Here is a 44324-nt window from a genome sequence, read left to right on the forward strand (position 1 = left end):
TGATACAGGCGAAGAAGCATGGTAGCAGCTTTACCATTCCCTATGACAGGCAGGAACTTGCAGATTTTCTTGAGGTTGACAGAAGCGGTCTGTCTGCGGAGATCAGCAAGCTGAGAAAAGAACATGTGATCGAATGTCAGCGGAACTTTTTCAGATTATTGGAACAATAAAAATTGGGGCGTGATTATGAGGAAAGGAATTTTTATGGCAAGCCGCACAAAGATTGTGCGTCAGATGAAACAAAAATGCTCGTGAATACTTTGTGTATTCACAAGCATTTTTGTGAAATATGACGAAAAATATGCAAGCATACGACGTGCAAAGCCGCCTGACACACTTTGAGTGGTGTTGCCTTATTGTTCTATCAGTAATTTTCTCATGAAACACAAATCAAAAGCGTTTATGATATGATCTGAGTATAGATCTCCGGCTCTCCAATCGGTAAGCGTTGCATTCGGTACAGCAAGAAGCCACTTCTGCATCATTACGATATCTGAGATATTGAATACACCGTCTGCATTCACATCCCCCGTCACAGGATGGGAAGCATTCTGTGAAATGATTGCAGCGGTGAGAAGTATCATTGCCGCATTGCCATAAATGGTATTTTCGTTTGTGGTATATTCGCCGTCACTGTCCAGATAGCATTTTCCATTGAATTTGGATAGATGCCGGTTGTCATAATAATCGCTGCCCTCCGTGAAATATCCGGCAGGAATCTGATACGGATCAAGTCTTGCATCATTGGAATAGATGCCGCTGTAAATGTTTTCTACGCAATTCTCTCCGTTGCCGGAAACATAGCTGAAGGAAATCGGATTTTCACCCAGCAGATAATGGAACGCATTCTCCGCTGCTGTCACTGTATTCTCCGGAAGCAAATCCTGACCTTCCAGAATGATGCTGCCCAGCAGAAGAGTCATAGCGTTCTGGGCAACTTGTTTATTGGATCCCCACCAGCAGCCCCATTCCGGAAAAGTCGTCCCCCAGGTATTGTTTCGCAGCATATTGGCACGCCAGGTGGAAAACTTGGAAAATACTTTGGCGATTTCCTCATTCGCTTGATTATTCCCATATAAATAGTGGAAAAATCCCAGGAACGATTCCCCTGCATGGTTGTAGCTGAGAGACATGGAACTATTGAAACAGTTCGTATTTTCCGCTGCATTACAATTTTCGATGAGATAATTCTCAAATGCACTGGCATCTACCCCGGAAAGTGTCAATGCTCTATAGAGAGCACCTGCCGCCCAGAACATATCACGGTTCAGTTCTTCCTGTGTGAAGGTGTATGTCCGGTTTGCTGCGCTGATGGACATATGCATAGCGTTGGAAGAATCCGTCACCCAGTCCCAGGCACGCAGTGCTGTAGCAAGGCATTCCTCTGCAAATTCCGTATACGCCGGAATATCCTTGTAAACAATATATGCATGGGCAAAAACAGCCGCCGCACCGGCAGTTGCCAGATGAGAACGCAGATCGGTCTCGGAATCGTCCGATTGATATGTGGAAGTTTGATACAGCGTATCCTCCAGATATATCACACCGTCTCTGTAATTGGCTGCCGCATAGAAGGAACCGTCCTTGCTGCTGTGCTCCATTTTCAGGAGCATATCCAGTTCCCATTTGATCTCGCTGAGAATCCCCGGAGCGTCTACATAGCGGGAATTGTCCGGATCGGTTTCGGGAATCTCCAGATCCATATCCGCAAAGGCATCCGGAAACAACTCATAGGCAAGCAGCAGATCTTCAACAGTCGCCGCAGCCGGAGAGACATATTTTCCGTAATCTCCTGCATCGTACCAACCGCCCGAAACATCGTAAGTCTCTGCGCCAGGATTATTCCGATCCGACCATTTTTTCACGGATATATCGTTGGGGTGAAGATTCTCTCTTGCGAATTCTCCTGCATATTCCGGTTTCAGATCTATCCCCTGTCTCTGATAGTAGAAATACTTTGTCAGATCACTGAGGAGACCATCGTATACATCGTCCTGAATCCGGAACGCAACAGAAGTGATGGTGTCCATATCCAGCCCTTCTTCCACATCACGCGGTGAACGTGCCGATGCATCCAGTCCGGCATTTGGAATGCGAATATAGTATGTGCCGGGTGCAGTCACTTCATCAAAGTTTACGACATGAACACATTCCCCGGAAAAGGCAGCGTCTTTTTTTGCAGCGGACAGCGTGCCGGATGCCACCACTGCATCGGTATCTGCATTCACGATCTCATAGATCTTTCCCTCCAGAGAGCCGAACTTTTCAAAATAACTGATACGGGCAGTTTTCGCACCGTTGCATGGATAGCCCACCTGATCGACCTTGATTATAGAATACTGCCGTTCATCGTCAGTGGAGCTAATGGTCATATTGCGAAATGAAAGAGTTGTACCGCTTGGAACACCTCCCACATACACATACCAGAAATTATCCAGGCTGAAGCCGGAATCCGGATAGGCATCTACCAGTTCTTTGATGGGCAGAGAATACTCCGACCAATCTGTACCTGCACTGATATCCTGATATGCCGCCATATCCGTCCAACAGATCTGAACCGTTTTTCCATGGCGTTTGGACACCAGACCGATCCGGAAAGTGCTGCTTCCCGTACCGTTACTGCGCACCTCAAAATCCAGACAGCCATTTTCATAGTAATCCCGGATGGTCAGGGTGGTCCAGTTGGTGTTTGGCGTCATGGTGGCACCGCCCCAGCTTTCCGTTGTCCAGTCTGCACCATTATTGTCGATCAATATGGTCTGAAGCTGCAAATCGGGTTGATCCTGGGTGTTTGCCGCAGATACGATAGAACCGGGCACGGCTGAGAACAGCATTGCTGCTCCCACTGCCATTGCAAGAATGCGTTTTACAAAAGAGTTTTTCATACACTTACACCTCATTGTTTTATTACATATGTTTTTACGAGTCGATTTCAAGACAGGGATCTTCGATGCAAAAAGCTGCAAAAAGTGATATCAAAATATAAGGCAATACCGCACAAAGAGCGCCTGACAGCTTTGCGCGGTATTGCCTTAAATCAAAAAGGACAATCACTGGAGATGATGAAACATTTCCTACAGCAATTTTTTGAGTCCCGGAATCTTCTTCAGAGCCCAGATACAGCCAAATGAAAGAATCGTCACCGCCAGAGCCAACAAGAGCACCATCATTGTTCCACCGTGTGCATATGGATTCCATTGCAAATAAACCAGAACAGCTTTGAGAAAAGCCATGTGTATGAGGTAAATCCCAAAAGAACAGGAATCAATTTGCTCTAAAATCCATTCTAACCAGTGAGGCGTTTTTGCTTTTTTTGCACGCATCAATCCAAAAATACCAATTGATTGAAGAACAATGAGCGGAAAAGCGTAATTTGTCAGTAAATCAGAAAGTGATTTCAGCTGTAGTTTCTCGCTGAGGAATGTCAGAACAACAACTGAAATTGTTCCAATCACTGCAAAGAGTATCTGGACCCAGCGAGGAATTTGCAGTAAACCGCAATATAATGCGTATCCCAGAAATAAATATAGCGGATAAACGCTGTAGACACAGATATAAAATGCTGTTTTTATCTCGGTCAGTGTTTCCAGCATCGGCAAGATGGAGAGGAAAACCAAATATACACCAATGAGATAACAGGTATCCTTCCGATTCAGTGTCGCTGCAATTTTACGGTAAAATGGAAGAAGAAGGTACAGACCAATCATAAGATACAGATACCACAGATGCTTCCAGCTCTTTCCGGTTGCTGCATTTTTTAAGCCAAGGAAAATCGTTGATATCCGAAACGGTTCCTTTGCTGCAATGGTGTCCAGAATCTCAAACAGAACAGAAAACAGCAATAATGCAACAATCATGCGCAAAATATATTTTTGAAATAGCTTGCGGTAGGTAATGCTCCGTGATTCATTTAACAGCAGCGTTCCGGTAATCATCACAAAACACGGCACCGCCCACATCATGAGGTTTCGCACGGTTAACGCTATGACCTGTTCTGAAAAATCAGATGCAAATGCGCTCGCTGCATAAAAGGTGTGTAAAAATACAATTGCAATACAAGCAAGTGCACGCAGTTCTGTTAAGAAAGTCAGCTTCTCTTGTTGTTTTTCCATCAATAAAACAGTCCCTCATCACCCAGGCAGCCTGCATTCGGGTCTGCTTCCTCTTGTGGAGTTTCTTCTACAGATGGTACGTCGTTTTTAGGAACCTGTTCCGGCACTTCTTCATAAGCAGGTGCTTCATAATTGTTTGCTTGATTTTGCTGTGCAGCAGCTTCTTCAGCTGCACGCTGCTGTTCCTCTGCTTCTTTTTGTGCAGCAATTTCTTCTATCAAATTCAGTTCATCTTCCTTGGTGCTGATCTCTGCGCTGGACTCCAAGGATGTGTATACCAAAAATGCAACGGAATCCTCTGATTTTATCTGACCGGATTCCATATCACCGAATGGGAACTGGTGCAGTTCTGCAGTTGTTCCCTCTTCAAATGTCAGAAGAACCGTGTATGTTGCATCCACTGCGTCACCAGTTTCTTCCAAAAAATCGGCAGTATTATAATACAAAACTCGTTCCTCTTTTTCCAGAAAAACATCATTTTCGCCTAGCAGATTGTCTGAAAAGCTTTCCTGGGAATCTTCTTTGATGGAAACCCCTGTAATGGATTGCCCCGTTGCATTTATCAGGTGCACTGTAAAAACAGTATCGCCTTCTGCCGGATCACCAATTGATTTCAAAACCTCCTCTGGTTCTGTTGTCGTAACAGCAGTGGTCTCTGTTGTTGCTTTGGCGGTCTCTGTTGTTGTTTCTGCGGTTGTTTCTGCCGAGCTTTCGCTTGTGGTTGTTTCGTTGGCGCATCCGGTCAGCAAGAAACCGGATGCAATGCCCAGAATCATCAATGTCAAAACCAATTTTCTTTGTTTCACTTTAATTTTCCCCTTTTCATATTTTTGTATCGTGAGCAAAAGTAGCTACCTGTTCCGATATCCAGTCTTTTACAATGTCAACCCAGAAGTTCTGTCCAGGAAACATCATTTCCAACAGAATGCTTTGCGTAGTACAGGAGAATATAGTAAGCATCGTTGGTGGTAATTGCGCCGTCCCCATCCACATCAGCGACTTTTTCCTGCGCTTCTGTCAATCCGGAAGTGTTCCCCACAGAAAGTTTGGCATAGGCGAAAAGACAGAGATAAGCGTCATTCGTGTCGATGACATCGTTTCCGTCCAAGTCGCCGGTTTCAGCTTCGGTCTCTTCTGGGGCAGGACTGCTTTCATAGTGAACAGTTACTGTTTTCAAAACATCATTTTCATTGCCAATGGTAATTGCATCCCATTCTGCCTGTGTTCCGGTATAATAGACATCTGTCAGACTTGTACAGTTTCCAAATGCACTCCATCCGATTTCAGTTACGCTGCTGGGAATCGTGATATTTTCTAAAGCGGTACACTCCCAGAAAACGCCATATTCTAGTTCAGTCACGCTGTCCGGAATAATAATACTGGTTAGATTCTGGCAGAAATTGAATACACTGGATTGTAGACTGACCAGGCCGTCCGGAAGATGCACTGACTGCACTGTACTGCCCATAAACGCCATATCTTCTATGGTTGTCACAGACTGGGGAAGCGTCAGATTTGTGATATTGCATCCGCCAAATGCTTTTGTGGGAATGGTCGTGACACCCTTTGGTATCGTCAGGTTTCCAAACTGAATCTCGGAATTCGCAAAGGCATATTCTCCGATTTTCGTAATTTGTTCTGTTAATTCCATCTTGCTCAGGTTAGAGAAGAAGAACGCTCCGTCCCCAATTTCCGTGACTGTGGCAGGCAATTTATACTCATCCAGATCCTCTTTACACAAAGGATAATACACCAGCTTCGTCTGATTTTTGTTGTACAGAATGCCGTCATCAGAGGAAAAATACAAGCTGTCCGCCGGCGCATTGACCGCCTCTACCCAATAACCATTGCCCTTATCACCATACCAGAAATCCACCTGTCTGGTTCGTTTCCCCAGATTGACTGTCACAGGATAATTATACCATTCTTCAAACCAGGTCAAGTCAATGCTTTCCACATTGTCCGACAGTGTGATTTCCTGGAACGGCACACTGACTTCCATTTCCTCAGTATCAGAAAGGTATGTCACATGAAATGCATTTTGAGAGAGTGTCTTTACTGTTTCAGGAAGTGTGATTTTCTGTGCCGTACCGTTGTATGCATAAAAAACGCCGTCTCCAAGAACCACAAATTCCTCTGTCTGTTCATTCATCCAGGGTACATCCTGGAAGGCATAATTCCCGATTTCTTTCACACTATCAGGGATTTTGATGTCTGTCAGACTGGTACAACCTGAAAATGCATAGTATCCAATGGCTGTTACACTGTCCGGGATCGAAACAGAGGTCAATGACGTGCAATAGCTAAAGGCATAGTCTGCAATTTCTGTGATACCGTTCGGAATGACGACTTCTTTCAGACTGGCGCAGGAAGAAAATGCACTTGACTGAATCTCCGTGATGCTGCCTGGTATTGTAATACTTGTCAGATTTTCACATGCATAAAAAGCAGAATAACGAATCTGGGTGACTGCAATTCCATCGATCTCATCTGGAATTTCCACAGTCGTCGCTGTATCATCGCAGTTGGTGATGGCAATTGTCGCATTTTCCAGAACTTCATACGACAGTGCGCCAACCGTTCCGGTTTCGCCGATCCTCGCATCCGCAGGCGCTTTTCCCAAAGAGACAAATGAAACACCGTATATCTCCGCATAAGTTTCTGCTGTTGAATTGTCATATCCATAGATTGTGCCGTCAAAGGTGCTTGAAAGACTGTTATTTGTAAATACAGCATCGTAGCCGCCTATAGAACAATTGTAGCTTGTTACCGTCACAACGTTCAGCGAAGCACAGTTACAGAACGCCTGATTGCCAATGGATTTCACATTCTTTGCAATGGTAACAGACTCTAGGCTGCTGCACTCATAAAACGCTTCATTGCCAATATTACTAACACTCTCCGGAATGGCAATTGCCGTCAGATTTCCGCAATTCCGGAATGCCCCATCCTGGATACTCGTCACCGTAGCCGGTATGGAATATTCTGCTCTTGGATCCTGCGGACAATACCGGAGAAGGTATGCCAGTTGTTTTTCATCTTCGCCATATTCTCTGCGGAACAAGACATTCTTTTGACTGACATAGCAAGGGTTCTCTTCATCCACCGTAATCGTGCGAAGTGAATCACAATACTGCAATGCAGCATATTCAATTTCTATGACGTTTTTGGAAATTGCCAAGGATTCCAATTCGGTACAATGCTGCAATGCCTCATTGGAAATACCGCTGACCGGCATGCCCTCAATTTCTTCCGGAATTTCAATCTGGGTTTTCGTATCATCACAGCGGATGATCATCAGGCTTCGGTCATATTGTACCTCATACCGGAAACCGTCATAGCTGCCAGTTTCTCCTACTTCTGTGGCAAGAGGCGGCTCTCCCAGAGATACAAAAGTTCTGCCATACTGTTCGGCGTATTTCTGCGCTGTCGAATCATCATAACCGTAAATTGTCCCGGAAAAATCGCTGGACATATCATAATTTGTAAAGGTATATTCGTCATCCGCTATGTTACAATTGGCATTCTCAATTACCACTTTCTCCAGTGAACCACACCATCCAAAGGCAGAACTGCCTATGTATTTCACTTTTTTCGGAATTGTAACAGATGTCAGACTGGAACATCCATAAAAAGCATCCATATCAATGCTGGTGACATTGCTGGGAATGATACATTCTCTTAGTGCGCTGCACCCGATAAAAGTTGCATAGTTGATGGAAGAAATTTTCTCCGGCAAAGTGACGGCAGTCAGACCAGCACAATCCCAGAAGACACAAGAACTGATATAGGTGACACTGGAGGGAATATCAATGGATATCAGATTGCTGCAACCTTGAAATGCAGCATAGCCGATTGCTGTGACGCTGTCCGGAACGGTATATGCCGTTCTGGAGTCAGCTGGACAGAATCGCAGCAATCGTGTTTTTTCCTTGTTCATCAGAACATTATCTTCGCTGGAATACCACTGATTTTCCTCAGAAACATGAATTTCTGCCGGAGAACACTCTTCAAATACATCCTCTGGGAGACTGCATATGGTCTCTGGAATCGTCACAGAAGTCACGCTGCAAAATCGGAATGCATCCGACTGGATCGTTGTAACAGGAATTCCATCAATTTCAGCCGGGATCACAACTTCTGACGCATCTCTGCTGCAGCCTGTAATTGTAAGTGTTCCGTCATACTCCGTCGTATAATACAGTTCACATGTGCTTGTTGTATATGTGGCAACCGGTACATCATCCCATGATGCCAGGGGCATTGCCTCTGAATGCCATTCCAGCTCTGCTGCACTTGCTGCAATTGCGCCTGTAGGAACACCCATGATACCGATCACTCCGGTGGTTATGACCGCCATCCTCTGTTTCCACTTCCCCATGTTACATACTCCCTTCAATCAACCATAACAGAATCTCTGACATATCGCCATGTGCCGGACTGGCCATATGTGATCTGGTATCCATTCCGACCAGTTTCATTTGTAAAATCCGGATCAAAAACATATGTAACGCCGTTCATGACGATTTCGACCCAGGAATGCGGTCCTAATCCGCCGCTTCTCAGCGGAACACGTCCGGAAATCTGCTTTGCATCATAGCCTAAATTTCGTGCCATTTCACAGAATGTTGCAGCCATGACATAGCAGTTTCCCTTCAGGTTCGTAAATCCATAGTCAGCATACCATTTTGTACCCGGAGAAGCCGTATCGGGCATGTAAGGGTTATGCCCATAGTATTTCAAGCTTGCTGCCCAATCAAAAGCACGCTTCAGATCATGTCCAATCTGATTTAAAACCGCAGTTGCCAGCGGATAAAGATCTTTGATTGCAACACCATCAGCACCGATATGATATCCATCTTTTGTTGTATTGATCAGCATTACACCATTTGATTGGAAGAAATACATTTTCTCGTCAATGGTCTTCCATCCAGTCTGCATGATGCCATTGCTGTCCATATAATAGGTTCCTGTTCCAAGGGTTAAAAATCCCGTCTGCATAACGCCATTGCTATCGAAATAATAATTGTTTCCGCCAATAGTTTGCCAACTTTTTACCATTTGCCCCTGGGAATTCAGATAATAGGTAGATGTGCCTTGCTTCAGAAAACCGGTTTGCATCATTCCATTCGAATCGAAGTAATAACTGTGATCCGATATTTTCTGCCACCCTGTCAGCATCATACCAGATGCGGAAAAATAATACTTTTTCCCGAAAATCGTCTGCCAGCCTGTCATCCGGATACCAGAATCACTGAAGTAATATGTGCAATTTTCAATGTTCTGAAAGCCAGTCTGCATTTGACTGGACTCGTCAAAATAATAGGTCTTTCCGTTTTCAGTAAGCCATCCGCAGACCGGCGTTCCGTCCGTATCATAATAAGAAACGGTTTGATCGGAAAAAGTACAGAATCCAAGCTGCTGATACCCGTAGGTATCGTCCATAAGGTAGCGATCTCCATCCAGGATCAATTCTCCAACCTGTTTTCCGTCTGTTTCATCTGCGTAATAACGCTTATCGCAGTAGTCAATCCAGCCATTTAAAACCTCGCCGGTTTCCAGAGAATAATATCGCCTCACACCGTCTATCGTCCGCCAGCCTGTTTTCTGCATACCAGTATAATCAAAAAGATAAGGTATTCCATCGATTTCTTGTACACCGATGGCTGCTTCTCCTGTTGCGGGATCATAATAATAACGATTTCCGTCTACAATTTGCCATCCGTTTTGCTGAAAGCCGTCTGTATCCATCACATACACAATGTGATTTACAGAAATAACACCAGTGAGATATCCGTCGTCTGTCTGAAAATATTTTCTTCCTCCGTCAACTTCTTTCCATCCGGATTCAGAAGTTTCTGTTGCAGGAGTAAGTGTTGTAACGGATGTTGCAGTCAATGGTGTTTCTTCCGATGCGGAAACAGTCGTGGAAAGCAGAAACATACCCATGGAAACAGCTGCAAACGGCAGTAACAGACGAATTATACGAATGTACTTCATAATCAGGCTCCTTTTCTATCAAATTTTGTCACTTTTTATATTATACAGCAAATTATATGAAAAGTCAATCCAAATTTTGTAAAGCATGTGAATCAGCAGGGGGTGAACATGCTCTAGAGCAATACTGCACAAAGATTGTGTGTCAGATTCGCCGTCAGATTTTTTGTGAAATATGGCGGAAAATATGCAAGCATATGACTTACAAAGCCGCTAGAGGCTCTTTGTACGGTATTGCCCTAATTATTGCAGTGTCTCCCAAGAAGGCGTACTGCCCACAGACGTCATGGCGTAGTACAGAAGAATGCGGTAAGCATCGTCCGCATTTATCAGAAGGTCCTTTGTGGTATCCGCCGCAGAAAATGCTGCATTTTCCGCCAGAAGCGAAGTTCCATCTGTGAATTTTGCATCCAGTCCCACGGAAGCCTGTGCATAATACACCAATGCCAGATATGCATCATCGGCATTGATCTGTGCATCCTCGTTAATATCGCCCAGGGTATAAGGGATATACTCCAGGCTGATGTCAACTGCACCATACCATATCCCGTCAACTGCCGAGGTAGGTGTGGCAACCGCAGTTGCCGTCCGAACAGCAGTTGCCACGGAAGTGACATTCCAGTCATACTGCGTTCTGGAAATATCCAGGTAAAAGCCAGGATCGGGAACCAGCTGTTCCGCCAGGGTATATGCGCAGCCGGTGTCTTTTTCGTCTAACACCGTAATCGTAAAAGAAGAATCATATGCCGATGTATCCAGATTATATTCACAGCTGTCAAGGGTAAAAGCATATGTACCTTCCTTTTCCAGAAGTGTACTGTAATACAAAATATTTCCGTCAAGCGTATTCTTTTCAATTTTCACACGGACTGCACGACTGCCTTGTACTGTAACATGCAGAGTTCCCACAGTGTCAGCCAGATATTCGCTGGGCGCAATTGCGATCACAGTATCTGCATCCTCTGCCCAGACAGCGGATGGGATCATCGAGCCTGTAAGCATGGCAGCGGCAGTTGCAAATGCCAGGTGTTGCGTTATCCTGTTCATGGTTTTTTCCTCCAATAATACAAATTTTGCATTGTTTCCTTTTTTCTATACATTACTATAATAAAGCATTATGCCTTTCCTTGTCAAGTCCCTTTTTTAAATTTTCATCGAAAAAGGATATGACAAATAAACATTTCAGGTTCTTCTGAACAAATTTAGGCAATACCGAACAAAGATTGTGTGTCAGATGCGCCGTCAGATTTTTTATCAGATGAAACAAAAAGTGCAGTGAATACTTTGTGTATTCACGAGCATTTTTGCGAAATATGACGAAAAAATATGCAAGCATATGGCGTGCAAAGCCGTTAGGCGCTCTTTGTGCGGTGTTGCCTTTACCGAATCATGATTATTACGGAAGCACTGTGCAATTGCCAAACCATAGAAAAAAGAGTATCATGCTCCATTGATCTGATGGATGATGATACTCTTTTGAATTAAGGCAACACCGCACAAAGATTATGCGGTACTGCCTTAACGATTCTTTATCATTGGTACAATCCGTTTTTATGAAAGAAGTCATCTATCATAATATTACGCATTTATTCTGCATAAGGAAGAACACTTACCAGATGTACCAGGAATTTCAGCAGAAGCAGTGCATCATCTCCGTCCAGTCCCTGATTGTTGTTGCAGTCTGCATTGCGCATTGCAAGATCGTTTAACTGTACAGAGCCGGCAGTCGCCTTATTCAGAAGCACTGCATCCGTAATATCCACTCTTCCGTCTACATTAACATCGCCATAGAGCACTACTTTTACAGGAGCTGTTTCAGTGGATTCGGATGATTTTGCCGTAGTCTCAGAAGAAGCTGTTTCTTTGATCGTATTCGTTTCGGATACCGTTGTCTCTGGTGATGTTGACACCGCAGAAGTCTGGGTTGTCCCGGTAGTTTTCTCTGTCGTCTGCTCTGTCTTCTCAGTTTCAGCAGGCTGTGTCGCTGTCACAGAGGACGTCACTGTCTGACTGCTGGATTTTGTTGTAGTGCTTTGCGCAGTTGTTGTTTCTGCCGTACTTTGTTCTGTTACAGATGATTTTGTCGTGGAAGTCGTTTCTTTTGATGCAGTGGTCGTTTCAGTCTGCGTCACTGTTGTAGTAGTTGTAGTCGTAGCTTTTGTTAAACTACTTGTTTCGGATGTCGTAGTTTGCTGGGTTGTAGATGTTGTTTGTGTTGTTGTAGAAGTCGTTGTTGGAATTGCAATTTCTGACGGTCCGTCAATTGCTGTTCCAGCTACTGCACCAATTGCTTCATCAATATAAAAATTCATGACGCCGCTTGTTGTTTCCACAATGATCCTGGCACCAGTTGCATCCTCTGGAATCATAAAATTACTATTATACAGCTGAACATAATTCCCCTTTACAGCAGTTTTTGTGTCAATGTTTTTATACCTGGTCTGACCAGATGAATCAACATACTGCAATGTCAGGGCGAACTTCTCTGCCGCTTCTCCATCAACATATGCAACACATACACTGAAGCTGTACGCTTTTCCCGGTTGAAAAGCCGATGTATCCAATAGCTTTTCTGCACCATTCCACGCTTCTGTTCGTTCAGAAACCAGGAGTGCATTTGTTCCCATATAGGGGATTCTTCCGCTGAGTCCGATTTGATTTGGACCTCTCACTGCCCAGTCACAGTTGGATTTTTCAAATGTGTCATGGAAGTAATACCCGTTTTCATCAGGCTCCACTGCCTTTTCAGACAGTGTAACGACAAAGGTTGAAACGCTCTCCGCCGGGAGCTGTGCCCAGAAGCTATTGTCGGTATAATCTAAATTTTCTGTTTTCGCAAGATTCTCCGTTCCTGATGTTCTGTAGCGGTCGATATCCGTGATCTTCGAATCGGCGCTGACAGAAAACTGCTGTGCATAGCCCTCAGTACCTTTGTTTATTGCAACGATGGTCACCTGATTGTCGTCACCCTTGTAGGCAGATACATAGACATTGTCCGAAGGCTGTTCCGTTGCATCAATACGTACATCACCAGGACGGACATACTTGGAGTACTGAGCCATGCAGTAACCACGCTTGCTGATTTTACCATCCTCAGTCATTAAGCCATAGTGTCTGCGAATATACCACCATGTATAGGCGCTCATATTTCCTACGACCATAGCGTTATGAATATTTTCAGAAACCTGTATAGCCTCTGGATAATTATTGGCAGAATCTTGATCGCTGTTTGGAACATATACTTCTGTCATCCAGATTTCCTTGCCGCAGTTTTCAAGTTCAGGATAATCCATCCAGGATCTTTGCGTGCCATAGAAATGTGTTCCAAAAAGGTCGCAGTTTGCAAATGCTTTCGCATTATTCAGAATCTTTTTGTATATTGTCTTTCCGCCGTCTCCTGTGCCGTGGTCTATCCATGAAGCATCCTCAGGAGAATACTGGAAAGATTCAGGCGACATAAGTCTTGTACTTGTGATTTGATCGCCGTAGTTTGCAAGAAAATTAGTGATTTCATCCGTTGTCCAGTGCGTCCATTCAGAAGAATAATCAGGCTCATTCTGAACCGAAATAGAATAAAGGTCAACACTGTTATTCTTCATGTAAGTACCGAAATTATTGAGATGCTGTGCATATGCACCATAATTAGATTCCGGAAGATGAAGTTTACCTATATTGCTGTCAGGATATTCTTCAGCAAGATTTGCTGGCGGTTCCCATGGAGACGCAAAAACAGTAACACCCATATTTGTGGCAGTTTGCGCTGTCGGAAGTGCTTTGTACCACTGAGTGCTGTCAGGATTAACGAACACTCTCAATACAGTGAGTCCCAACTCGTCATCACCGTTTCCGAATGCAGTCTGTCTTTGTGCCTTTGTCAAATCCTGTCCAGTCCACTCAGGATGATTCATTCCGCCGAATCCTCTGATTGTCTGATACTCGATGGATGTGTCAATAACACATTCACTTGCTGCCGAAACATATCCCTGCGGAAAAAGCGATATTGTTGACAGCATCAGAATCGTTGCCGTAATGCCTGCCGTCATTTTTTTCAGAATCATCTAAGTACCTCCTAAAAACATAGGGCAATACCGCACAAAGATTGTGCATCAGATGTACTCTACGAGCATAAACTTTGTCAGATTTTTCGTCAGATGAAACAAAAAGCACAGTGAATACTTTGTGTATTCACGAGCATTTTTGTGAAATATGACGAAAAAAATGCAAGCATATGACGTGCAAAGCCGTCAGGCGCTCTTTACGCGGTGTTGCCATAGCTAATGTGCTGTATTTTCAGCACAAATCTGCCATTCTTCATTTATACACATTGTACACTTTTATCTCTATGCTGTCAACCCACATTGTGCATTTATGGTGTAGAAAATGAAGATTTTTTATTGTAGTTGATGCGGAGGTCACCATTTGCAGTTGCTTACGTCCTTGCGGGATTTCGCAGTGAAGTACCCTAAAGTCCTCTATTAAAATGTCATTCCGTCATAGGATACAGAAGCTATTTTCCAGAATCCGTCAGTAAAAAAAATATCAAGATTCATTTCACACGCATTGCCATAGTTGTCAAACTTTGCAACTGCGGTAAAGCTGTCGTCGCTCACATCTGTAATTGAGATAACAGGCTTTCCGTCCTCTGTTATCCATGGATATCCACAGCCCTTTGCAGTAACATAGCCGTATAGTTCTCCGTCAATATCAATGTAGTAGGGTTGCTCACCGCCCAAGATGTGTGAATATCTGTTTTGGATCAGGGTTTCAGAAAGATTTTCCTCCATAAACTGCTTCAGGTCTGCAGTATTTGTAAACTGTGCATTCACCTTTGCATACTGCCTGCCGTCAACTTCTACAGTGTCGTTTTCATCCTTCGGGATGCTGCCGCCGCCGATGCGATCGATATAATCAAGTGCGCCCATAAGCCTGCTTGCCTGGGAAACAAAATCCTCCGTCATATCTATGGTGCCTTCTGTCTCGACCGAAGTCTCATTTTTAACAGTATCTGTTTCAGCAACTGAGGCGCTTTCCGATACGATATCCGTCATTTTTGTATCGGTGAAAGTTTCGTTTTCAACGGTGTCTGTTTCAGTAACTGAGGAGATCTCCGACACGATATTTGTCTCGGCATTGATCGTCTCGTGGATTTGTGCGTCTCCATCGTATGAGCAAGCCGAGAAAATCACGCACATTGCGGATAATAATACAAACAAATTATTCCTTTTCATTTTATTTTTCCTTTCATTATCTTGATTCTCTGTTATTAGGGAGGTACGGCAGGTCGGACAGTTTCATGCCATGATATGTTCCGTCACATCCTTTCTCGATGTCTGAATATACCTGATCCACCCTGCCCGATTGAATCAGCATGATAAGACCTGCAAACATTGTACCAAGTCTTTTGCCTATCTCCTCTTCAGAAAGATCGCATACACACATTGCGCACATCACACCAAGTCCATAAGCGTGCGTCCACATCTGTTCAAAAACAAGACGAGCCTGATCTGCTGTTAATGTGTAATCCTGCTCAATAAGTTCTATACATACATCGCCTATCTCTCCAAGATCAGCAATAGTATTTTCGAAGCCCCTGTTTTCCTTGTGTTCCTGCATAAAGAGAAGCTTGAACAGTTCGGGTTGATGGATTCCGTATGATACTATCATCATGCCGATTCGCTTGAATGCAGGGGTATAGTCACGATAGTCGCTGATATATTCGAGGAACTCCTTCAAAGCCAGTTCCCTTGCTGCAAGCTTAAGCTCCTCCATCGTCTGAAAATATGTGAATATCGGTCTCGACGATGTGCCTAGATATGCTCCGAGATCTCTTGCGGTAAGTGCGGATATCCCGTCCTTTTTAATTATGTCAAACGCTGCTGCTACGATCTCTTCTTTTGAAAATTTGGGCTTTGGCGGCATTCAAATCACTCCTTTGAATTAAGGCGATACCGCACAAAGATTGTGCGGTATTGCCCAAGATCTCTTATCACACCTACTTCTTCATTTTTGTCACGTCATATTAGGTAACATTGTTGCAGAACGCTGTTGTATTATAGCATATAATAATCTATCTGTCAAGAGGGACACTAAATTTTTTATTTCAACTTAGAGATATCTAGAGGTGCCCTAATGACGATCGACCTTTCATAAACAAAGAGAAAACCACGTAATCTCGATAAAGCATCGAAATTACGTGGTTTTTGTACCACCGATTATTCACTTGAAATAATCAATTTGACAAAGAACTAAAATTTTGATACAATGCACTCTTTTGTAGCTGAAAAGGTGCAAAATCAAGGCAATACCGCACAAAGATTGTGCGTCAGATGCGCCGTCAGATTTTTCGTCAGATGAAACAAAAAGCACAGTGAATACTTTGTGTATTCACGAGCATTTTTGTGAAATATGACGGAAAATATGCAAGCATATGACGTGCAAAGCCGTCAGGCGCTCTTTGTGCGGTGTTGCCTCAATCCTCCGGCACAAATCCTCTTGCTCTAAGGGAAATTATCGAAAAAATCAACTGTTCACTCCAGAAAGTTCTTTTGCCAGTTTGACTGCATCGGCGGCTTTGTTGGAGTAGCCGTCTGCACCAATTTCTTTTGCAAATTTCGGAGAAACTGGTTTCCCGCCGATCATTACTTTGACATGGTCACGTAGCCCGCTGTGTTCCAATTCCCGTATGACATCGCTCATGCGATCCATGGTAGTTGTCATTATGGTAGACAGGCACAGAATATCCGCATGGACTTCCTGCACCTTTTGCACAAACTGCTTTGCCGAAACATCCCGTCCGGCATCGTACACCTGAAAACCAGCACATTCCAGGAACAGTGCAACAATGTTCTTTCCAATATCATGGGTATCCCCTTCTACCGTTCCGATCACAATACGTACATCATATCCGACTGATTCATTGCAAAGTGCAGTACGCAGAATTCTCATGGAAGCTTCCATGACATCGGCACAAGTGAGCAAATCGGGCAGGAAATAGATTTCATCTGCATAGAGCCGGCTCACCTCATCCATTCCGGCAATCAGCCCCTCTGTAATGGCAGCTTTGGCATCCCAGTGTTCCTGGAGGATACGCCGCGAAATTTCTTCTGCCTTTTCCTCTTCCATATCGATCTGATTTTGTCAATAATACTTGACACATTTCTCTCGAACGAATTTAAGCAGCAATATCTGCACATTCATAGTATCGTCTTCTCTTGACAGCCGGAGGCAAACCACCGTTTGCCGTGCATATCCGTCTGTTTGCCCAATAACTCATATAATATCTCCAGATCATGGTTTTTAACTCTGCTATAGTATAATTTTTGGATTTATCACCTCTGCTGTAAAATAATTCTTCTTTCATTCTTGCCCACATACTTTCGCAGCGAGCATTGTCATGGCATCTGCCACCTGCACTGTTCATACTCTGAATCATCCCGTATTTTTGCAGTTTCTCCCGATATTCTGCACTTGTATACTGGCTTCCTCTATCGGAATGTATGATGCAGCCTTTGATGTCAGGATAGGCTTTTTTTGCGTTTTCAATTGTATGACAGCAAAGAGAAGCTCTCATATTATCTTCTATGACAAGCCCCAAAGGCATCAGGTCAAAACAGTCGAATAGTGCCGAAACATAGACTTTTCCGTCCTTTGCTTTGAGTTCACTAATATCTGTTACCGCCTTTTTCAGCGGCTTATCTGCACTGAAATCACGCTTCAGAAGATCCTCAGATTTGCGTGCTTCACGATCTGCTTTGGTGATACCATTCGGTTTTCTGTTAGGCTTATGGATAAGTCCAACCTGTTCCATAACCTTGCGGACTGTACTTTCGCTTGGTATAGGAACAGAAATCTCTCCGTCCTGACTTTTCAGCTGCAAGGCTATGTACATACGCTCTCTGCCGTATGTATCGTTCCACTTATCCTCGTTATGAATTTTCATCATTTCTTCCACCAGCGGTTCATATTTCCAAGGCTTGCTTTTTCTTTCAAGATAATCATAGAATGATACACAATTTTCTTTTGTCCGTCCGTACCGATATTGACTTTACATTTTCCGCAGGTGCCGATACCATCACAGGGAGATTCTACCATAATTCCGGCATCTCTTGCCGCCTGCAAAATCGTGGTTCCTTTTTCCACTTCGATTGTAACATCCTGATTTTTAAAATAAACCTTTGGCAATACTGCTCCCTCCTTTTCTCCGATTATCCCAGACGAACCGTATTCGTAAATGTGCGGATATTTTCCAGAGGTGTGAATGTAGAAAGTCCGCATGCCGGTGCAAGGATGTTGATACCGTCACGCACCAGCTGTTCCGTTCGCTTCTCAATGGCACCTTTTTCTCCATTCTGGAGCATGATCGTACTGAGGTTTCCCATGGTGGTGATCTGATTGTACTCGTCTTTGATTTTTTTCAGGCTGACAAAAGCATCTACACTCAGTGCATTGGAATGCAGCTTTGCGCACTCGGCTTTGACCATATCCATATGACCGCAGATGTGTACAATGACAGGAACGCCCATTTCATGAATACCGTCTACCACCTTATTCAGGTAGGGTACGGCATATTCACCGAACATCTTCGGTCCCAGGATCTCACCAGTAGCAGTGGGATCGGCAATGGAAATGGCAGCGGCACCGTTATCTACCATGTGTCTTGCAAATTCCAGAATGTGCTGTGTGACATATTCCAGCACCTTGTGAGAATTTTCCTTATCCTTGCGCAGATCCTTAATAAACCGCATGGGATCAACAATGGATGCGGCTGTGCTCACCGGTCCGGTCACACTGCCGATAGCAGGAATATCAGGATGCTTCCGGCTCAGCTGGTAAATGGACTGAATCACTGCGGCGGCACGGTGATTCTTCTCAATGGAACCCAGGGGGATAAATTCTACATCAGCAGAAGAAGCATATCGTTCCTTCTGAATCTTCGGCTCACATTCCAGTGTTCCATAATTGATCTCACTGCCCAGCACTTCTGCCTCGATCGTCATACAGAACGGGATACCGAAGTTTTCAAATCCAGTGTCATGATGGACGTCATATGCCAGTGCAGACATATCTGCTGCGTTATGATGTCCCTCCGGCAGGACATGGTGGTTGCGGTTCATGACATCCACAATTGCCGCATTCATCATACCGCCCGGACAGATGACCGGCGGACGTTCTACTTCTTCTTTGTTCAGTACACGAACAAGGCGTTCTTTCGGAGAAAATACTTCAATTGCCATAACAATACCTCCATTATTCTACTGCTGCCAGCTGCTTTGCCAGTTTCACTGCATCTGCTGCATTTTTTGAATAACCATCTGCGCCGATCTTATCGGAAAATGCCTGGGAGATCGGACCGCCGCCAACCATGACCTTGAACTGATCCCGGATGCCCCGTTCGTTCAGAATGTGGATCACTTCTTCCATGGCGTCCATTGTGGTTGTCATAAGGGTGGAAATGACAATGATCTCTGCCTGGGTTTCTACGGCAATATCCACCAGCTTTTCCGGCGGAACATCACGACCTGCATCTGTGACATCGAATCCTGCAGTATCCAGCATCAGTACCACCAGATTTTTTCCGATATCGTGCGTGTCTCCCTCAATGACGCCCACCACAACTTTGTGCTTCTCCTGAGAACTGTCCACTGTCAAATAAGGCTTCAAAATATCAATACCCACGTTCATTGCATCTGCACAAGACAGCAGTTCCGGTACAAAATATTCTTCCTCTTCAAACAGCTTTCCGGCTTCTTCCATGCCGGCTGTCAATCCCTTGTCAATTGCCTCGAATGCATCTATGCCTTCTGTAATACACTGGTTTGACAGACGATCTACCTCATCCTCGTCCATATCTACAACTGCCTGTGCCAGTGCTTTCATCATCTTTTCAGACATATCTATTACCTCTTTCTTTTATATAATTATATGAATCATATCGAAATAATATTATTACAAAGCGAATTACCCTTGATGTCTCTATGCAAATACTGTCAGACTTTCTGCTGATACTGATGTGCTGTCTGTACCATGGTCTGTATGTTTTCCAATGGTGTTGCCGGTGCCAGGTCGCAGCCCGGCATCAGGATATAACCGCCTTTTTCCCACTGTGCATTTTCAATACACGATTCCGCCTTTGCTTTGACTGTAGCAGTATCGCTCATGAGCATGACTGCACTGGGATCCAGTTGTCCCGCAAATGCCATTTTACCGTCCAGTATTTCACGAGCATAGGCTGTTTCAACTTTATAGTCCATGGAAAACATATCTGCGCCTGTCTCCGGCAGTACCTCTAAAATTTTATTGGTATTGCCGCAGATATGGATCATTTTAGAAAACACGGAACTATCCATCTGTTTATTGACCTTTTGCAGGTACGGAAGCGCAATTTTCTCAAACATTTTACGGCTGATCATATCGCCGGAAGCACACGGTTCTGCCTGGGAGATGTGTTCCGCACCGGCATCCACAAACATCTGGTAATACTTCACACAGACCTCCGATGTGAAGTCCATCATGTACTTGACACCCTCCGGATCCTTTCGCAGCATGATCATAAACGGTGTTGCGCCGATCATCAGTTCCGCAAGCGTCATGGGTCCCCATTGACTGATGGCAAGCATGGTCTGATCACCGATCTTTTCTTTCATGATCTTTGCGCTCTCTACCATTTTTAAAATGCCCTCGTCCTTTTCCAGTGCGGAAATGTCCAACCTATCTACATCCGACGGCTTTTCGATAAAGGGCTGTGTCGTTGCCGCAGCACCACATACCGAAAAATCTGTCTTTGCACCAAGGGATCTCAGTGCCAGATGGTTGCAGCCGGCTGCACACCAGATCAGGTCAGATTGGATCTTCTCATTGGTACGGATCCAGTATGCTGCGGATTCTTCCGGCGCCATATCGAACGAATCCTGTAGTGACCTTCCGCTTTGGTTATATGCCCAGACGCCGCCTGAGAGAATCATAACCGGCACACGCTCGGTTTTCTCTAATTTTACTGCCTTCTTGAATATTTCCTTTCCGGTCAAGTCTGCCACCTTCTCTTTCATACTTTTCATATAGAAACAGTAGGATTATGTTGCAACACTTTATTCTCACCTGATCTATGCCTATATTTTACGCCAAAATCCAGAGATAGTAAAGATACAATTCTCGATTATTCTATAGGGACAAAAGAAAGATGATTTTCCTGACGTAAGAACGAAGCAGCAATATAATGAAATAACTTCGCACAGAAAACCTTAAGGCAATACCACACATAGATCATGCAGTATTGCCTTGTTCATCTTTATTTTACCATGATTTAGATGATTTCACAGAGGCTTTTCGAGATTCCCATAAGATTCTTCAGGCTTAAGGCAACACCGCACAAAGAGTGCCTGACGACTTTGCACGTCATACGCTTGCATCTTTTCTGTCATATTTCACAAAAATGCTCGTGAATACACAAAGTATTCACTGCGCTTTTTGTTTCATCTGACGAAAAATCTGACGGCGCATCTGACGCACAATCTTTGTGCGGGATTGCCTTAAATAGTTCTGAAACCATTCATTAAATATGAACATTGTTTTTATTGCGCCATTCTCGCGGCGAAACGCCATATATTTTTTTGAATGCTCTGGAAAAATGTAACTGATTGGCATAACCAACTGCACTGCTGATATCACCAATAGAAAGTTGTGTGAGCTTTAGCAATTCTGTTGCCTTCACCATGCGATATTGCAGTAAAAACTCCTGCGGCGTTTTTCCGATAGCTTCTTTGAAAATCTTTCCGAAATAGCTTCGGTTCAGTCCGCATACTGCCGCTATATCTTCTACAGAGATGTCATTCTGAAAATTGTGCTCAATATACATCAGTGCTTCGTGGAGATAAAAATCCCGAAGCTGACTGCCATGATTCAGGTGCATTGAAGCAGAGGAACGTGCCAGATAGTCCAGAAACAGGTAGAGGTGACCGATCAGATGAAAAGGGGAAGAATCCCGGTTTTTTGTCAGATACAGCATTTCCTGTGCCATTTCTTCCCGGAGATTCTTAGAGTTTGCACGGTAAATTGGAGTGTCTGGTGTCAGCCCGGCGGTTTCCAGAATGGTTTTGACGCGAAGCCCGTCAAACTCGACCCAGACATACTCCCACGGCAGATGCTGGTCTGCAATGTATGTGGTGATCTGACCGGGAAAGATCATAAAACCCTGCATACTTTTGACAGAATAGGTCTGTGTATTGCCTTTGCTGTCGTCCGCCATCAGGATTCCGGTGCCGGAAATGACATAGTGAAACAAGAAATGGTTTCGTGCTGCGGGACCAAAGGAATGCGCCGGCTCGCACTGTTCCCAGCCAAACTGGTACAGCCCAAGGTCTACAAAGTTCTCACTGGGAAAGACAGAAAAAATCAGATCATGCATGGATACAGTCCCCTCCTTTGTTGTATTTTTTTACAATAAATCGTTGCCGTTATTCGTTTATATGGAAAATATGCCCCATCATTTCTATTGTAACATGAAATATGCCAAAATGCAAGATGATTTATATTATATGCTAGAAAAAAAGCATATTGATATAAACTTGTGGAATCATGCTATTTACGAAGCGCAAAATGGTATGTTATAATGAAAGCATCAAAAACGCATACGATTCTGGATGCAAAGGAGGAAACTGTATATGAAAAATCGAAAACTGGTACAAGGGATCGTGTTATCCGGCGCAGTGCTGTCGGCTTTTCTGCTCCAGGGCTGCGGCAGCGAGAGCCGTAGTGATGGAAAGACGGAAGTCACTATGCTTCAGTACAAACCAGAAGCTGTCGGCGCATTTGAAGAGATGGAAGAGCGGTTCAATGCCACCCACGATGACATTCACCTGACCATCGAATCGCCCAACGAGGCTATGACGGTTCTGAAAACACGCTTCATCCGTGAGGACTATCCGGACATCATCGGCATCGGCGGCGATATCAACTATTCCAACTTCCTGGATGCCAACATGTTCCTGGATCTCTCAGACTTTGAGGGCGTTGACGATATCAAGCCGGCGTATATGGATATTGTCAAGGAACTGGAATTCATTCCCCAGGACGGGGTCCATGCACTGCCCTATGTGGCAAACTGTGCCGGTATCCTCTACAACAAAGACATGTTCGAAGAAAACGGCTGGGAAATTCCAGAGACCTGGGGCGAATTCACCGCACTGTGTGACGAGATACAGGCTTCCGGTATGCAGCCACTGTACTTCGGATACAAGGACACCTGGACTTGTCTGGCACCCTGGAATGCCCTTGCAGTGGGACTTGCACCATCAGATACATGCAGCAGGGTCAATGCCGGCGAGACCACTTTTACGGAAGAATATGCCGAAGTGGCAGAAAAGATGAAAGTGCTGCTGAAGTATGGGGAGCCAAATCCCTACGCCTACAGCTACAACGACGCCTGCACAGCCTTTGCCAGAGGCGAATCGGCGATGTATCCCATCGGCAGCTATGCCGTACCCCAGATCCTGTCGGTGAATCCGGATATGAACATTGATTCCTTCACCTTCCCGGCAAATGAAAACGAGGCAGACAACGTGCTCAATTCCGGCGTAGACCTGCAATTCTGCGTCATGAAGGAAACGAAAAACAAGGACGCTGTCTATGAGGTGCTGCGTTTCCTGTACGAGGATGAGACCATTCAAATCTATCTGGATAACCAGAATGCAGTGCCCTGTAAGGAAGGAGACTTCACACTGCCGTCTATGCTGGACGGTATGCGTTCCTATATTGACGACGGCAGAATGTCTGACTTCCACGACCACCACTATCCCAGTGAAATGAGCGTGGATGCCATGATTCAGACATATCTGATGGATGACAGCGACAATGCGACAGAGACATTCCTGGCAAAGTTCGATAAGGAGTGGACACGCTATAACCGGGATCTGATTGCAAAAGTACAGGCTTATGAAAAGGGGGAATAAGTCATGAAAAAGAGAAGAGCGATATCCAGCCGGGATAAGACCTATTTGCTGATGATTCTTCCGGCACTGATTCTGTTTGTGGCATTCAATACCATACCGCTAATTACCGGTGCGGTCTACAGCTTTACCAATTACAGAGGTTACGGTGATTTTGATTTTGTGGGACTGCGTAACTATATCGACCTGTTCAGTGACGAACGTGTGCGCAATTCCTACTTGTTTACCTTTAAATACGCCATTGCCGGAACGATTCTGATCAATGTTCTGAGTCTTCTGCTTGCTATGGGACTGAACAGCAGAATCAAAGGCAAGAGCGTACTCCGTGGAATTTACTTCATCCCGAACATTCTGGGCGGACTGATTATTGGTTACATCTTCAGCTTTATTTTCACCTATATCATCCCGGCAATCGGAAAAGCTGCTCATATTGGTTTTCTGGAAAACAGTATTCTGGCAAGTGAGAAATATGCCTGGATTGGCGTGCTGATCGTAGGTGTATGGCAGGCAGTCGCCATGAATACCATCATTTACATTTCCGGCTTGCAGACAGTGCCTGGAGATATTTACGAAGCAGGTATGATCGACGGCGTAACACCGTGGCAGAAATTCTGGAAGCTGACCTTCCCCATGCTGCTGCCGTTTATTTCCATTAATCTGATTCTGAGCACCAAGAATATGCTCATGGTATTCGACCAGATCGTCTCCTTGACAAAGGGCGGTCCGGCACAGAGCACAGAGTCCATCTCCTACCTGATCTATAAGAACGGTATGGACGGCGGACAATTTGGATTCCAGAGTGCAAATGCAGTATTATTCTTTATTGTGATTGTGGCATTTGCCATCATTCAGATGAAAATGACAGGGAAAAAGGAGGAACAGCTATGAAAAAGGCAAAGAAGATCGGCGGTACCAATGTGCTGCTTACAGTATTGCTCATTTTGGGATGTGTCACAGTACTTTTCCCGCTGTACATGGCGGTCATAATCGCATTCAAGAATCCTTCGGAAATGACAAATGACATTGCCGGCGCATTGTCTTTCCCCAGCCATTGGAGTCTGGATAATTTTGCAGAGGCAATGGAAGTCACAAACTTCTGGCACACCCTGGGGAACAGCATCCTCATCACAGGCGTGACCATCGTACTTTCTCTGGTGATTCATTCTATGACGGGATATGCCATCGGAAGAGGCATGGCACGGAAAAAGGGCTTCAAATTCGTGTACTTCTACATTGTCAGCGGTATGTTCGTACCCTTTGCCATCCTGATGATGCCCCTTGTAAAAGAGACAGCCCATCTGGGACTGGACAACCGCCTTGGTGTTATCCTGCTCTATGTGGTATTCTACATGCCCATGAATGTCATGCTCTACAGCGGCTATCTGAAAAATGTCCCCATTGCCCTGGAGGAAGCTGCTGACATTGACGGCGCATCAACCTGGAAAACCTACTGGACGATTATTTTCCCCATGATGAAGCCCATGCATGCAACGGTTGCCGTTCTGACAGCCCTGGGGACATGGAATGATGTCATGACACCCCTGGTCATTATGTCCGGCTCGGAAAATACCACACTGCCGCTGGCACAGCTGAATTTCCAAACCCAGTTCGGTACGAATTATAACCTGGCATTTGCATCTTACCTGCTGGCACTGATCCCCATTCTGATTTTCTATATCTTCTGTCAGAAACAGATCATCGGCGGTATTGCAAATGGTGCAGTAAAGGGATAAGGTGAGAATATGAAGCTGAACAATCAAAGGTAACACCGCACAAAGAACACCTGACGGCTTTGCACGTCATATGCTTACCAAGCCGTCAGGCGTGATTGAATCAGTGATTTCTTAACATCCTATCACTTCGAAATATTCAAATAGGCAATTTATATCGCGCGGGTTAACCATAACTTCGTGTGATATTCCTGCAATAAGGGGGAGATATTTATGTCCATTCGTGTTGAAGTACAGAAAAATGAGAAAATTTTCTACATTGAAACAGAACATTCCATGTATCAGATGAAAGTAGACAGATATGGCGTATTGAAGCATATCTGGTACGGAAAACGTACCGGATGGGATATGGATTATTTACTGCATTATCCAGATGTAGGCTTTTCAGGCAATCTCTACGATGCCGAAAATGACAGAACTTATTCCCTGAACACACTGCCCCAAGAATACTCCTGTGAAGGTGTCGGTGATTTCCGGATCTCTTCCATTGCAGCAACGCATAAGAATGGCAGCAACGCGCTGGACCTGCGTTACAAAAGTCATACTATGAAAAGTGGAAAATATATGATTCCCGGACTTCCTGCTGTGTATGCCAATGAGGATGAAGCAGAAACACTGGAAATCACGTTAAAAGATACTGCTTCTGACATCGAAGTGACATTGAAATATGGCGTATTGGAGCAGTTGGACATTATTACACGAAGCACTGTGATTCGAAATAGCGGTGTGAATTCCGTGACACTGACAAAGGCGGCAAGCCTTTGCCTGGACATTCCTCACGGTGACTGGAAATGGATGCACTTTTTCGGCAGACATACAATGGAACGTCAGCCGGAATGTGTACCGCTGATGCATGGGATTCAAGAAAGCTCCAGTACAAGAGGAACTTCCAGCCATCAGCAAAATCCAACTGTATTACTCTGCGAGCCGGACTGCACCGAAACAAATGGCAATTGTATTGGAGCGGCACTGATGTACAGCGGAAGCTTTCAGACACAGGTGGAGCTTGATCAATTGCATCAGGTGCGTCTGGTCATGGGAATTCATCCGGATTTATTCCGCTGGAAATTGAACCCTAACGAAGAATTTTATACGCCTGAGGTGATTCTATCCTACAGTGCCACAGGTATGGAAACTTTGTCGCATCACTTCCATGAAGTGATACGAAAACATGTTTGCAGGGGGAAATATCAGCTTGCAGAGCGGCCTGTACTTATCAACAACTGGGAAGCCACCTATTTTGACTTTGATGAAAATAAAATTTTAAAAATTGCAGAACAAGCTTCGGCATTGGGCGTAGACTTGTTAGTATTAGATGACGGCTGGTTTGGAAAACGTGACGATGACTGCTCCGGATTGGGTGACTGGGTTGTCAATACATCCAAACTGCACGGCGGTCTGAGCGATCTTGTAGAAAAAATCAAGGCATTGGGCATGCGGTTTGGAATTTGGTTTGAACCGGAAATGGTTTCGGAGGACAGTGACCTATATCGGAGACATAAAGACTGGGTCATTCAGATTCCTGGTAGAAACCCCATGCGTGGGCGGTATCAGCTGGTACTGGATATGACCAATCCGGAGGTGCAAGAATATCTTTATCAGACCATCAGTGGTATTTTGAACAGTGCAGATATTTCCTATGTGAAATGGGATATGAACCGCAGTATCAGCGATTGGTATACCGCTTGTTTGTCCGCTAAGAATCAAGGTGAAATGCCGCATCGTTACATTCTAGGACTTTATAATCTGCTGGAGCGGCTAACTTCCGCTTTCCCAAATGTACTCTTTGAGGGATGCAGCGGCGGCGGCGGACGGTTCGATGCAGGAATGCTGTACTACTGCCCGCAAATCTGGTGCAGTGACGATACAGATGCCTATGAGCGCACGAAAATTCAATATGGCACTTCGTTCTTCTATCCGATTTCCACAGTTGGTTCTCACGTTTCCGCAGTTCCGAATCACCAGACCGGAAGAAAGACACCAATTGAAACCAGAGCAATCACTGCTATGGCTGGAAGTTTTGGTTATGAATTGGATTTGAATGCATTGTCCGAAGAAGAAAAACAAGCAGTTGCAGCACAGATTATACGATTCAAGAAATACAGTCCTCTCATTCACAACGGAAACTATTACCGTCTGAGCAACCCCATGCAGGACAAATATGCCGTCTGGGAATTTGTATCAGCCGACCAGACGGAAGTATTGGTGCAAGGCATGGTATTTCGCACAGAACCGAACATGCTGCAATACCGGATTCAACTGCGGGGTCTTTTACCGGAACAGCGGTATCGCCTGGAGGAAACTAGCGCAGTATATACGGGAAATGCATTGATGAACGGTGGTATTCTGCTGCCGAAAACATGGGGTGATTATGCGTCGTTAGAATTGCATTTGCGAAGAACGGAGGATTGAAAATGAAACTGCAAACATTGATGCAAAAGCTGAAGGATGGCGTTTTTGATGAGCACAAGCTTTCTTGGCGAATGCGATGAGGTACAACACATCTGCATCGGTGTTCCGAATCAGGTGAAAATGAAAAGTTCCACCAATGACAATAATATGCCTAAATTATTGTTGTATCCGAAAATTCATTAACATATCAATCGTATTTTGAATAAATGAGAAATGCCCTGTGTACAAAACACAGGGCATTTGAAGGCGATATCAAATACATATATATCTGAATCTGCAAAGTTGAATTTTATAAAAGCTAAAAAGTGGCTATATTACGAAAAAACAAGATATTTTCCAACTTCGAAAAGTACACATTTTGGGTGAATAATTTTAAGCAAGAAAAAAATCTTGTTTAAGTCTAAAAATAAGGCGAAAACAGATATAAAGTCAATTTGAGTTTTGCGGATTCGAGTCTGAATATCCAACCGTGTAAATGCCAATAATAGCCACAAAAGAAAGTGGAGATATTGGTATGAAAAACAGGAATCATGGATTAAGCGAAAAGGAAATGGAACTGGTAAAGTATCTGATGGCAGACTGCCAGAGCACAGGGGATATTAGAACAAACTGAAGCGTCTGTTTGCCGGAACAATTGAACAGATGCTGGAGGCAGAAATGGATGAGCACCTTGGTTACGAAAAGAATTCTATTCTTGGAAACAACACCGGAAACAGCCGCAACGGCTATGGAAAAAAGACAATCACCAGTGATTACGGCGAGTGCGAAATTGCTGTGCTACGTGATCGCAATGGTGAATTTGAACCCAGAGTGATAGAAAAAAGACAAACGCGAACAGACGAAATCGAGCAGAAAATCATGGCGATGTACGCCAAAGGAATGTCCCAGCGTGACATTGAAGATACGTTGCGTGAAATCTACGGTTCGGAGATTTCACAGGGCTTAATTTCTCGCATTACCGACAAAATTCTTCCTGAGGTAAACGAATGGCAGAACCGTCCGTTAGACAAGATTTATCCGGTTGTTTTCTTTGATGGAATCGTATTCAATTCCCGCAAGGATAACAAAATTGTCAGCAAATGTGTGTACTCCGTTCTGGGAATCAATATGGATGGACAGAAAGAGATTCTGGGTACGTGGATTTCAGAAAACGAGTCTGCCAGCTTTTACGCAAGTATTTGCTCTGATCTGAAAAATCGCGGTGTTACGGACATTTTTATTGCTTGTCATGATAATCTGACAGGACTGTGCAGTGCGATCAACTCAATTTTTCCTAAGACGAAAAATCAACTTTGCATTGTTCATCAGATCCGGAACAGTTGTAAATTTGTGCCCTACAAGGACAGAAAAGCAGTATGCGCAGATCTGAAAAAAATCTACGGTGCAGTCAATCTTGACGATGCGGAATTTGCAAAAGAGGAGTTCCGTGAAAAGTGGGACAAGAAGTATCCGAACATTCTGAAATCCCGATGATCGCACCAATGAAAGATATGGCAAAATATTTTGCAATGTAAAGTCCTCTGATGCCGTTGTTTGTAAATCCAATGGCTTTCATCACGCCAATTTCACGGAATTCCTCGTTCATAGTGAAGTTGATCGTAAAATGAAGAATCACCATAGAAATCAGAATCAGACATATGCTGACAATCAGAACAATCGCTGCAATCAGCATATCCATAATGTACATCAGCTTGATTCCCGAATAGTTGACATTCATGATCGTCTGCAAATCAAGATTATAAAACTGATCCATAAATTCCGGATCATTGGTATAAACCTCAATGGAATCCATGGTGCTTACCTGTTCACTGTGAAACAGCTTAAAGTCATTTTCACTTACCAGAAAACGTGTCGTCCCAATCATTGCCGAACCGAAAAGAGCGGCCTTTGTATAGCCCTTCAAAGTGAATTCCTTTTTGACGCCGTTTGCTTCTATTACTATTTTACAGCCCTCATAAAAATCATTTTCATCAGAGTTGAAAATTTCGGCGGTAACGTAAATCTCGCCGTCACGCACTTGGGTCAACTCATCGGCATTCCTGTCAAATACCTTTGTTCCGCTTATGGTTGATAAGCACAGGCTGTTTCCGTATTCAAACTGATCGCCGCTGATCGTAACATTAACAGGATCAATTTGAAGAAGCTCTGTACAGCTGTATACATAGTCGTTATCTTCGGCGAAGGTTTCAAAGCATTCCGTTTGTTTTTCATCCGACATTGCAAACCAATAGTCGGGGACGTTGGCTTTTTCAAAATAGCTGTCCAGCGCAGTGGAAATGGTAAACAGATTGTTTGCACTGCTTGCAATGAACATCGCCGCCATTGTAATGAAGATCAACAGAATGACATTCATGGTCTTTTTTCGTTTCAGGTCTTTTTTAAGTATTCTGAGGTACATTTTCATGCTCCTTTCATTGTTGTGATTCCATTGTAGCATGAAAATTATTAAATAATCCTTAAATGGAATTTCGGAGCAAAAAACACTTTCTGATCACACTTCTGAAAATCAATACAAGAAGCCTCACTGCTGGTACATAAATGCTCACCAAAAATGTCTAATTTTTTTCTGATTTGTTCGAATAAGGTATATCAGAAAGTAACAAAGGTACAATCCCTTCCATACTGATCAGCATAATTCAAAAATTCATATAAATTTACTGACAGAACTTTTGCATTCGCTCGAATTCTACTTGTATTTCCGATAGAAATATGGTACAATGATGGTGGATGAGTATTGTAGATAAAATAAGGAATAGACACTTTAGGAAGGGGTATGAATATGGATCAAATTTCATTTTTTGATGATGAAGTCATTGAAAAGTCTGATTCTGTGGGGATGCTTAATGTTGTGAAACTGGATTTTGTGCAAGGGGCCTCCCTTTGCTGGAAAGATCTGTTTTCCGGATTTGACCATCTTTATGCAATCACCTACTCTTCCGGAATCGGGTTTGTCAGCAAATTACTGGAACTGTTTGATTCGGCGGAAATCATTTTCGGCTGTGAACAGGTAATGTCCTATTCGCTCAATGAAGTCATGGCATATCAGACAAAGCTGATCGAGCGAATCCGAAGCTCCAAGGCAAAGGATTCCCTGATCACAAGAATCCAAGAGGAAACACTCCGACTCTATGTCACCAGAACAAAACTGTCCCACGAAAAGATCTACCTGCTTTCCGCGGATGACGGACGTAAGAGAGTTGTCATGGGCTCGGCAAATATGTCCTATCAGGCATTTGCAGGGCATCAGCGGGAAAACATTTCCTATATGGACAGTGATGAAGCATATGATTGGTACATGAACATCTACCAGTCCTTGAAAGAGGATTGTACGGATGAAATCACGGGAAACGCTCTGCTTGTTGCGGATCATTGTGAGCATCTGGATGAACTGCCTATTTCCCAGACAGTGAAGGTAAAGAAGGCACTGGCGATCGTTCCGGATGAAAGTAGTGCGGAAAATGTGGAATTTGCACTGGATGTTTCCAATCTTTCTGCAAAAATAAAGCCTTTGAATCCAAAAGCGGATAAGAAAGGAAAGATACTGCTGTCACCTACCAAAATCGTATCCATGCGCACTCATGCGAAGGAAACACAGGAACGTGAAAAAGAAACACGCAAGGAGTTCCCACAGCTGGTGCTTGATACGGACAATGGCACGGCAATGCTCAATGATGTGAAACTTGATCTCCATCCTGTAGATGATGAGATTCGCAATGATGTGGTGCTCTTCCTGCAATATATGGACGGCTACAAAAATTTCCATGGTGATTACGCCTACATGCAAAGGCGATACTTTGAATTTGCCAACTGGTTTTTCTGTACACCGTTTATGGGGATCATGCGTGATACGGCGATACGCTACAACCAGAATACATTACCGTATCCGATCTTCGGACTTGTGTACGGACAGAGTAAAGCAGGAAAGACCAGTTTTCTGGAAACTCTGCTCAAGATGATGATCGGGCAGAAAACCAGAATGGCTGCCCCCGAGTTTACAAGAAAAACAATTGATGGTCTGCGTTATGAAGTAAAGGGAGCACCGATTATTGTAGATGACCTCACACAGACAAGATTCACACAACATGCCATCGAAACGATCAAGAACGATGCCTTTGGTGTATCTGAAAAAATGGTGCATTATCCTGCGGTCGTCATCAGTGCCAATGAGGATGTAAAAGCCGTTGCGCCTGAAATCATCCGCAGAACTGTGATCTGTAGAGTACAGGCAGGTCTAACAAATACTGAGGTTATGAAAAGCAGCATTGTACGAAAAGTGCAGAAGAATATCGGGACGGCTTTTTATCGGGAATATCTGCACAGGATGTTTGAATATGTGCCGGAGCTAATTGAGGACATGAAGGATGACGACATTGATGCTGCACCGGATATTTTAAAGCTATCCTCGGAAGTGATTTGTGAAATACTTTCGGAACATGCTGAACACCTGCCCAAATATGTCCGAAAGCTTTCATTGCAGGATTATTTCAGTGAGAAGGTAACAGGAAATCACGCTATCCAGACAATTCGCACTGCATGGAAAACAAGTCGGAATTGTTTTGACATTGATAAAAAGACAAACACGATCCGATATAACGCTGGACAATCTTATGACGCTGATCGTATCATTAAGGAATTGCCCGAAACGCTTGAACCTCGAAAATCCCGTGAATGGGTGATTATGAATCTGGATGAAGCAAGGGATTTCTTCGGAATTGATTTCAAAATGACATTATTGGATAGGATTAAAAAAGGATAACAGGCTATGTAAATTTCGAAAATAATACCGATATGTTTTAAAATTATATATGTTTCATAACGTATCAAAAAAACAAGGAGTTGTCTGCACATAGGTACATTCAACTCCTCATTTTTGGAAATTGGAACATGGTGATTGGACTCTAAACAGAGATTTCCTTGGGCAACACCGCAAAAAGAGCGCCTAGCGGCTTTGCACGTCATATGCTTGCATATTTTCCGTCATATTTCACAAAAATGCTCGTGAATACACAAAGTATTCACTGCGCTTTTTGTTTCATCTGACGAAAAATCTGACGGCGCATCTGACGCACAATCTTTGTGCGGTATTGCCATAAATCTATCCAGATTGCAGGGCGTCTTCAGGCAAACAATATTTTTCATGGCGGGATTGTGCTAACAGATTGTCAGGAAGATCCTAACACATTTTCTGAAAAAGTGTTAGAATAATGATAGAAACTATGAAAAGTACACGAGAATCTGTACAATGTTAAACAATTTCAGGAGGGTAATATCATGAATAGAATCATATCCAGACTGGTTGCGTGTTTTCTGTCCTCGGTCGTATGCCTGAACGCAGCAGCACTTCTGACTGCCGGTGCAGAGACTGCCGCGCTGACAAAGGACACTGCTGTGGAAACATCCAGCGGTATCACCATCAGTGCCGACAAGATCAGCACCAGCAACTACAAGGACACCCGGTACAACAATCCGGTTTCTTCCGACTTCTTCTGCGCCGACCCGACCTCAGTCGAATATAACGGCAGACTCTACTTGTTCGGCACGAACGACCACGAACAGTTTCTGTCTGCGGGACCGAACAAGGACAACACTTATGAAAAGATCAAGTCCATGCTGGTATTTTCCACTGATGATATGGTGAACTGGGTGTATCACGGCGAGATCAATATCGGCGAGATTGCACCGTGGATCACCAATTCGTGGGCGCCCTCCGTGGTATCCCGTGTAGAAGATGACGGACTGACCCATTTCTATATGTATTTCTCGAATAACGGCCTTGGTGTAGGCGTTATCACATCGACTGACCCCGTCACTGGCTGGACAGACCCGCTGGGACAACCTCTGATTTCCACCAGCACCCCCGGGATCGGCGACTGCCCGAATCCCTTTGACCCGGGGGCAGTCATCGATGAGAATGGTGTAGGTTGGCTCTCCTTTGGTGCAGGCAAGGGATCTTCCGGAACGGACTTTATGCCCGGCTCTGCTCGTATCGTACAGCTCGGAGACGACATGGTCTCCTTTGCCAGCGATTTCAAGGAAATTCCGGCTGCGTATCTATTTGAAGCGAGCGAGCTGAACTATATTAATGGTACATATGTCTACACCTACTGCTCCGACTGGAGCGACCACACCGAGCAGTGGCCCTATGACTGTCCTGCGCCTGCCGGCTGCGGCATGGTCTACATGACCACCAAGACACCGCTTGACCCGGAAAGTTGGGAAATGAAGGGCGAGTGCTTCGTGAATCCGGGTATTTCAGGCTTTGATTACTCCAACAATCACACCCATATGCATAAGTTCAAAGATAAGTGGTATATGTTCTATCACACCCTTTCCCTGAAACGCGGCATGGGCATCACCGGCAGCTACCGCAGCATGGGCGTGGATGAGATCGAAGTAGATGAACAGACTGTTACTATCACAAAGGACGGCGGCACCAAAAAGGGTGTCAAGGCAAACGGAAATCTGAATCCGTTCAATGTCAATCTCGCCTCTGAACTGAATAATACAGCGGAGATCGAATACGACCTGACTGACCAGCACGCTCCGACAGTCGGCAGCAAATCTGAAGGCTCCTGGTTCAGCGTGCGCAGTGCTGAATTTACTTCCTCAGGGGAAAATGAAGAGCCCACAACACCCATAGAGCTGACACAAACCAATATTGATACACTCCAGTATAATATCACTGTACTGAATGTGGATGCACCGACTGTTGTCACCATGCATCCGGCAACCAACACAGGCACGGATATGAACTGTTCCGTGGAAGTGAATGCTCCCGGAAAATACACCCTGACAAGCGATATGGGCGGTGCAAAGGGTCTCATGAACATGGGATACTTTACTGCGGAGAATGATGTTCCAATCACCTTTGTCATTGATAGCATCGTTGTGAACAATAAGTACACCATCGACATTACCGCTGAGCTGACCAATACCAGAGAATGGGCGGACGGTCTGCGCAACATCTGGAACGGATTTTCTGACGGTGATAACGTTTACGGTGATGAAAATGCAGTATTCCGCTATGTGGGTACTGATGATGCCATTGAACTGTTTGTCTCCGAGTCGGCAGGTAGCGCCGGAGGAAATGCGCCGCTGCTCGAAACTCCTGTGAAATTCCTTGCAAGCGTAAAGGGTATAGGCAGAGTTGAAGTACGCCTTGACAGTCCGACTGGTGACATTCTGACAAGCATTGATTTTGATACACCGGATGCATTCACCACAATTTACAATAACGAGGTTGCAGCCATCGGCGGCACCCATGATCTGTACTTCGTATTCTCGGATGCAGGAATAACGATGCAGTCGTGGTGCTTTGCCCCCCAGGAAAGTACAGAACTCGTCCGTGGTGATGTAAATGCAGACGGAAACTTTACAGCGGCAGATGTTGTCATGATGCAGAAATTTCTTTTAAATGCAGGAAAATTGATCAACTGGAAAGCCGGTGATCTGAATGAGAATGAACGGATCGATGCCTTTGACCTTGCGCTGATGCGGCAGGACCTTTTGAAAAAATAACAACATAATCTTTCCATGCAAGGATATTACTGAGTGAGCTGCATTTGCTTTGTCAGCAAGTGCAGCTCATTCTAAGGAAGCACTGATTAAATCTGGTGCGCAGATTGTACTCTACAAGCATAAACTGCGTCAGATTTTTCGTCAGATGAAAAAAGTGCAGTGAATGCTTTGTATATTCACGAGCATTTTTTGTGAAATATGACGAAAAATATGCAAGTAAGATGCATGCCAAGCCGTAAGGCGTGATTTAATCAGTGCTTCTTTAGAATCGCAATTCCTTTTGCAAAATACTTCCCCGAACATAAAAACTGCTGCACCCTCACATTTGCTTTGGTGCAGCAGCTCTCTTGCTGTGAATAAAATTATCTCTTACTCAGTCTTTTCAAATACCATTTCCGTGCCATCATCCTCCATTTTTAGCTTGCCGTCCTCCATGGTGTATGAAATCTCTTCACCGTCAGCGCTGATGACGCCGTCTTTCCATTCGATGTCTTGGGTTTCCTCCTCACCCATTACCAGCTTACCGGTTCCATCATCATTGAGTTGGATATACATTTCAGGCGCTTCCATGTCCATTTCGGCATACATGGCCTCCATATCTTTCATGGTGATAGTCTCCCCATCATCTGTCATGGAGTAAAGGTCATACCGACCGGCGTCGCTTTTTCCGCAGCCTGTCAGGCTCAGTGTTCCTGCCAGTGCTGCTGCACAAATAATGGATACAAATCTGAATTTTTTCATACTGCATTCCTCCTAAATATGAAATAGTTTGTGGCATTTCCGTCTGCAACCGGCAATGCCTATATTTTACGTTATCCAATAACGCAAATACAACTTAAAAGTCTGTGTCCAACTGAAACAGGATCAATTCATCCCATGATTGATCCGAACGCTCCTCCACCATGGAGACATAGATCTTGCCGTCAGGAGCTTGATACAACCCGCTGATCCAAGGATAGTCGGTACCAAACAGTTGGCCATCATCTGCTGTTCCCAAATAATTTCCATCGTTGTCCCAAAGCGTGATATTTCTCAGGTTTCCGTCAACGGCCAGAATCCCGTTTTTCGTTTGAATTGTACCGGTGATACTGCCTAAGGAATCGCCGTCAGATCCGGACAAGGTTTTGATGTATGCGCCATCGTGATCCAGTACAAACACCTTATGTCCGCTATCATCCGCAGCGCTTCCGCTGATGACAATGTAATCCTCTGTGACAAAAACGTCACTAATGAGATCAATCAAATCTGATTGGATGGAAAGTGCTTCTTCTTTTATGGAGCCGTCTTTCTGGATGGTGATTTTGCTGACATCATCGACACTGGTGAAGAATTCAACGCCGAAGCTTCCATCAGGACTAACAGCAAATTCGTTTTCAATCTCCGGCGCATCAGTCTGCTTGCCATCACGATAAACTAAAATTGGAGACATGAAAGCAGAAATGTAGACATTGCCGTTGTTGTCCGCTGACATATGGTCATAATCCTCTTCCAGTTCGATAGTCTCCTGCAAAGCGGCATCAGAGCCGTTCAGAGAGAAAATATACAGGTGGTAGTCACTTAACACATACATGGTATTGCCTGTGACCACGACCCGGTTATCGAAAATATCGTTGGGCAGAATGCTCTCTGAGGCAATGAGCTGGGTTGCCGTGAGACTGTAGCTGTCCACCTCAACGGTTCCGGTCTCTGCCACAATGGGCGCGCCATCCCAAGGATAGGGCGCATCCGTTTCGCTGCCCTCCGGCAGTGTGAAGGTCAGGCTGTTGATCAAGCTCTGGACATCCTCGCTGTCGTAATCTCCTGAGACAGAAATGTTCACAGACATCTGTGCACCCTCATTGCGGTATGCAAGCAGGGTTACCGGTTCGCCCCAGTATTCATATTCCGCTTTCACAAAGGCGCAGCCATTCAGTTCGACTTTTTCCAGCTTGTCGTCTGCATAATCTCTGAGATCAATTCCATAGCTGACAAGATTCTTCCGGTAGTCCAGAGAATCTTCAGTGTTCACAATGATCTCTACAGAACGTTCCACATAGTCATCGCTGTCCCGGGCTTCAAAAGTGTGGGAAGAATAGGTATCATTTTCCGAAGTATAATCCTCGTTCTCCTGTAATGTATCGGGGATAGAGCCTTTCCAGAAGGTAGTTTCCTTCTGTGCGCCATCTGCCTCTGGTGCCTCTGTCTGATCGGGTTCACTGCTGTTTTCCGCCTCTGTGACAGCTTCTGTAGCAGAGGACGATTCGGCTTTGCTGCTGTTATCCTTCTGGCTGCCGCATCCAGCGACGGTCAGGCACAGATTCAGGCATATCATTCCCACAATGATTTTTTTCATACGCATATGTATTCCCTCCATTTTCAATTGATTCTGCCTTGTGATTTCTTACTAAAACCTGTTTCACATCTTATTTGCATGTATCTTTTCGGCGAATGTTGCTGCTTTGAACGGGATTGCTTTAAAACGGATCCCCGCACTGAGGACAAAATCTTGGAACTACCGCGCCGGGTTCCGGCATCCAGCCACACTTGTCGCAGCAAAATGCACCTGTTGTCTGGGGCTGTGGAGCACCACAAGTCTGACAGAATTTGCCACTGTTTTGTGTGCCGCAGGAACAGATCCATCCGCCGGGAGACACTGTGCCAGGCTGAGGAACAGCAGCTGTCTGGGAATATACCGGCGCTGCATTGTACCCATTCTGCACAGGCATATTGTGGGGCATCAGCAGGTTGCGCAGCTCATACAGCTGGCCTTCATATTTGTGATAGTCCTCGGTAAAGCGGTTTTCGGGACGATTCCCCTCCGACAGCTCCAGACTAATGCTGCTGAACCAAGGAGAATTCACGGAGATTTCTACGGCAAACTCATAGTGATAGGTATAGCGGGGCGGACGGTAGCTTTCCCGTTTGCCATCGGCAGTTTTCCGATAGATCTCCTCCCGGTGTTCCTTGATGTCGGTATTGCACGAGATCACCTGAGAAAGGGAGAGCAGATCCGGGTTCTCATCCTGCCAGTTGGCACGGCTCGTCACCAGAAATGTACCTGCTGCCACATCCACGTAGATCTTTCGATGATCGCCGAATACGTGGGTGGGACGAAATCCCCCAAGCTTTTGTTTGTTTTCCTCACGGTATGCAAGCTGCTGTTTGATTTCTTCCACCGTTGCGTGCTTTCTGCCGCTGAAAAGCGGAGAAAGCTTTCCGGCGCATTCCTTGCACAGGTTTCCGTCCTCCAGCTTCCGGTTGCCCAGCACCCCGATCTCGCCGCCGCAGACAGAGCATTCCTTTTTTTCGAAAAGGTTTCCAAATAGTCCCATGTCAAATACCTCCTTTGGGATTTCAAAACAATCGACAAAGCTGCCAGATAGTACTGCATTCCGCAATCGACAGCAAAATTTACTGCATTACAACGTATCAACCACCGCAGAAAGATAAGTCGCCGAAACAGAGCTATAGATGAAGTTGTCAATGAGCCCATCTTTTTTTGCCTGAAGCACCTGCCGTGCCAGTGCATTTTCCGCGTTTTCATCTACAATCAGAACGACCTTGCAGTGAGGACTTTTTCTCTTTACCGCATGGCTGATCTGAAGCCGTTCCATCAGTTGCCAAGGCGAATTTCCTGACACTTCCATAAGGAGCGCATATGGCTCACAAAGGCTGCAAAGATCTGCCGTTTTCTCTGGTTTTTCCACTCTGTGGACATCGAAGTCCGAGTCGGAGCGCTGCAGCACCTGTGCCACGGCATCGGCAAAAAGATAATTCTGCATATCCACAACGACCCTGCGCATATCCTCACCACACTTTCTGGAAATCAGATCTTATACGAATCATCTTGTCTAAATTATACTGTTTTTTCAAAAAAATGCATCCCCCATTTGGGGGATGTGGGCTAATTTTTCTAAAAAAATTGCCCGATCATAAAAAACCGGGCAATTTCTCAAAATCCATTCACAATCAATCGTTTGCTCATGACCATGGCAGCCAGCTTAGTCTTGGAAGTGAAGCCAGTCTTTTGCAGCATACTGCCAACCTGAGATTTCACCGTTTCAACGGACACACTCAGGGAACCTGCCATTTCCTTATAAGTCATTCCCTCCACAAGAAGCCGCAGCACCTTAATCTCTGCGTCGGTGAATTCATAGCTGGAGGCGTTGCCGATGCGAACCTCTGGCATTATGTCCGGATAGACAGATTCTCCCCGCATGGTACGCTCCACCACTGTCATCAGTTCCGTCTGGCTAACATCCTTGAACCAGATGCTGTCCGCCCCAACTGCTTTGGCACGATGCAGATAACCGGCATCCAGCATAGAAGTAACGATAATGACTTTGATGTGGGGAAAACGTGCTTTCAGAAGCATTGTGGCATCAAATCCGCTTTCGTCATTTTCGGTGCAAACGTCCATCAGCACCAAATCTACTGGCCTCGATGCACAGAGTTTTTCTGCAAGGCCTGCGCTGGAAATGGAACCGGCAAGGTTGTAATCCTCACTCTGCCTGATATAATTTTCCATGGTTTCCCGGATCATGCGCTGATCCTCTACAATCAATACGTGTTTCATGGTGTTTCCTCCCATCTCATTGGAACAGATACCGACAGTTCAAATCGTGGTTGGCTTTTGACCTGCATGATTCCGCCTTTTTTCTGGATCCGAAGGCGCAGGGAGGACAGCCCGCCGCCCTCGCGAATCTCTTCCTTCGGTACTGTGCCGTTGTTGGTAATGACCACAGAAGCCATCTCCTGATGGCAGTGCAGTGTAACGTATAATTCATCAGCACACGCATGGCACGCAGCATTTGTCATACACACCCGTATGGCCGCCAGCAAAAGCTCCACAACCTCTGTGTTTTCAGGGAAATCTCCGCTTATCTGGATGTGAATACCAATTCGTTTTGCAGCATCGAGCAAGCGCATGAGAGAATCTTTTTCCTCCATGCGTTCATTTTCGTGCTTCAACAGCCGCACCGCGTTTTTCCATACCGTCAGGTCAAGTTCTTGCATGGGTCTGTTCTGCTGTAAAAACTTTCTTGTAGCAATAACACTTCTGCCAATATCATCATGGACACGCATTTTCATATTGAGGCTCTCCTCCTCGCGAATCAGTGCGATAATATTGGCAGAGAGGCGGCGCATTCTCTGTGCGTATTCCTCCAGAATGTAGTTGTCCTGCTCCAGTTCCTTCTGACGACGGTACAGCTCTGTGACATTAGCAGCCGTGATCTGGGTATAAGCGCTTCCATCCTGCGTGGTGATTTTCTCCTGTGAAAAACGCCATGCACTGCCGTCATGAAAAAGAAATATGCCGTTGCTATTCTGATTTCCAGAAGTGCTGCTGTCAAAGAGCTCCTGTAATTCCCACAGGCTTTGCAAATCTCTGCCGGTCAGGGCAAAGATGAGACGGTGCATCTGGTAATTGCACAGTGTCACCATGCCGTTTTTATCAAAAAAACAGACACCTGTTGGGAGATTATCAAAGGCCTCCTTGACGGCATTTCGTTTGAGACGACTCATACCCCATTCCCTTCTATCGAAAGACGCAGAACAAGCTGCCATTCGCCGTCCTCATCCCGATTGACTGTAAACTGACCGGAAGCCAAGAGAAAAAAATCAATGTCTGCATCTGTGTTTAACGTCAGATAAAAGAAATCCTCCGTTTTCCAGGCGTAAACTGTGAGACAACTCATGTGATCCAAAGAAAGTTCCATGATCCTTTCAAAAAAGTCGTACATTTTTATCAGGGAAACAGCTGGAACGGGTTCTGTCATGTCCGAAGCAAATCCACAGGTCACGCCGTACATCTCCAGATTGTTCATGGATTCCCCAAACGTCAATGAAAGCTCTCTTGCATCCAGCAAAGATGCTTTATCGGCCAGAAACACAAGATTGCTTCGCCGTTTCAGATAAGCACCAATGACCAGCATTTTTTTCAGCAGTACGCATCGAGCTTCGTCTGTTTCGGCTTTTTCCGTCTGCCTGATCAGCTCATCCATAAGACAAATCTGTGGTGCTGTCTCCTGCTGGATAATTCGGTACAGGCGTTCCTGTTCCGCAACGTGCGCCTCACGGGCTTTGACGGCGTTTTCCTCTTCCAGGAGCCCATTGCTGTCCTCCAGATTTTCCTTGGCTTCTCTCAGTGCATCCAGCACCTCCAGAAGTGCCGACATATCTTCTGACCAGATAACATGCCCGCCATGTATGGGCGCACTGGAAAGCCGTATGCCGCCATCCAGCATGACAAAGCCGTTTTCTGTCTGACGAAGCACCGAAGGATTCACGCGCTTTGCCGTTCTGGAGGACAGACAGACATGGTATGCTTCGTCAGTGATTTGTGCACCCACAGTTGAAGCGTCAAATAATTCCAAATAGTGGGTATTCGCTTGAATAAACCCGCACCGAATGCAGAGTTCCAGCGTCGCAGCGTACATGAGACACATGACTGCCGTCATATCCCCAGCAAGAAACAGCAGCCATTTGATTCTGAGAAAATACAAGCTGAGATATAGAATCAGAACCGCAATAGGGATGCAAGGAAACAGAATCAATCTGCGGCTGCCGGAAACTCTACGCTTTCTGCACAGCTCGACCAACATGAAAATGCCACACAAAAACATCCAGATGGCAAGCAGATAATAGCCCACAGCATAACCATTATCTTGATCCGTCCACACAGCCGCTTCTGCCGGAAAGGTAAATACAAGTTGATGCAGATCGTTTGTCATGACCAGCAGGAAGAGGATAGTTGTGGGCAGGTACAAAAGCCCCGCCTGTTTCGGCAGACAGTAGTTCTCCGGTTTGCCAATGGACATGGCCACAAAAACGGCAAGCAGCGGAATGAACAGCAAGGGCAGATAATACAGATACCAGAGATGCCGTGTAAGGGTGGGATGAAGCGTCGAAGAAACAAAATGAAATTTCAGGGTTCTTACAAGAAACCAGAACACCATCAGCGCAGCAATGGCAGTCAAATACCGTCGCGCCTGCTTTTGAATGATCCGGTTCCGCAGGGAAAATCCCCATGCAAGAAAGAGGGCAAGGTAAATCAGCGCACGCACCAGACCCATCTCATGGGAATAGCTGTCTCTGATTCCCGGAATACGGCATATATACGCAATCAATAACAGAACAGCAATGGGTATCATTTTGCAGAGATCCTTTTTGCTTTGCTTCGTCACCGCAGCACACCTCACTTTTTCTTGAGTTTTATCGCACAAAGAATGCCAGTCAGCTTTGCACGTTCTATGATTTCGCTTGTTTCTGATGGATGATCCTTGTGGCATTTCCCATCACGGAGCTTATGAAAAACGGTAATTTACTTCGTCAGATCCTCCCAGGTCACATCTGACCCCACAGAAACACGTGCATAGTACAGCAGGATCAGGTATGCATCATCTGCATCCAGATCGCCGTCCTGGTCAATATCCGCAGCCTCGATGAGCTGTTCTTCCAGTTCCGGTGTGTCGAACATGGTGTGCTCCTTGCCCACCATTTCCTCAGCGTAGTATACCAGAACAGTGTACGCATCGTCTGCGTCAATTTTGCCGTCCTGGTTGGCATCGCCTTTCAGGATCGTATCCGCAGTGCCTGCTACCGTGAAGGCAACATCCACAGAGCCGACATAATCGCCGATGCCGGAAATGGTCAGGGTATAATCCCCGGCATCCGTTACCACAAAGTCTCCCTCCAGGACATAATCCACGCCGCAGGTCAATCGTTCACCGTTGTAGGAGACGATGGGTTCCACATACTGTTCCGTGCCGTCGCAGGTGATATCGTCCAGCTGAACGGAAACCGTATCGGCGGTCAGCTCCGGATGGGTCATGCCCACAACGAAGAGTTCTGCGCCTGCAAAGCCGGTTTTTGGGATGAATTCTACGGTGAGACAGCCATTCGCATCGGCAGCCGCCTGAGAGATGTACAGGAGGTTTTCGCCGGAAAAGGGCGCTTCTGCTTCGCTGGACTGCATGATGTAGAAGTTGTAGATTTCGCCGGGGGTCAGGTTAGTGAAATCGGCGGATTGAAGCGTGCCGGTTTCCACATCGGCGGTGTAGCTTTCGGCGATGGGAGAGGAACCGTAAAGGGTGGGTTCTGCGGCGGCTGTGGTGAGGTCGGGGGCGGTGGAGTTGTAGTGGATGGTGGCGTTGATTAGCTCATCATTGTCAGAGCCTATTGTAATTGCGTTCCATTCGGCTTCTGTGCCGGTAAAGTATACATCAGTCAGATTATCACAGTCCACAAACGCACGATCACCAATCGAGATCACACTGTTGGGAATGGTGATGCTGGTCAGACTATAACAGCACCAAAACGCATCATCACCAATTGAGGTCACACTGTTGGGAATGGTGATGCTGGTCAGACTTTTACAGCACCAAAACGCATCTTCTCCAATCGTGGTCACACTGTTGGGAATGGTGATGCTGGTCAGACTATAACAGCCCAAAAACGCAGAATTTCCAATCGTGGTCACACTGTTGGGAATGGTGATGCTGGTCAGATTATCACAGCCATAAAACGCAGAATCTCCAATCGTGATCACACTGTTGGGAATGGTAATGCTGGTCAGACCTTTACAGCACCAAAACGCATCTTCTCCAATCGTGGTCACACTGTTGGGAATGGTG

31 protein-coding genes and 2 pseudogenes are annotated in these 44324 nt (G+C 45.1%); 8 read left to right on the forward strand and 25 right to left on the reverse strand.

From position 1 onward, the window contains the following. The first annotated feature begins 2 nt into the window (after positions 1 to 2). Positions 3 to 170 carry a helix-turn-helix domain-containing protein gene (locus tag Q0418_RS05130; protein ID WP_298482920.1) on the forward strand — a complete coding sequence of 56 codons (168 nt, stop codon included), beginning with the start codon at positions 3 to 5 and terminating at the stop codon, positions 168 to 170. A 183-nt stretch (positions 171 to 353) separates the two neighbouring features. On the opposite strand, the gene Q0418_RS05135 is transcribed toward Q0418_RS05130, so the two are convergent. The 16 genes and pseudogenes from Q0418_RS05135 to Q0418_RS05210 form a co-directional block, all read right to left on the reverse strand. Then, on the reverse strand, positions 354 to 2885 hold the full coding sequence (locus tag Q0418_RS05135) for a glycoside hydrolase family 9 protein (protein ID WP_298482867.1): 2532 nt from the start codon (positions 2883 to 2885) through the stop codon (positions 354 to 356). Between the two features lie 189 nt (positions 2886 to 3074). Beyond that, positions 3075 to 4112 (reverse strand): acyltransferase, encoded by a 1038-nt coding sequence (locus tag Q0418_RS05140; protein ID WP_298482869.1) that lies wholly within the window; start codon positions 4110 to 4112, stop codon positions 3075 to 3077. Continuing rightward, positions 4112 to 4918, reverse strand: coding sequence for a hypothetical protein (locus Q0418_RS05145; protein ID WP_298482871.1), 807 nt, complete (start codon positions 4916 to 4918; stop codon positions 4112 to 4114). The genes Q0418_RS05140 and Q0418_RS05145 overlap by 1 nt, the downstream gene beginning before the upstream one ends. Before the next feature lie 77 nt (positions 4919 to 4995). Further along, positions 4996 to 8493 (reverse strand): leucine-rich repeat protein, encoded by a 3498-nt coding sequence (locus tag Q0418_RS05150; protein ID WP_298482873.1) that lies wholly within the window; start codon positions 8491 to 8493, stop codon positions 4996 to 4998. Between the two features lie 14 nt (positions 8494 to 8507). Then, positions 8508 to 10112, reverse strand: coding sequence for a transglutaminase domain-containing protein (locus Q0418_RS05155; RefSeq protein ID WP_298482875.1), 1605 nt, complete (start codon positions 10110 to 10112; stop codon positions 8508 to 8510). A 240-nt stretch (positions 10113 to 10352) separates the two neighbouring features. Next, positions 10353 to 11156, reverse strand: coding sequence for a hypothetical protein (locus tag Q0418_RS05160; RefSeq protein WP_298482876.1), 804 nt, complete (start codon positions 11154 to 11156; stop codon positions 10353 to 10355). Positions 11157 to 11695: 539 nt separating this feature from the next. After that, entirely contained in the window at positions 11696 to 14167 is a 2472-nt protein-coding gene (locus Q0418_RS05165) for a dockerin type I domain-containing protein (RefSeq protein WP_298482878.1), read from the reverse strand. A gap of 417 nt (positions 14168 to 14584) precedes the next feature. Next, the gene (locus Q0418_RS05170) at positions 14585 to 15337 is read right to left on the reverse strand and encodes a hypothetical protein (RefSeq protein WP_298482881.1); all 753 of its coding nucleotides are present in this window, start codon (positions 15335 to 15337) and stop codon (positions 14585 to 14587) included. A 16-nt stretch (positions 15338 to 15353) separates the two neighbouring features. Further along, positions 15354 to 16028 (reverse strand): TetR/AcrR family transcriptional regulator, encoded by a 675-nt coding sequence (locus Q0418_RS05175; protein WP_298482883.1) that lies wholly within the window; start codon positions 16026 to 16028, stop codon positions 15354 to 15356. Between the two features lie 600 nt (positions 16029 to 16628). Next, positions 16629 to 17231 (reverse strand): corrinoid protein, encoded by a 603-nt coding sequence (locus Q0418_RS05180; RefSeq protein ID WP_298482885.1) that lies wholly within the window; start codon positions 17229 to 17231, stop codon positions 16629 to 16631. A 49-nt stretch (positions 17232 to 17280) separates the two neighbouring features. Beyond that, positions 17281 to 18060 (reverse strand): IS3 family transposase, encoded by a 780-nt coding sequence (locus Q0418_RS05185; protein ID WP_367276230.1) that lies wholly within the window; start codon positions 18058 to 18060, stop codon positions 17281 to 17283. Positions 18061 to 18143: 83 nt separating this feature from the next. Continuing rightward, a pseudogene (locus tag Q0418_RS05190) lies at positions 18144 to 18290 on the reverse strand (2Fe-2S iron-sulfur cluster-binding protein); the annotation flags it as partial. 23 nt (positions 18291 to 18313) lie between these two features. Then, the gene (locus Q0418_RS05195) at positions 18314 to 19342 is read right to left on the reverse strand and encodes a uroporphyrinogen decarboxylase family protein (RefSeq protein WP_298482887.1); all 1029 of its coding nucleotides are present in this window, start codon (positions 19340 to 19342) and stop codon (positions 18314 to 18316) included. A gap of 13 nt (positions 19343 to 19355) precedes the next feature. Next, the gene (locus tag Q0418_RS05200; protein ID WP_298482889.1) at positions 19356 to 20000 is read right to left on the reverse strand and encodes a corrinoid protein; all 645 of its coding nucleotides are present in this window, start codon (positions 19998 to 20000) and stop codon (positions 19356 to 19358) included. Positions 20001 to 20095: 95 nt separating this feature from the next. Then, positions 20096 to 21133: a uroporphyrinogen decarboxylase family protein gene (locus Q0418_RS05205; protein ID WP_298482890.1), complete on the reverse strand. Its 1038-nt coding sequence runs from the start codon at positions 21131 to 21133 to the stop codon at positions 20096 to 20098. 524 nt (positions 21134 to 21657) lie between these two features. Continuing rightward, positions 21658 to 22509 (reverse strand): AraC family transcriptional regulator, encoded by an 852-nt coding sequence (locus Q0418_RS05210; RefSeq protein WP_298482892.1) that lies wholly within the window; start codon positions 22507 to 22509, stop codon positions 21658 to 21660. Positions 22510 to 22765: 256 nt separating this feature from the next. On the opposite strand from Q0418_RS05210, the gene Q0418_RS05215 reads away from it, so the two are divergent. The 5 genes and pseudogenes from Q0418_RS05215 to Q0418_RS05235 all read left to right on the forward strand — a co-directional run. After that, complete coding sequence (locus Q0418_RS05215) at positions 22766 to 24052, forward strand: ABC transporter substrate-binding protein (protein WP_298482894.1); 1287 nt, start codon at positions 22766 to 22768, stop codon at positions 24050 to 24052. Positions 24053 to 24055: 3 nt separating this feature from the next. Beyond that, positions 24056 to 24937: a carbohydrate ABC transporter permease gene (locus Q0418_RS05220; RefSeq protein WP_298482896.1), complete on the forward strand. Its 882-nt coding sequence runs from the start codon at positions 24056 to 24058 to the stop codon at positions 24935 to 24937. Then, positions 24934 to 25782: a carbohydrate ABC transporter permease gene (locus Q0418_RS05225; protein ID WP_298482898.1), complete on the forward strand. Its 849-nt coding sequence runs from the start codon at positions 24934 to 24936 to the stop codon at positions 25780 to 25782. Before Q0418_RS05220 ends, Q0418_RS05225 begins: the two co-directional genes overlap by 4 nt. A 210-nt stretch (positions 25783 to 25992) precedes the next feature. After that, positions 25993 to 28191, forward strand: a complete 2199-nt coding sequence (locus Q0418_RS05230) for an alpha-galactosidase (RefSeq protein WP_298482901.1) — start codon at positions 25993 to 25995, stop codon at positions 28189 to 28191. A 609-nt stretch (positions 28192 to 28800) separates the two neighbouring features. Continuing rightward, a pseudogene (locus Q0418_RS05235) lies at positions 28801 to 29658 on the forward strand (IS256 family transposase); the annotation flags it as partial. On the opposite strand, the gene Q0418_RS11005 reads toward Q0418_RS05235, so the two are convergent. Further along, on the reverse strand, positions 29579 to 30628 hold the full coding sequence (locus tag Q0418_RS11005; protein WP_317336724.1) for an FtsX-like permease family protein: 1050 nt from the start codon (positions 30626 to 30628) through the stop codon (positions 29579 to 29581). The pseudogene Q0418_RS05235 and the gene Q0418_RS11005 overlap by 80 nt on opposite strands. 342 nt (positions 30629 to 30970) lie before the next feature. Between Q0418_RS11005 and Q0418_RS05245 the strand changes: the two genes are divergently transcribed. Further along, complete coding sequence (locus tag Q0418_RS05245; RefSeq protein ID WP_298482903.1) at positions 30971 to 32947, forward strand: phospholipase D family protein; 1977 nt, start codon at positions 30971 to 30973, stop codon at positions 32945 to 32947. A gap of 515 nt (positions 32948 to 33462) precedes the next feature. Beyond that, positions 33463 to 35709: a family 43 glycosylhydrolase gene (locus tag Q0418_RS05250; RefSeq protein ID WP_298482905.1), complete on the forward strand. Its 2247-nt coding sequence runs from the start codon at positions 33463 to 33465 to the stop codon at positions 35707 to 35709. A gap of 369 nt (positions 35710 to 36078) precedes the next feature. On the opposite strand, the gene Q0418_RS05255 is transcribed toward Q0418_RS05250, so the two are convergent. The 8 genes from Q0418_RS05255 to Q0418_RS05295 form a co-directional block, all read right to left on the reverse strand. After that, complete coding sequence (locus Q0418_RS05255) at positions 36079 to 36450, reverse strand: hypothetical protein (RefSeq protein ID WP_298482907.1); 372 nt, start codon at positions 36448 to 36450, stop codon at positions 36079 to 36081. A 94-nt stretch (positions 36451 to 36544) separates the two neighbouring features. Further along, positions 36545 to 38047, reverse strand: a complete 1503-nt coding sequence (locus tag Q0418_RS05260) for a hypothetical protein (RefSeq protein ID WP_298482909.1) — start codon at positions 38045 to 38047, stop codon at positions 36545 to 36547. A 115-nt stretch (positions 38048 to 38162) separates the two neighbouring features. Continuing rightward, positions 38163 to 39020, reverse strand: coding sequence for a DUF4428 domain-containing protein (locus Q0418_RS11010; protein ID WP_317336725.1), 858 nt, complete (start codon positions 39018 to 39020; stop codon positions 38163 to 38165). Between the two features lie 87 nt (positions 39021 to 39107). Next, on the reverse strand, positions 39108 to 39470 hold the full coding sequence (locus Q0418_RS05275) for a hypothetical protein (RefSeq protein WP_298482910.1): 363 nt from the start codon (positions 39468 to 39470) through the stop codon (positions 39108 to 39110). A gap of 170 nt (positions 39471 to 39640) precedes the next feature. After that, entirely contained in the window at positions 39641 to 40264 is a 624-nt protein-coding gene (locus Q0418_RS05280; RefSeq protein ID WP_298482912.1) for a response regulator transcription factor, read from the reverse strand. After that, positions 40261 to 41214, reverse strand: a complete 954-nt coding sequence (locus Q0418_RS05285; RefSeq protein WP_298482914.1) for a sensor histidine kinase — start codon at positions 41212 to 41214, stop codon at positions 40261 to 40263. The genes Q0418_RS05280 and Q0418_RS05285 overlap by 4 nt, the downstream gene beginning before the upstream one ends. Further along, positions 41211 to 42842, reverse strand: a complete 1632-nt coding sequence (locus tag Q0418_RS05290) for a histidine kinase N-terminal 7TM domain-containing protein (RefSeq protein WP_298482916.1) — start codon at positions 42840 to 42842, stop codon at positions 41211 to 41213. The genes Q0418_RS05285 and Q0418_RS05290 overlap by 4 nt, the downstream gene beginning before the upstream one ends. Positions 42843 to 43012: 170 nt before the next feature. Further along, positions 43013 to 44324 (reverse strand): leucine-rich repeat protein (locus tag Q0418_RS05295; RefSeq protein WP_298482918.1); only part of this gene is annotated, 1312 nt, incomplete at its 5' end.

Origin of the sequence: uncultured Ruminococcus sp. (genome assembly GCF_937915125.1) — a bacterium.
Taxonomy (GTDB): domain Bacteria; phylum Bacillota; class Clostridia; order Oscillospirales; family Ruminococcaceae; genus Ruminococcus_C.

What these genes read in the sequence shown, in the direction of transcription:
- Q0418_RS05180 (WP_298482885.1), bottom strand. Translation starts at nt 17,231, where the DNA reads ATGGAAGAGGAAAAGGCAGAAGAAATTTCGCGGCGTATCCTCCAGGAA.
- Q0418_RS05175 (WP_298482883.1), bottom strand. Translation starts at nt 16,028, where the DNA reads ATGCCGCCAAAGCCCAAATTTTCAAAAGAAGAGATCGTAGCAGCAGCG.
- Q0418_RS05135 (WP_298482867.1), bottom strand. Translation starts at nt 2,885, where the DNA reads ATGAAAAACTCTTTTGTAAAACGCATTCTTGCAATGGCAGTGGGAGCA.
- Q0418_RS05195 (WP_298482887.1), bottom strand. Translation starts at nt 19,342, where the DNA reads ATGGCAATTGAAGTATTTTCTCCGAAAGAACGCCTTGTTCGTGTACTG.
- Q0418_RS05225 (WP_298482898.1), top strand. Translation starts at nt 24,934, where the DNA reads ATGAAAAAGGCAAAGAAGATCGGCGGTACCAATGTGCTGCTTACAGTA.
- Q0418_RS05200 (WP_298482889.1), bottom strand. Translation starts at nt 20,000, where the DNA reads ATGTCTGAAAAGATGATGAAAGCACTGGCACAGGCAGTTGTAGATATG.
- Q0418_RS05155 (WP_298482875.1), bottom strand. Translation starts at nt 10,112, where the DNA reads ATGAAGTACATTCGTATAATTCGTCTGTTACTGCCGTTTGCAGCTGTT.
- Q0418_RS05275 (WP_298482910.1), bottom strand. Translation starts at nt 39,470, where the DNA reads ATGCAGAATTATCTTTTTGCCGATGCCGTGGCACAGGTGCTGCAGCGC.
- Q0418_RS05220 (WP_298482896.1), top strand. Translation starts at nt 24,056, where the DNA reads ATGAAAAAGAGAAGAGCGATATCCAGCCGGGATAAGACCTATTTGCTG.
- Q0418_RS05230 (WP_298482901.1), top strand. Translation starts at nt 25,993, where the DNA reads ATGTCCATTCGTGTTGAAGTACAGAAAAATGAGAAAATTTTCTACATT.
- Q0418_RS05170 (WP_298482881.1), bottom strand. Translation starts at nt 15,337, where the DNA reads ATGAAAAGGAATAATTTGTTTGTATTATTATCCGCAATGTGCGTGATT.
- Q0418_RS05250 (WP_298482905.1), top strand. Translation starts at nt 33,463, where the DNA reads ATGAATAGAATCATATCCAGACTGGTTGCGTGTTTTCTGTCCTCGGTC.
- Q0418_RS11010 (WP_317336725.1), bottom strand. Translation starts at nt 39,020, where the DNA reads ATGGGACTATTTGGAAACCTTTTCGAAAAAAAGGAATGCTCTGTCTGC.
- Q0418_RS05210 (WP_298482892.1), bottom strand. Translation starts at nt 22,509, where the DNA reads ATGCATGATCTGATTTTTTCTGTCTTTCCCAGTGAGAACTTTGTAGAC.
- Q0418_RS05215 (WP_298482894.1), top strand. Translation starts at nt 22,766, where the DNA reads ATGAAAAATCGAAAACTGGTACAAGGGATCGTGTTATCCGGCGCAGTG.
- Q0418_RS05285 (WP_298482914.1), bottom strand. Translation starts at nt 41,214, where the DNA reads ATGAGTCGTCTCAAACGAAATGCCGTCAAGGAGGCCTTTGATAATCTC.
- Q0418_RS05280 (WP_298482912.1), bottom strand. Translation starts at nt 40,264, where the DNA reads ATGAAACACGTATTGATTGTAGAGGATCAGCGCATGATCCGGGAAACC.
- Q0418_RS05160 (WP_298482876.1), bottom strand. Translation starts at nt 11,156, where the DNA reads ATGAACAGGATAACGCAACACCTGGCATTTGCAACTGCCGCTGCCATG.
- Q0418_RS05245 (WP_298482903.1), top strand. Translation starts at nt 30,971, where the DNA reads ATGGATCAAATTTCATTTTTTGATGATGAAGTCATTGAAAAGTCTGAT.
- Q0418_RS05150 (WP_298482873.1), bottom strand. Translation starts at nt 8,493, where the DNA reads ATGGGGAAGTGGAAACAGAGGATGGCGGTCATAACCACCGGAGTGATC.
- Q0418_RS05165 (WP_298482878.1), bottom strand. Translation starts at nt 14,167, where the DNA reads ATGATTCTGAAAAAAATGACGGCAGGCATTACGGCAACGATTCTGATG.
- Q0418_RS11005 (WP_317336724.1), bottom strand. Translation starts at nt 30,628, where the DNA reads ATGCTACAATGGAATCACAACAATGAAAGGAGCATGAAAATGTACCTC.
- Q0418_RS05290 (WP_298482916.1), bottom strand. Translation starts at nt 42,842, where the DNA reads ATGATACCCATTGCTGTTCTGTTATTGATTGCGTATATATGCCGTATT.
- Q0418_RS05255 (WP_298482907.1), bottom strand. Translation starts at nt 36,450, where the DNA reads ATGAAAAAATTCAGATTTGTATCCATTATTTGTGCAGCAGCACTGGCA.
- Q0418_RS05140 (WP_298482869.1), bottom strand. Translation starts at nt 4,112, where the DNA reads ATGGAAAAACAACAAGAGAAGCTGACTTTCTTAACAGAACTGCGTGCA.
- Q0418_RS05260 (WP_298482909.1), bottom strand. Translation starts at nt 38,047, where the DNA reads ATGCGTATGAAAAAAATCATTGTGGGAATGATATGCCTGAATCTGTGC.